Below are 44,807 nucleotides of genomic sequence, written 5' to 3' on the forward strand. Positions count from 1 at the left end.
GCCTCACGGGTGGCGCGGTTCTGCTCCCTGACCCTCGCGTTGACTTCCGGCAGGTGGTACATCTTCAGAAACTCATAACTCCGCTTGCCGTTGACATAGATGTCAAGGTAGTACGATTCGGAACCGTCCGCAAGTTTCTTTGTACGGACTCTTACAGGCTCTTTCAGTTTGCTTGATTTTTTATTTGTCACTGCCATGTCTTAAAATACTTTGTCTATCAGTGAAACGGCCTCTTCTTTTTTCCTGTCAACGATTTTTGCGTAAACCTGCGTGGGGCGCACATCGGCATGTCCCATCATCTTGCTGGCGGTATAAAGGTCAACCCCGGCGGTTATCAGCATTGTTCCGTAGGTATGGCGGCTCAGGTGAAAATGAAGGTGTCTGTCCAGCCCTGCCAGTTCCGCCCATTTACGTAAATGCTTGTTCAGGACGGTATGGGACGGAAGCGAGAATACCGATGCCTCCGGTTCTCCCCGCTCAGGAAGCCACGATAACGCCTTGGCGGGAAGAGGAAGCGATATGGGTTTGGAGTTTTTCTGCATCACCACCGATACGAAGTGCTGCCCGCCATTGACGGATATGTCGCTCCAGCACAAGTCCGTAACATCGCCTACACGCAATCCGCAATAGCAGGTAAACAGAAATGCCCTGCGTATATTCTCCTTGATATAGGGGGTGTCCTCCAGTTTGCGGACTTCGTCAAGGGTCAGGAACTCACGCTTGCTTTCCGGTCTCGCTATCTTTTCCTTGGCGCTCAGCAGTTTCCAAGGATTGTTCTTTATATACCCTTTCTGCCAGGCAGCGGACAGGATGATGCCGAGAATCCAGAAACAGGAACAGGCGGTGGCTTGGGCGAGCGGCTTTCCTTGCGGAGTGAGAGGTTCGGATTGAAGCCACTCGGCATAATCGGTACAGAATCTCTTGTCCATGTCACACAATCTTGTACCGGGGCGGAACTTCTCGAATTTGGTACGTGATGCCCTTAAATGCAGATGTGCGGGCTGTCCCCGTTGCTTGTATTCCTCCATCAACAGGCCAATGAAGTCGGACAACAACATCTTGGACTTGTCTTTGGCTGCTTCCTCCTGTGCCTTGTCATCAACCATGTTTTCGGTCTTGGCAATGATGAGTTCCTCCGCCTGACGGAGCGTTTTTGCATTTTCACGTTTCGCCTTGACGGAATTTTCCGGCACAAGATACAATTTAAGGAACTCGTATTCGTGCTTGCCGTCAACCGTGCGGTCTATAAAAAGGGACTCACGGCCGTCCGCAAGTTTTCTTCTCCGCAGCTTGAACGGACTTTTGTCTACTTTTGATTGCTTTTTTCTACCCATTGTGCTCCAGTGTTTTATATTCTTGCGCAAATATAGTAAATCGGTTTGATATAAGTATCGAAACAGGTAACAAAAATAATTCAAAAATGGGTATAAATGGAATTTCACAGGAATAGATAAGAAAACAAGCTGTATTTTATAACACACAGATATACAATAATATAGATTCTTATTTATAGAAATATTGCCCTTTCATTTCTCTTTGATTACAGATATTTATCCTTTTTCCTCTTTTATGACCATCCTTTTGTTACTTAGGAAGGTGGCAACTTTAACCGCTTTGTTATGTCCCAGCTTAATGTTCTGCAGGGCATATCCTTCTTTCAGCCGTTCCAGATAATCGTCATAACTGGTAATACAGAAGTTCGAAAAAGCTGCGTCCAGAGCTGCCCGATGCACGCTCTCAGAAATTTCCTTGTACGGATCAAACGGTTCTTTTGCAGGTCTTCCGATTTTCTTTTCCTGGGGCTGATAGGAATCCAGCAGTTCAGGTAAGACTTCATCGTTTATACGGAAAGCAAACGGTTCAAATTCCCTGTCACGAATATGAATGGCTTCGACCACACTTACTGTCCTGTCCATTTTGTCCACTTCTACCTGCATCACTGTTTCAGCCTTGTTGTTCAGTTCCGTGCCGATATGACCACGGGCATTCTCGTCATTCTTGTTCTGATGGAGAATGGTATGAATGTGAATCTGGCGGTCATCCGTCCATTGCATGAATCTGGAAATAATGTCGGTCGCTTCACTGGGGGAATTGATGTCATAAAGAAAGTCTCGGATGCCATCTATAATCACTAGTCCGAGGTCGGGGATTGTGCCGATAGCCTGTTCGACTATAGCCAGACGTATCGGAGGGGCGTACTTGCGCAAAGCCAGCATAAGCATATTGTTTGGATTCTTGTCCTCCGGGAGTCCGGCAAGGCGCAGGATTCTTTTCAATACTTTCTGGCAATGATGGCGTCCTTGTTCTGTACAGAACAGTTCGCTTATCCTCTGGAAATGATGAACGGTATTTCAGCACAGTACCGTTTTTCAATGCCGATGCTGCAATGGCAGTAACGTTAAAAGTTTTCTTGCTTTTGGCCTTGCCTATAGAGGCACTAAAGTTCCCCAGTGTACCGATTGCGGCATCATCTACCATCAATACAACCGGTGACTGCTCATAAGCTCCGTTTGCACTTACAGCAGATTCCTCCATATAAGCGGTCAATTCCTCATCAGTAGGAATTCTAATGTCTGTCTTGTCCATAGGCCTTACACGTTTTTAGGATTAGCCTTACGACGGGTGGCAGCAAGCATCTGTGCCTGTTCTTCTTCAAAAGTCAGTGGAACCTGTACCTTTCTTCCGGTCTCAAGCCATTTGTCCAGTTCATCACGATAGACAAAAAGATGTTTGCCTTGTTTGATTACAGGAATGCCCCCATGCTTGACCTTATAATAAAATGAGGATTTGGATATGCCAAGGTAGGTACATACTTCATCCACTGTCATAGGAACGTGATGGTTCTCTTTGACTTTGTTTTGGACTGCTAGACTGTTTTTCAATACAGTTTCCAGACTTTCAATTCTCTTACATAATTCACCTACAACTGTAGGTAAATCGTTAAAGGTTAAATCTTTGAAATGCATAATGTCTTTATTTGTTGTGTTTGAATATGCCACAAACTAAATCAATGACATTATGCAGAGAAACGGGAGAAGAGAATCATTTTTCGGTCTGTATTAATTCATTTTTTCTCACACTGGGCTTTGTTTATAAGAGTATAATCAAATTTGAAATCATCATATTTTGGACTGTCAATAGGAATCTGACTGTGTATGGTATCCTTGAGATTCTTGACAAGGTATCCCAAGGTTGCATTTTTTAATTCATTAGGAAATATGGTTTTTATGAAATTGGCTCTTTCTGATAATGATACACCTAACCGTTCGCCTATATTCCAGACAAAATGTCTTAATGAAGGTGATGTAAGAGGAGTTTCCATTTTTGAACGGATGGGTTTATACAAATCTGATTGCCCACTTGCCAAATGGTCTATGTTTTCATGTAGTATAAGCAGATTCTCTTTGGTAAGAAATTTTGTGGTAGAATAGGTGGCATATTCATGAATAGCCTTTATAATCATTATTTTTCTCTCCAGTTCTTCCTTCTGAATTTCTTCCATACGGCTTTCGAATCCCTGGAGATATGAAAAAGCTTCGGGTTTAACTTCTGAGGTAGGTTGTTGCTCCAAAACTTTTATTTCTTTCGAATCATCATGCTTCTCTGATATTGTAATGGATGTAACGATTTCAGAGCTGGCAGCTTTGTTTTCTGTTGTATCAGTATTTTTTGTCTTTTCCGGTAACTCAATCATTGAAATAACTTCTGTTGTATTGCTAACTTCAATCATTTCTATATCTGAAACTTCTACAGTTGGTTCATTGCATTCTTCAATCATCATATCTGGTTTGGGAATAACCTTGTCAGGTATAGAATTTCTTTGATTATCAGAAAAGAACTGCGGACATTCATCAGTAAGGAATAGATAGAATACACGTTGTAATCCTCCGCACGTTGTGATTATTACAACGGTTCCTAATATTATAGGTGTTGTATATCTGGTCAGATCTATCTGGTGATTAATGTACAGATATGTTGCAATTACTGAAAAAAGAATACAACTTACTGCAAGTATGAAACTTGTCTTTCGTGCCGATAATTTAATATTGTTTGTCATGTTCCATAATTATATGTATTAGTTTTTATGGCAAATATATTTTCTATTTCCAAATAGTTGTAATTAGTGACAGATAATCGTTGAGATTTTAAGAAAAATAAGCCTAAAGCACGAAAATCATACTCTAAATCATACTATAATCATACTTTAGGCATATTATTTATATAGGATACAGATTGCTATTCTTTCCTTTTTAGGGTAATCTTATTGCTCGCTTCACGCTTGTTGCTGTCCACTACTTTCATGTATCTTTGAGTCGTGGTTATGCTCTTGTGAGCCATCATACTTTGTATGGTACGGATGTCGGTCCCTGCAGCTCCTTGTAGGGTTGCGAATGTTCTACGATACGAATGGAATGTTATATTCTTGGTGATTCCGGCAGAACGAATCCATTCCTTCATGGGAACCTGGGTCCAGCACCTTTTCAGACCTTTGAATACCAAACCCTTCTTCTCAGGTGAGTATTCTATTAGCTTCAGGGCTTCATCACTAATGGGGATGATGTCTTCCGTTTTTGTCTTCTGTGTGATGGTGTGTACACATTTTCCTCCTGTTGCAAAATCAACAATTTCCTCCCAGCAGAGAGTAAGTATGTCACTGAGTCTCAAACTGGTCAGGCACGAAAAGAGGGAAGCGGTTTTTAGAATTGGTATCTTGCATGGCGTTTCGGCCAGACAGTACAATTCCTCTACACTCAGATAGTCCTTTACCACATCTACCGGTTCAATCTTTTCCAGAAAATCATTTATGTTTGACTTGATCAGCCGATTGCGATAGAGAATCTTAAGGAATCCTCTGAATGTGGACCAGTAGCCGGAAGCTGAGTTTCGTGTAATATATCCATCCCGTTTTAGCTGTCTGGCATTGAGCAGATATTCACGAAACTTGTTGCACAAATCTATATCAATTTCTTCGAAAGTACATTTGCCATGTACGAAGTTATAGAAGTGCTGATAAACGAATTCCCATTTCTGGTCGTGCTTGGGAAGTTGCTTACGGTAGTATTCCAGAAAATCTGCCTTATATTTCCTCTTGTCGAAGAAATCATAGCGTTCGTTTACGATAGCTTCAAAGCGCCGGCATCGGATGGCTTCTGCTTTCTCTGACATGGTTGCATTGAAGTCACGTTCCCGCTGGTTCTTTGGGTTGGCATAGATATAAATGTTCAAACCTTCGTGACGGATAGTCTTCATCGTTTCCTGGTCACGGTAGCCCGGATAATAGTCCAGATAGAAGGAAAGCATACCATTTTTTAACGGGCGGGTTCTCAAAGTTACAGTTTTACATTCTGACATAGTTACAAATGTTATTAGTTGACTTAAATTTTGCGGTGAAGATGCACAATGACTTTATGCAGACCGCATTCAGCATAAAATCATTTTCCAGTCTGTATATCTATCTGTACAGATTCATTATCTGGCGCCCATAATGTGGTCAAATTCCACTTTCAGGAATCTCACAAAGCGCCCTTTCTTCTCCCGTTTTATTTCGTGGAATTGCAGAATGCCGTAAACTGAATCCCGTGTAAGACTATACTTCTTCATGGCTTCCTGCACGGTATAGTATTCTGAAGAATCATCTTCGGTTGTCTTCTTGGACAGATCGAAGTGAAGTTTTGAGTAGAATATCTGGCCGTGCTCTTTCTTTGAAGGGATGTTGTTGCGATAGACATGTGAACGGATGGCTACACGTGTCATCCCATAGTTTTTCTCGATTTCTTCCGGAGTGTACCATTCGGTCAAGGCATCATCCGTCTTATATTTGGCAAATGCCGCATCTATGTGCTTTTTACTGTAATAATTGAACTGGCGGATTTTGACTTTGGGAACATTGTTTTGCCGGGTATAGGTCCACACCCATTTGGCGTTGACTTTGTACTTTTCCGCAATCTGTTCAGCGGTATAATACTCGGTAACGTCAAATTCATCTTTTGGTCTGAGAACTTCATAAGGTTTTGTTTTCAGCATCAGTTCGATGTCGGTTCTTCTGATGAGCGACATTCTTGAACTTAACCTTGATGCACGAAGTTTGTCCTCCTTTACCAGTTTATAGACATACTGGCGAGAAACGCCCATTAGTCTGGCTGCTTGAGAAAAGGTAAAGTATTCCTGGCTCTCCAGTTTGCTCTTTACCTCCAGCATTTCCTGAAATTCGCGCATTTCCATTCTACGTTCCTTCATGCGGTGTTTGTAACCTCTTTTGGAACATTGCGGACTACAATAATTGGTAGTGGTCTTTTTTGCCATGAAAGGCTTGCCGCACCACTGGCAGATTCTTTTTACTTCCATTTTTGTTATTCTCCATATTTTAGTGAAACATAAGCTTTTTACTGCTCGGATAATTTCCCTTTTTGTCTACTCGCGTAAACCATTGTCAACACACGTCAACAAATGCGTCAGTGTGATATCGGGCAAAAGCCCTTAATTGTTCCGCGGTAGAAATACGGTAGAAAAATATGGTGAACAACAGTATCCAACTGTTTATAGCTGGATTTTTGGTAAATAAAAAAGCCGCTGAAATTCAGCGACTTCATTATAGTTGATTCTAATTCGTTGCAGTTAATTATAAGCTATCACTTCCCGACGCAAAAATGCTGAAATATATTCTGCAACACCTGATCCGTCGTAACCTCTCCTACGATATCTGATAGATGGAATATACACTCCCGTAAATCTTGAGAAATAAAATCTCCGGAAAGACCGGAGTTCAAACCTTCTTGTACCCTATGTATGGCTTCCAACGCATGCGTAAGTGCCTCGAAGTGGCGGGCATTCGTTACGATGATGTCACTTTGGTGGAGGGAGGGGATGGAAGAGACTTCCGTGAGGAGTTGTTGTAGCTCTGCGATATGTAGCTTGCTCTTGGCAGAAATAGCGATTTGATGCCAGCCTTCGGTGGGAAAAGAGAAGGTTGGGAGAGAGGATGCGGGTAATACATCACATTTGTTTATCGCTAAGATAACAGACTTATTTGTTAATCTCGGAGCAATTTCCTGATAGAAAGTCTCGAAATCCTTGAGGTCACGGGTTAAGTCGTACATGAGGATGACGATTTGTGCTTGGTCTAAAGCTTTGAAACTACGTTCGATGCCTAGAACTTCAATCGTATCGTTTGTTTCACGGATACCGGCGGTGTCGATGAAACGGAAGAGCTGGCCGTTGATGTTGATCGTATCCTCGATAACATCACGAGTTGTTCCGTGGATGTCGCTGACGATTGCTTTATCCTCGTTCAACAAGGCGTTTAGTAAAGTCGATTTGCCGGCGTTCGTCTCACCGATGATAGCGACGGGAATACCGTTCTTGATAGCGTTGCCTACGCTGAAAGATTGGGCGAGTTTGGAGATGACCTGTTCGATATGATCCGCAAGCGTGCGAAGCTCACTACGGTCAGCAAACTCCAATTCCTCATGATCGCTGAAATCCAGTTCCAGTTCCATGAGAGAGGTGAAATGGAGCAGTTGGTTCCGAAGTTCGGCAAGTTCCCTGCTGAAGCCACCTCGCATCTGGCTTAGAGCCAAACGGTGTTGACCGGCCGAAGTGGAGGCGATTAAATCCGCAATGGCTTCCGCTTGGCTAAGGTCCATCTTGCCATTCATGAAGGCACGTTGCGTATATTCACCCGGTTGCGCTATATGGCATCCGCTGGAGATAAGGGATTGCAGGATTTGTTGTTGGATATACGTCGAGCCGTGGCAGGTGATTTCCACCGTATCTTCCCCCGTAAAAGAATGGGGAGCACGGAAAACAGCGGCGATCACCTCGTCTACCGTTTCGCTATCGTTGCCGATGATGGAACCATATGTTAATGTATAAGCCTTTTGGGTAGATAAACTCTTCCCCACCTTCTTCGGTCGGAATATCCGATCACAAATCTTGAAAGCATCCGGTCCGGAGACACGGATCACTGCGATTCCTCCTACTCCCGGAGCTGTAGATATAGCGCAAATTGTACTCATTCGATCTATTAAACTGTTATTAATTCATACGCTTGAGAGCCCAGTCCAATTTCCTCCGCATAACGTAGGCCGGCTTGCCAGTTCGTATCTGGATGAATTAAATGGAATTTATCCACTCCTTCAAGATGTTCGTGAGGGTGAGCCTCGGCTAATTTATTACCTCCTATGATCGGAGCTCCGATAACCATATCGGCACAAGCCTTATCCAAAGCCACCGGATCGAAAGAAGCGGCGATACCCAAATCAGGGATGATCGCGGCATCGTTATGATTCCAGCAATCGCATTCCGGAGATACATTCATGATAAAACTAACATGAAAATGAGGCTTATCTAATAAAACGGCTTTCGTATACTCGTCGATCTTGTAATTCAATCGCTCGGAAGTATCACCTTCGCCCATTACGGCACCATCGTACTGGCAGAGAGCCACACATTGCCCGCAACCTACACAGCGGTCGTAATCAATTTCGGCCTTTCGGTTGTTATTTAAATGGATGGCATCGTGAGCGCAGTGCTTTACACAGATGTTACAACCTTTACAAGCCTCCGTATCGATACGAGGTTGTGAGGCGCAATGTAATTCCAATTTACCGCCTACGCTGGCGCATCCCATCCCGAGGTTTTTCAGCGCACCGCCGAAACCGGCTTGCTCGTGACCTTTAAAATGGTTCATAGAAATGATGATATCGGCATCGGCAATAGCTGTACCGATCTTCGGAGCTTTGCAATATTGCCCATTGATCTCAATTTCCCGGTAGTCCGTACCTTTCACGCCATCGGCGATGATAGCATTGCAACCGGCAGACATGGGGTTGAATCCATTTTCCATAGCACTTTGAAGATGGTCGACAGCGTTGGAGCGACGGCCCGAGTATAGGGTATTACAATCGGTAAGAAATGGTTTCGCCCCTAATTCTCGTAGCAAGTTTACTAAGCGGGCGGCGTAATTAGGACGGATATAAGCTAAATTCCCTGGTTCGCCAAAGTGTATCTTGATGGCTACAAATTGGTTCTTGAAGTCGATATTAGTGATACCGGCACGTTTTACCAGACGCTCCATCTTATCTAGCAGATTACTACTGGGGGTTGTGCGTAAATTTGTGAAGTAGACTTTGGATGTATTCATCTTTTTATTGGTTTAGTGTCGACAAAGGTACGAAAAACACGGAATATTTTTTATTTTTGCGTAAAACAGATTTATATATGGACTTGCTTCAACGGAATCATCAGCAATTGTTGAAAGGAATAAATTGTACATTCCTGCGTTATTTACATGCACGAATAGAATGGGAGGATCGATTAATCGGTATATTGGGCTCTAGAGGAGTAGGTAAGACAACTTTGTTATTGCAACATATTAGGCTGAAATTTGGAGACTCGAGGGAGGCCTTTTATATAAATCTGGATGATTTCTGGTTTCAGACACATTCATTGACCGAGACTGTTAAAGATTTCTTGCAAGCCGGGGGGCATTATTTGTTTTTGGATGAGGTTCATTTGTATCCAGGTTGGGCAGAAGAGATCTCAACTTTGCTAGATGTAAACCCTACGCTAAAAGTTGTTTTTGCGACAACGTCTTTGTGTCCGTTGACTGAAGTACGAAACAGCTTGAGGCATAAGGTCGTTTTTTATACCATGCATCCTATATCTTTTCGTGAATTTCTTTCTTATGAAAGTATTTTGAATAAAGATCCCATTCCTTTAGAGGACATTTTAGCGAACCACCATGATCTGGTGAAGGAGATAAATGCGGAAATGAATGTAGTTCCTATTTTCCGGAATTATCTGGAACATGGATGTTATCCCTTTTATTGGCAAGATCCGGATACTTATTATTCCCGTTTGCAAGAATTAGTGAGAAAGGAGATTTGCCGGGACTTTCCTTCTGTGGTTTCTATTTCGATGAGCAATTTGGAGCGGGCTCAAAAATATTTTATGATGGTGGCAGACTCAATCCCGCTACGTCCGAAATCGATAGATGTAACCCGTAAGACGAATATTCTTCGTCAGCAAAGCGATAGCCTGTTGCGTTTCTTTCATGATATGAGGCTTATTTATTACTCGGCCAACCAGCCGGGAAGTTCTCTTGCCAAACAGAAAGTCTTTATGGGGGATACGAATTTAATGATCTCTTTTTTCGGAGATAAAGAGAACAGGCAATTAATGTGTGAGACCTTTTTCTTAAGCCAGATGCGTTGCGTGGCGAATGTGGAATTCATGGAGAACGGAGATTTCTTGATAGATGGGAAATATATTTTTGCGGTAGGTGATCCTTTAAGAGGTTACGATCGTCTTCGGTTTGTACCCGATGCTTACGCCGCTATCTATGGATTGCCAAAAAGCGTGTTTAACCGTATGCCGGCATGGATATTGGGATTTTGTTATTGAGGACTTTTAAACTTGGGTTTGGCGATAATTTAAGTAAGATTACCTAAGTTTGCGTACATAATTAAAATAGATTACTATGTTAGAATGCATGAAGAATAGAAGAAGTATCCGTAGATACACGAATCAGGATATCCCGGAATCCTTGTTGAATGAGTTATTAGAAGTAGCCGCTCGTGCCTCGAATACGGGAAATATGCAATTGTATAGTGTGGTGGTTACCCGCGACCAAGCGAACAAAGAAAAGTTAGCCCCGGCTCATTTTAATCAGCCGATGGTTACGGAAGCTCCGGTCGTGCTTACTTTTTGTGCGGACGCTAACCGTTTTGTAAAATGGGCAGAATGTAGGAAAGCGGAGGCAGGGTTTGATAATTTACAAACTTTTATTGCTTCTACGATAGATGCGATGTTATTCGCTCAAAGTTTCTGTAATGCCGCGGAGGAAAAAGGCTTGGGTATTTGTTATCTGGGGACGACGGCTTATAATGCAGACCAGATTATCGATGTGCTTTCCCTTCCTCGTCTGGTTGTCCCGATTGTTACGGTTACGGTAGGTTATCCTGCTGAGCCTATACCAGATCAGGTTGAACGTTTACCGTTGGCGGCAGTTGTGCATAATGAGACTTATACGGATTTTACTCCAGCTGCTATCGATGCCTTGTATTCCGAAAAAGAGGCATTGGCGGTGAATAAACAGTTTGTAAAGGAGAATAATAAGGAGACTCTGGCGCAAGTTTTTACAGATGTGCGTTATACGAAGAAGAATAATGAGCATTTTTCAGAGGTGTTGTTGAATGTATTGAGACAACAAGGGTTCATGAGGTAAGTCTTGGTACGTCTGTATTTTTATGATTTATGAAGAATCCACCTTCAAGTACGCCTGTAATTGACTTGAGGGTGGATTCCGTATTTTTAGAGATATAGTCCATCCCTACGTCTAAGAGCATATAATGTATCGGGTTAAAGAATGTAGTACCATTTCGTAATCCCGATTTTATTATATACGATCTAATACGGTTTCAATCAGCTTCTCCAAAGAACCTTTATAATCAGTATTCATGTGGTTATCCACACGTCCGGCGATAATGCAACATACAGTCATTGCCCGGTGTCCCATAAGAGCGGCTAGACCTGCTAAAGAGGAACTCTCCATCTCGAAATTCGTGATCTTTCGCCCGTTGTAATCAAAGGCTTTTATTTTCTGGTTCAATTCTGGGTCGGCTAGGGGTAATCGAAGTTCACGCCCTTGTGGTCCGTAAAAGCCGTTGGCTGCGATTGTCGTTCCCCGGATAATATCTTTATGTGTGATCTGATCGATTAGCGAAGGATCTGCCGATACGACATAAGGTCGTATTCCGTTAAATTGCCAATCAAGTTGCTTTATTAGTTCAGATTCCAAATCTGTGTCGCGAATGGAAGTACTGTTCGCATAGAAATAGATTACCCCGTCAAATCCGATAGATTTTTCTGCTGCCACATAAGTTCCGATCGGAACAAATGGTTGTAATCCTCCGGAAGTTCCGATACGGACTAGAGAGAGCTGTTTGAATTCCGGTTTAATCATGCGGGTTGAGAAATCTATATTAGCCAAGGCATCCAACTCATTTAATACGATATCAATATTATCTGTACCGATACCATGGGATACGACCGTGATACGTTTATCTTTGTATCGCCCCGTGATGGTGTGAAATTCCCGGCTGGAAACCTCGCATTCTTGGGAATCAAAATAGGATGCGACGGTTGTAACCCGTTCGGGGTCACCGACAAGTATCACGCGATCCGCAAGTTGCTCCGGTTTTAAATGCAGGTGGAAAACGCTGCCGTCTGAATGGATCGCTAATTCTGAAGCGGGTATTGTTCTCATATTCGATCAGATAATTAAGTTTGCTTTATAATCATGAAGGGGCAAGGTACGAGCCTTGCCCCTGTAGATCGTTTTGTTTCTATGAACTATATTAATCCTTCAATGGTTTCGATGCGGCACTAGTCGGTTTGGCGATCGCCTCGCGCATAGAAGTATCCGCTTCGATATTCTTCATTTTGTAATAATCCATTACACCTAGGTTTCCTGTGCGGAATGCGTCTGCCATGGCTTTAGGAACTTCCGCTTCAGCCTCGATAACCTTGGCACGAGCTTCTTGTGCTTTCGCCTTCATCTCTTGCTCGAGCGCGACAGCCATCGCACGGCGTTCCTCGGCTTTCGCTTGAGCGATATTCTTGTCCGCTTGAGCTTGGTCCATTTGCAAGAAAGCACCGATGTTCTTACCTATATCAATATCGGCGATATCGATGGAAAGGATTTCGAAAGCTGTTCCAGCGTCAAGCCCTTTGCGAAGCACTAGCTTTGAGATGGAGTCTGGGTTCTCCAATACGGTTTTATGGCTTTCAGATGAACCTATGGAAGATACGATACCTTCACCTACACGGGCTAAGATCGTTTCTTCTCCGGCGCCACCCACCAATTGCTTGATATTCGCACGAACGGTAACACGCGCCTTGGCGATTAACTGGATACCGTCTTTCGCTACCGCTGTTACCGGAGGGGTATCGATCACTTTCGGATTTACGGACATTTGCACAGCCTCGAATACGTCACGTCCGGCCAAGTCGATAGCGGTAGCCATCTGGAAAGGAAGGTCGATATTCGCCTTTGATGCGGAAACCAACGCATGCACTACTTTCTCGACATGTCCACCCGCTAAATAGTGCGCTTCCAGCTCATCGCGTGTAAGCGTCTTTATTCCTGCCTTATGCGCTTCGATCATCGCACGAGTGATGATGTAAGGAGGAACCTTTCGGATACGCATCAAGAATAACTGGATCAGGGAGATGTTGACTCCCGATACTTTGGCCGAGATCCATAGCAGGAACGGCACATAATAGAAAAAGATTGCCAGCAGAAGCACTGCGGCTCCTAATAAGATAAGTGGCAAGAAGGTTACTTCCATATAAAAAAAATTAAGCGTGAATATTTGTTTCTTCTTTAGGACGGACGATTACGTTGTAACTGTCTACCCTGATAACTATGATCGGCGTATTCTCATCGATTAACTCATCTTGAGATTTCGCCTCAACGTTTATTCCTTTGATCCTGGCCTTGCCGATAGGAGCTAGGCGTGAGAGCGTGATTCCTTCGTCTCCGGGTTCTATCCCGAGGTCTCGACTGGATGTTAACTTGGAGTCGATATCCGTTTTTAAAGCGATCTTATTGAAAGACCGGGAACGCAATAACCAACCAAAGATAACCCCGAATGTGATGATTGACAAGGATAAAGTCCAGTGTCCCACCCATACACCTACCGTATAAGCGAAAACGACTCCTCCAATAGCGAAAATAGCCCCGCCTATACCCGCCAGCGTTATTCCCGGAAGAAGGAATATCTCTGCCAGTATCAATAGGATGGCTACTGCCATAAGGAAGACGATAATAGCTATATCCAGTAGCATACTTCTTTTTATTTGCGGTTATTTCTTAGATATGTGATCTCGGCGTTACGTGCTTTCTTCTCCCATTCGTGCGGCTGGTCGAGTAGGTTGTCTAGTTTTTCCTCCGCATCGAGAATCGTAGGCTTCAGTTGTTCTTTTTTTGCCTTATTCCCCTTGATGTAGCTGGCACGTAAGTTCTCTAGTTCCTCATTTAATTCCTTGATCTGTTTATGGATGGAAACCACTTTCTCATAGTAGTTTCTCGCTTCCGGACTTTGGATATCGTCCATGGTATAGTAAACGATATCATTATGGATCGGGAATGTAAAATCTTTCTTTATTTTCGTGCGTCCGTAAGGAATCTCGGTATGGGCCAAATGAATCAACTCCTCGTAGTTTGATTCGGGTTTCCATGAATCCTTGATAGAGGCAATGGAGGCCCGGGCACGTTTTAGTTCGATATCCTCACTCTCTATTCGCTCGCGGTCATCGTTCGGGATGAATAAATATACGCAAACTTTCCCTTCCGGTTGGTAACGATCGGATACGAACCATCCCAATTGCTTGGCTTCATCGATTACCATCATATAATCGTTGAACGGGGAGTTATAGGGCATACCCAACTGTTCCGGCGTAAGATAGGTATCGGAATTGGTGTTGTAACGGGTAACGAATAAATCATACCCTCCCAGAGAACCGTTCCCTTTAGACGCATAATAAATAGTTACACCGTCGGATAGTACGAAAGGATACCCGTCATCGGCGTCACTATTGATATTCATCGGTAATTGTTTCTCGTCTCCCCATTGATCCATGAGTTTGGATTGGGTAAAAAGACAATTATGATTGCTATCTGTCTGATGGGCGTAATAAATCTTATCTCCCTTTTGGTTCATGTATACCGAAGAGTTGTCCGGCTCGTTGGTCTGGAAAAAATCTTGATAAGTAGTCAATGTACCACTTTCCTCGCTTAGGGTATAGGCTGATAAGAAATCTTCTTTATCAACGACTATGCTATCGATAATTTGGACGTCCTCTACTTTGTCAAGCATACGGCTAGCCTTGTTCGCTAAATCCATACAGATCTGATAAGGTTCCGTGTCTTGTTTCTTTTTAGCTAAGAGGGTAATGTATTCATCGAACATTTTCTCGGCTTCATCGAAACGGTAGGTTTGATAATATACTTCTCCAAGGTAACGGTAAGCTTCTTGCACCCTACGCCTTACGGCGACCTTAAGATGTTTTTCTGCCCTAACCAAATCTCCGGTCTCGAGGCAGCAAACACCATACCATTGATTATAAGATGCATTGCTTGGCGCTTGTTTTACCAATTTCTCGAACACGGGTTTGGCTTCGGCATATTTCTTGTCGTTATATAATTTTTTCGCCTGGTCAAGACTTTGCGCATATAGTTGCATTCCACTGCATACGAGTGTAACTCCTAGTGTATAAAGCAGCTTTTGGGATAACCGTTTCATTTTGTCTAATCTAGATTATATAGTTATGCAGTTTCAAAGATAAGAATATTTTCGTAGAGGCATACAAATCGAAAAAATAAATGTATAATTTTGCGCCTGTAAGGAAAGCATATGGCAAAATTGACAGAGGATGAACGTTTGTTTCGTAGGATAGAGGATAAAGTAAAGAAAGCGATTTTCGATTATGGATTGATAAATGATGGAGACCGGATCTTGATCGGGCTGTCCGGAGGAAAAGATTCTTTGGCTTTAGTGGATTTACTTGGGCGCAGGTCGAAAATCTATTGTCCTAGGTTTGAGGTCATGGTGGTACATATCGTGATGACTAATATTCTTTACCGTTCGGATATAGATTATTTAAGAAGTCGTGCGGAAGAGCACGGTTTGCCTTTCATTGTCCATGAGACAAGTTTCGATCCATCTACAGATACTCGTAAATCTCCATGTTTCTTATGTTCATGGACTCGCCGAAAGGCTTTGTTTGAGATCGCTAAGGCTTATAAATGTAATAAGATAGCGTTAGGGCATCATCAAGATGATATCCTTGAGACTCTCTTGATGAATCTGACTCATCAAGGAGCTTTCGGAACGATGCCTCCTCGGTTGAAGATGGATAAATTTGATATGGAGATTATCCGTCCGATGTGCCTGGTAGAAGAAAAGGAGTTGATTCGGGTTGCCGCATGGAAAGGATATCGGAAACAATTGAAGAACTGTCCTTATGAGTCGGGCTCCAGTCGTTCTGATATGAAAGAGCTGTTGAGAAGCCTGGAAACCATCAATCCGGAGGCCCGCTACAGTCTTTGGGGAAGTATGACGAATATACAAGAAGATTATTTACCTCGAAAAATAAAATGATATGCAAGGTGTTTATACGATTTTGTTATTGGTCGTGTCGAATATTTTTATGACATGCGCTTGGTACGGGCATTTGAAAATGAGGCAACAATTCAGTTGGTTCGAGCATCTTCCTTTGCTTGGCGTAATCCTGTTTAGTTGGTTTCTTGCTTTTTTTGAGTACTGTTTTCAAGTACCGGCGAATCGTATTGGTTTCCGGGATAATGGTGGTCCGTTTAACTTGATACAATTGAAAGTGATCCAGGAGGTGATTACGTTGGTAGTATTCGTGGCATTCAGTACCATCGCCTTTAAGGGAGAGTCGTTTAAGTGGAATCATGCGCTTGCTTTTGTGTTCTTGGTAGCGGCGGTTTATCTGGTTTTCAAGAAATAAGACCGTGGAATACGGGTTTGACGATCAGTAAATCATACTGCCTATTGAGAGGTATTTATGATGCCCGTTCTAATGTGTTTATAATGCCCATCGTAAGCACCTTATAATGCCTATTGTCAGAATGCTATGTAATCTGTTGTTTCAGATATGTGAGTATGGCCTCGGTTTCGCTTGGATGGAACCAGGCTATTTCGGGGTCTCGTTTAAACCAAGTCATTTGCTTTCGTGCGTAGACCCGGGAATTGCGTTTGATTTTCTCCACGGCGAAGTCTAATGTCCATTCTCCATCGAGATAGTTGAATAGTTCTTTGTAACCGACTGTATTCAAGGAATTCAAATGACGGAAGGGGTAAGTCCGGCGTGCCTCTTCCAGCAGTTCCTCATTCATCATTTGATCTACACGTTGGTTGATGCGGTCATATAATTCCTCACGATCCCTATTAAGGCCGACCTTAATGATCCGGAACGGACGCTCTTTTTTTATGTTCGTACGGAAAGAGGAGTAGGGTTTACCTGTCATCCTGCAAATCTCTACAGCATGGATTACCCGCTTATAGTTATTTCGGTCTACTTCCTCGTAATGAACAGGATCTACCTCTTTTAATTCAGCGAGGATAGGAGCCAGGCCCTCGGTTTCAAATTGTTTGTATAGGGCATTCCTGATTTCCGGTGTAACTGTCGGGATATCGTCAATGCCTTTGCATACGGCATCGATATACATCATGGAGCCTCCGGTCATTATGACGGTCGGAGTTGTTTTATGTAGCTCGGATAAGAGGGAGATCACATCCGCCTCGAAATTGCTGGCGCTGTAATAATCGGTAAGCGAGAGAGTACCTACCATGTAGTGCTTGACACGTGCCCTTTGTTCCAATGTGGGGGCAGCCGTGCCTATTGGAAGGTCTTTATAGAGCTGACGGGAGTCGGAAGAGATAATCGGAGAGCCGAAATATTCCGCCACTTGAAGGCTTAACTCGGTCTTACCGACTCCTGTCGGCCCCAGTAATATAATGAGAGTATTCATTAAAACCGCTCGTCATCGTATGGATTATCCATCGGACCTTCGCCTAAGCCGTCGAAGCCGCTTTTATCTAATTCATCAATATCATATTCGGAATCGCCGTAAAAATCTTCTCCTACGTACGTGCTACCGTTTTTAGCCTCGAACTCGTCGAAAGAAACTACCTGGGCGGGAGGCATACCTACCGATTTACTGCAAATAGGGGCATCCAAGTCTTTTCCCGGAACAATCTCGCGAAGTTCCATGAAGAAAGCGCGCTCGGTCATATAATCGAAAACGAAAAGAAGTTTTTGATGCTCGTCTTCAAGCAATTCTTCCAGTTGGGTATCGGCCATGACATAGCTGTCTTCCTCGGAAGATGTATCCATCTCTACTAACGTGATTTCCGTCTTTTTGCTCCAGTCGTCATCACATATAAAGAAGGAGGTCATTTGATCCTTTGTATAACCTACCGAATCAAGGATGGCATTTTGCAAATCCAAGAAAGTAGCCTCGGAATCAATCTTGATCTCGCGCTTGAAGTCATCTGCTTCATCTGATAGGATTAGAAATCTAAATAGCATAGTCGTTTAGTTTTTTGTTGGTTCAAAAGTAGTAAAAATATTAATATCCCTATATAATAACGCTATAAATTATAAAAGCTGGGTTTAACGTTGATAAACCCAGCTTTTATTGCTGTAAATGAGATCTATATTCTTTATTCGTCGATCGAACCTCTTACGATACCCCGGCTGGACGATTTGATAAAATTGAGGATCAAGTCTCTCTCCTCGCTAGGCTCATATTCTGTCTCGATCGCTTTCAGGGCTTCCGTATTGTTCAGCCCCCGGGTATACAACGTACGATAGATGTCTTGAATCAAGAATACTTGTTGATTCGTGAATCCCCGGCGGCGCAGGCCTACGATATTGATACCGCAGTAAACGATCGGATCGCGGCCGATCAGGGTATAAGGTGGGATATCTTTTCCGATACGAGACCCTCCCTGTATCATCACATGCTTGGATATTCGCGAGAACTGGTGCACCAAAGATCCCCCGCTGACGATAGCGAAATCATCAATCTCCACCTCTCCGGCGATTTGCGAGGCATTGCCTATAATAATGTGATCTTTTAAGACACAATCATGGGCAACATGTGAATAAGCCATGATTAGACAATTGTTACCCACTACGGTTTTACCTTTGGAAGCGGTACCTCGGTTGATCGTCACGCATTCGCGAAGTGTCGTGTTATCTCCGATTTCTGCCGTCGTGATCTCGCCCGCGAATTTCATGTCTTGGGGGATACCGGCTACGACTGCTCCTGGGAAAACATTGCAATTTTTACCGATCCGTGCGCCATCCAAGATAACGGCGTGAGAGTATATACGGCAATTATCACCGATTATGACATCTTTCTCAATCACGGCAAACGGATCAATAGTTACATTCTGACCAATCTTGGCCTCTGGATGAACGACTGCTAGAGGAGATATATTCATTATCGTACTTTATCTTATTATTTGTTTTTTACAATCTGAGCCATGAACTCGGCTTCACTAACCAATTTATCACCAACGAATACATACCCTTTCATGGTAGAGATTCCGCGACGAATCGGAGCCAATAATTCCAGACGCAGAATTAGCGTATCGCCCGGAACGACTTTTTGACGGAATTTCACGCCATCGATTTTCATGAAGTAGGTAGAATAGCGCTCTGGTTCATCTACGGAGTTCAAGACAAGCAAACCTCCTGTTTGTGCCATGGCCTCAACCTGTAGAACTCCTGGCATGACCGGTTCCTGTGGGAAGTGCCCTTGGAAGAATGGCTCGTTGGTCGAGATATTTTTTACTCCTACGATATAATTCCCGCCGATCTCAATAATCTTGTCAACCAATAAGAATGGATAGCGATGTGGCAATAATTCGCGGATACGGTTGATATCCATCACCGGCTCACGGTTCGGATCGTATACCGGAGCTTGTACCTCATTCAACTTGATATCCTTGCGGATCATGCGAGCTAGCTGGTTATTGATTTTATGTCCCGGACGGGTAGCGATTACACGTCCGCGGATTGGTTTGCCGATCAAGGCGATATCTCCGATCACGTCGATCAATTTATGGCGTGCCGGTTCGTTGTCGAATACAAGAGGCTTATTGTTGATATAACCTAATTCTTGTACGTTCTTGTGAGGGATATTCAGCATATCAGCCAGTTTATCCAAAGATTCTTGCGGTATCTTCTGGTCGTAGATAACGATTGCGTTGTCTAAATCTCCCCCTTTGATTAGGTTGTTATTGAGTAGCATTTCCACTTCGCGCACGAATACAAATGTGCGTGAGGCCGCTAATTCCGTCGGGAATTCGCTTAAATCGTTTAACGTGGCGAATTGATTGGAAAGTACGGGTGAATCGAATGAGATCAATACGTTCACGCTGAACTTATCGTCCGGGAGGATAATCAACGAAGAGCCCGTTTCCTTATCTTTTACCTCGATCTTATGTTTTACTATATAATAATCTTTTGGAGCGTTTTGCTCGACGATCCCTGTCTTTTGGATTTCCTCGGAGAAAAAACGAGAGCTTCCGTCTAGGATTGGAAATTCGGGTGCGTTTACCTCGATCAAGCAGTTATCGATCTCATGAGCGTATAAAGCAGCCATCGCATGCTCGATCGTACTTACTTGAACACCATTCTTGCTGAGCACCGTACCTCGTTGTGTACAAGTTACATTTTCAGCCAAGGCATCGATGACCGGTTGGCCTTCCAAGTCGACACGTTTGATCTTGTATCCATGGTTCTCGGGTGCGGGATTAAACGTAATTTCTATCTCTAATCCAGTATGCAACCCTTTTCCATTCAAGGAGAAACTTGCCGCAAGCGTTTTCTGTTTTTGCATAGGTCTTTATTGTTTATTAATTTCTTTCTTGAGTTGTTCGATTTCCCGTTGCATTTGTCCCAGCGAACGGTATATATCCGGAAGACGGTTGAAGATTGCGCTGGAACGCATGAAATTCTTCGCGTTGATCGCCGGCGCTCCAAGCAAAGTCATCGCTTCCTTTACATCGCTGATAACTCCGGCTTGAGCTCCGAATACGACGTGGTCCGCCACATGGATATGTCCGGCTAAACCTGCTTGCCCGCCAAACATACAATGTTTTCCTACTTTTACGGAACCGGCGATACCGACTTGCGCCGCCATCACTGTATTCTCGCCTACCTCCACGTTATGGGCGATTTGTACGAGATTGTCCAGTTTAACGCCTCGGCGAATGATCGTAGAATCCATCACCGCACGGTCTATCGTCGTGTTGGCGCCGATCTCTACATCATCCTCGATGATAACGTTGCCTAATTGCGGGATTTTCTTATAAGTCTCACCTTCGGGAGCAAATCCGAAACCATCGGCTCCAATTACGCTACCGGCATGAAGGATACAATTATTTCCGATTATACAATTCTCGTAAACGGTAACATGCGGATAGAATACACAATTGTCTCCTACCGTTACATGATCCCCGATATAGGCGTGTGGGTATACCATACAGTTCTTACCCATTTTTACGCCTTCCCCGATGTAGGCGAAATTACCGACATAGCAATCATCACTCACGGTTGCGGACGCAGCGATAAAAGCGGTAGAATCAACCCCCTTCTTTTTGTTCTTTGATTGCTCTACCAAATTTAATAACATCGCGAGTGCCGCATAAGCGTTCTCTACTTTTACGAGTGTGGCTTTTATCGGCTGTTCTGGTTTGAAATCATTGTTTACCAAAACAATGCTTGCCTCGGTATTATAAATATGATGCGCATATTTAAGATTCGCCAAAAAGGTCAATGTACCTGGCTTTCCTTCTTCTATTTTAGAGAAGTTGCAGACTTTTACGTTTGGATCTCCTTCGATCGTTCCGTTCAGGAAGCCGGCAATTTGTTGGGCTGAAAACTCCATTACTTATTCAATTATATATGTATCTTCATTGACTGTCCGCTGTTTATAGACAGTCAGTTTGCAAAAATGGTGAAAATTCTTTATATAGCCTATGCTTTACAGGGAATAATTCCTTTATCGTGTAGATAGCCGGCCATTTCTTCCTGTACGGCATGTGCCGCCTCACGAGCTACGTTGGCGAAAGCTTCAGTCTTGTCCGCATAAATAATCGCACGGGAAGAATTTACCAAAAGACCGCATTGGTCATTCATTCCGTATTGAGCTACTTCCGCTAGGCTTCCACCTTGAGCGCCCACGCCCGGTACCAACAAGAAATGGTTAGGAGCTTGTTTACGGATATCAAGGAACATCTTGCCCTGGGTAGCACCCACTACATACATCATTTGCTCATCGGTTGCCCATTCTTGCGATTTCCTCAATACTTTCTCAAAAAGACGTTCTCCATTTGCGTCTTCCGTCAATTGGAAATCATGTGAGCCTTTATTGGATGTCAAAGCTAATAAGATTACCCAAGCTTCCGGGTAGATTAAGAATGGTTTTACACTATCCTCGCCCATGTACGGAGCTACCGTGACTGCATCTACTTTGATGTGGTCGAAAAAAGAGCGGGCGTACATCTCGGAAGTATTTCCGATATCACCGCGTTTAGCGTCGGCGATGATAAATTGATCGGGATAATTCTTACGTAAGTAAGTGACTGTTTTCTCAAAAGCCATCATTCCTTTCGTACCAAGGCTTTCGTAAAAAGCCAGATTCGGTTTGTATGCGACACAATAATCCGCGGTAGCGTCGATGATTGCTTTATTGAATGCGAAAATAGGGTCTTCCTCCGACAAAAGATGTTGTGGGATCTTCTTTATATCTGTATCTAATCCGACACAAAGGAAGGATTGCTTCTTCTTAATATTCTCGAATAGTTGCTGTTTGTTCATTTTCTTATTCAGTATGAAATGATTTGATGTATTTACAATTCAGACTCTTTCAGTCGCTCAGCGTTCTCCGCTACGATCAGGTGGTCCAAGCAATCTTGAATATCACCGTCCATAAAAGCGGAGAGATTATAGATCGTGTAATTGATACGATGATCCGTAATGCGTCCTTGCGGATAATTATAAGTACGGATCTTCGCGGAACGGTCACCGGTAGATACCATGGTCTTACGCTTGCTGGCGATATCGTCTAGGTATTTCTGGTGTTCCTTGTCATAAATAAACGAACGAAGGCGGGTAAGTGCCCTTTCTTTGTTCTTCGGTTGGTCTCGTGTCTCCGTACATTCGATCAAGATTTCCTCACTCACACCTGTAATGGGATTCTTCCAGACATAACGCAGACGGACACCTGATTCCACCTTGTTTACGTTCTGGCCCCCGGCTCCTCCGGAACGGAAGGTATCCCATTTAATCTCTCCCTCATTAATCTCAACATCAAATTCATCTGCCTCAGGCAATACGGCGACCGTGGCGGCTGAGGTATGTACACGTCCTTGCGTCTCCGTCGCCGGTACACGTTGTACGCGGTGTACACCAGACTCATACTTCAATGTACCGTATACCTTCTCGCCCGATACCGTGAAGATAATTTCCTTAAAACCTCCGGACGAGCCTTCGCTAAAGCTAGACACGCTGATTTTCCACCCTTTCAACTCGCAATATTTCACATACATACGATATAGATCTCCGGCGAAAAGGGCGGCCTCGTCACCTCCCGTTCCTCCTCGTATCTCGACGATTGCGTTTTTATCATCTTGCGGATCTGCGGGAACGAGTAATAATTTTATCTCTTCTTCCAATGCGGGAATACGTTCGTTACAACTATCTAACTCTTCACGAGCCATTTCTCGCATTTCCGGATCTTGCTCGGATTCGAGCAGGGATTTCGCTTCCTCGATTCCGTTCAACATCTTCACGTATTCCGAACGAGCACTCACGATTTTCTCCAAATCACGGTACTCTTTGTTTAGTTTTACGAACCGCTTCATGTCGGCGATCACTGCCGGGTCGGTAATGAGTGTACCGACTTCCTCAAAACGGCTCACTAATCCGTCTAATTTACTAAGTAAACTATTTTCGGTCATTTATCTTTATTAATAGGTGAAGCGACCTTTCTCGCTTTCGATAATCAATTCATTTTTATCCGCTTCCTCTACGAAGCCTACAATTTGTGCGTCGATACCAAAGCTTTTTGAGACGCTGATAACTTCTTCCGCATACTCGGGAGCAATGTATATCTCCATCCGGTGTCCCATATTGAATACCTTGTACATTTCACTCCATTCCGTGCCACTTTGTTCTTGGATCGTACGGAATAGCGGTGGGATGGGGAAGAGGTTGTTCTTGGTTACACGCTTGTTCTCGACGAAATGCATAACTTTTGTCTGCGCTCCTCCCGAACAATGTACCATGCCATGAATTTGAGGACGAAGTTTATCAAGCAACTTCTTGATCACCGGTGCGTAAGTACGTGTCGGCGAAAGTACCATCTTTCCGGCATCTATTCCTAATTCCTCAATCTTATCCGTCAGTTTCAATCCTCCGGAGTAAACCAATTCTTCGGGAACGGCGGCATCATAGCTTTCTGGGTATTTTTCCGCTAAATATTTAGAGAAAACATCATGGCGGGCAGAGGTTAACCCGTTACTTCCCATACCTCCGTTATATTCTTTCTCGTAAGTGGCTTGCCCGAAGGAGGCTAGACCTATGATCACGTCTCCACCTTGGATATTTTTATTATCGATTACATCTGAGCGTTTCATGCGGCAAGTAACCGTACTATCCACGATGATGGTACGAACTAAGTCTCCAACGTCTGCGGTCTCACCGCCTGTCGCATAGCAACCAACGCCCATCTCACGTAATTCTGCCAGCAACTCATCCGTTCCATTGATGATTGCCGAGATCACCTCGCCCGGAATCAACAATTTGTTTCGTCCGATCGTGGATGAAACCAATATATTGTCTACGGCCCCTACACAAAGAAGGTCGTCGATATTCATGATAAGAGCGTCTTGGGCGATACCTTTCCATACCGAAAGATCTCCGGTCTCTTTCCAGTACATATATGCCAAGGAGGATTTGGTACCGGCACCATCCGCATGCATAATATTACAATATTCAGGATCACCGCCTAAGATATCTGGGATGATCTTACAGAACGCTTTCGGGAAAATCCCTTTATCGATGTTCTTTATCGCGTTGTGAACATCTTCTTTTGAAGCGGAAACGCCTCGCAGGTTATAACGTTGATCACTCATTGTACTATTTATTTGAACTGCAAAGGTAATACTTTTTTATGTTACTTATCTAAGTTTTAAGACATCTCCTTCTTCTGGAATGTAATCTTTGTCTTTTTTATTTATTTTATACAAGCTCTTGATCCGGATTCCATACATTTGAGCGATGCTGTGCATGGACTCTCCGACTTGTACCACATGGTCGTAATTCGGCTTGTCTGCTTTTTTCTTTTTCTTCTCCAAGTATACGATATCGCCCTTTTGCAACGGGAAGTCCTCGGGCACTTCATTGTATTTTCTCAACTGTTTGGCTTTGAATCCCATACTACGGGCGATCTGGTCGAAACTATCGTTATCCTTGGCGTATACATAGATCAAACCGTGGGTACGGTATACTTGATAATCGAATACCGGAAGATTTTGTTTCTTGTTAGAGTTTTTCTTTGCTCCTTTACCGGAATCGAAGCGGTATAGTTTATAATCTTCGATAACTTTGATTAATTTGTTTGCGTAAGCACGGTCGGTTGCGTAACCACATTTTTGCAACCCCTTGGCCCAGCCTTTATAGTCCTTGATATTTAGCTTGAACAAACGTTTGTATCGGGAACGCTCGGCCAAGAAACGGGAGTGGTCTTCATAAGAGTCCTCTACTCGTTTGTATTTCCGGAAACATTCTCCTCGCAGGTCATCGTCGTGATACACCCTTCCTCCTCGCCAATCTGAATGGCATTTGATACCGAAGTGATTGTTGGAACGTTTGGCCAAATCACTTTGGCCGGCTCCGGATTCCAATAATCCCTGCGCTAGGGTGATACTTGCCGGAATACGGTATTTTTTTTGGTGTTGAATCGCCAAATTACTGTATTTATTGATATATTTTTGATAGGAAGTCAGCTTTCGCTGGCTTTCCGCCCCTGCGCTTAAACAGACAAGGGACAATAATAAAATACCTAAAAAATGAAGGGGTAAACGCATAGTTATTCTTTTCGATCCGATTTTATCGGACAAATATATAAAAGAAAATACATATTTACTGGTAATTACGTAGTTAAAAATAGGAGATGCGGGCTAAGTAATCGTAATGTTCTCCTTCCTCTATTTTCTCCACTTTAAAACCGGCTTGCTTTGCATATAGGTTGAGCGTATTGAAATCGATATATAACCAATCAAATGAATCCCCTTTGATGTTTTTATATTGCATACGGAAGTCGATCTCTCCGAAATAATCATCTTCGGGAGCAATGTCTAGGTTCCCGTCCTCATCCTCAAATAAATAACTTAAGTCACTAGAATCAAGTAAAAGCTGCCCGTCTTTAGATAGTAGCTCTTTTACGCGATGAAAAAAAGCCGGAAGGTTTTCTAGTTTCCCGATGATTCCAGAGCCGTTCATTAAAAGAAGAATGGTATCAAATGGCCCGGTTAAGTTTCGATCAAAGAAATTCTGTAAACGAGTGTCTTTCACTCCCCGTTTTTTCATGGCTTCTACAGAAAGAGGAGATATATCAATGGCGGTCACCTCTTTTCCCATTTCCTGCAAAGCTAAGGAATGGCATCCACTCCCGGCACCGACATCTAATATTTTTCCCGAACTGAGTTGAAGGGCTTTTTGCTCCAAGAGAGGCATTTCTTGGAAAGTCCTGAATAATAGACGAACGGGAATCTCATCTTCATCGAACATTGAAGAGAATACACGGAGTTTACTTGCGTTTCCGTGTGTGAGATAATCGATGATGGCGGCGCCCATCGGGTCTTTATCGGATGTAAGAAGCGTTGGATACATATGTCTTTGTTCTATTAGGTATGTTTTACGATATGGATGCGAAATTAATATATTCTTTTTATATTTATAGGCTATAAGAATTATAGTTCTGTTTCTTTCAAAACATTAAAGTAATCAGGGATATGAAAGAATTAAAATTAGAGACATCGGTCGAGGTTTATGCGATAGAAGAATTGGATGAGACATATAAGCGATTGTATGAAACCGCTTTTGAGGCTTCGAAGAAAGCTTATGCTCCTTACTCCAATTTTCATGTAGGGGCGGCGGTTTTATTGGAGAATGGAGAGATACTTTCCGGTAATAATCAGGAAAATGCGGCTTATCCGTCTGGGCTTTGTGCGGAACGAACCACATTATTCTATGCGGGAGCGCATTATCCGGATACGGCAGTCCGGGTTTTAGCGATTGCGGGTATGAAAGATGGAGAACGTGTGGATCTCATCACGCCTTGTGGCGCTTGTCGGCAAGTGATGCTGGAGACTGAGCAACGTTATGATAAACCGATGAAGGTACTTCTTTGCGGAAAGGAAGAGGCCTTTCTCGTTCCAAGCGCAACGGCTTTACTTCCGTTTTGTTTCGGGAAGTCTGATTTAATTAAACCTGAAGAGAAAGAATAAAACAAACCGGATGTGGAAGACCCAAAGTATACAAATTTAATACATATGTACGACTTTGTATACTTTGCGTAATCCACATCCGGGAAATAATGGTAATATGCTTGATTAGATTCCTAAAGAAGCTTTGATCTGATTAATCTTTTCTTCAGCCGCTTTCTCAGCCTCCGGCAGTTCATCAACACTATTTACCTTGGAGTGAACCTCGCAGTAGAATTTAATCTTCGGTTCCGTTCCGGAAGGACGGATAGATACTTTTGTATTATCTTCCGTGAAATATTGAAGTACGTTGGAGGTAGTAGGCATATCCAATGTCACAGTCTCGTTCTCTGCGTAATCCTTGCCTTTCAATGTAGAATAATCATAGAAGTAAGTTACCTTGGAACCTGCGATCTCTGTCAACGGGTTTTCACGGAACTTCTTCATCATAGCCTCGATTTCTTCTGCTCCACTCTTACCTTTCTTTACGACAGAGATACCTTTTTCTTTGGAGAAACCATATTCCACGTAAATCTTCTGTAGTAATTGATACAAACTTAAACCTTGATCTTTTGCCCAAGCAGCGATCTCGGCCAAGAAAACACAAGCGGATACGGCGTCTTTATCGCGTACGAAATCCTCACAAAGGAATCCGTAGCTTTCCTCGCCACCACCGATATAGTTTTTCTTTCCCTCATTTTCGCGCATTATGTTAGCGATCCACTTAAAGCCTGTGTATACGTCATACATCTCTACGCCGTTACGCTCGGCGATTGTCTTGATGGTCTCTGTAGTAACGATTGTTTTTACGATATATTCTTTACCGTTGATCTTTCCTAGTTCTTTCCAGCGAGTGATCAGATAGTAAACGAACATCAAAGCGGTTTGATTACCGTTCAAAAGTACCCACTCACCTTCGTTGTTCTTTACTGCGGCTCCTACGCGGTCTGCGTCTGGATCGGAAGCCATTACCAATTCTGCGTCTGTCTCTTTCGCTTTCTCGACAGCCATGGCCAATGCGGCCGGTTCCTCCGGATTGGGAGAAATAACAGTCGGGAAATCACCACTCACTACATCTTGCTCCGGTACATGGATAATGTTCGTGAATCCATAAGCTTTCAATGCGGCCGGAACCAATTTTACACCTGTGCCGTGGATCGGGGTGTATACGATCTTCATGTCTTTGTGGCGAGAGATAGCCTCTGGAGACAAAGAGATCGTTGTTAATTCCTTGATATATTCATCATCAATCGCTTGTCCTATGATTTCGATTAATTCTTTATTTCCTTTGAATTTAATCTCGCTGGCGTTACGGATCTTGTTAACCTCAGCGATCGTATTTTTATCGTGCGGAGCGATCATTTGTGCGCCGTCATCCCAATATGCCTTGTATCCGTTGTATTCTTTCGGGTTGTGAGAGGCTGTCAAGATGATACCGCTCTGGCATCCCAGTTTACGGATAGCGAATGACATTTCAGGTGTCGGACGAAGGTCCTCGAATAAATAAACCTTGATACCGTTGGCAGAGAAGATGTCGGCTGATATTTCTGCGAACTTACGGCTGTTGTTGCGGCAATCGTGACCAATTACGACCTTTATCTGCTCTAAATCAGCGAATTCTTTTTTTAGATAATTGGACAATCCTTGGGTAGCTGCGCCAACCGTATATATATTCATACGATTTGAGCCTACACCCATGATCCCGCGTAATCCTCCTGTACCGAATTCCAGGTCTTTGTAAAAACACTCAATTAACTCGGTGGGATCTTCATTGTCAAGTAACGCTTGAACTTGAGCGCGAGTTTCCGCATCATAACTTTTCGTAAGCCATCCTTGTGCCTTACTTCTTACCATTTCTAATAAGTCGTTGTTTTCCATGTTTATAATATTATTGTGTTTATTGTTGAGCAATCTACTCAATACGATAAATATACGAGAAACAAATATACGAATTTCTTAAAGTAAAGCAATCAAAGGACTTATATTTTGCATTAAAAAATGCGATAAATCGTCTTACCAGCTAAACGAATGTGTGAAAACCGACTCATTCCCGCAAGCATCCGTTGCGATTAATTTAAGTTTATGTTTACCTCTTTGCAGCCTTTCTTTATCAAAGCGGTAGGTGATAACCGATTTGTTGTTCATCTCAAATAAAACAAATTGCCCGTCTATTTCTCCCCGGTAAGTTTGTACTCCGCTAAGGTTATCGGATAAACGGAATACGAATTTCTGTTTACTGATCCATGTTTTTTGATTGATTGGCGTGATAACCGGAGGTTTTGTATCTTGTTGTATCTTATAATTCCCTAATTCTTTAATATTCGTGTCGATCCAGCCATTTCGATATGTACCTCCCATCCAAAAGGCACGACCGTTCTGTAAACGAACTACACCGTATTGTCGCTTATTCTCAAGTGTATCGTTTTGCAAGAAAAGCGATAATTGGGCTGTTTCATGCAGAGGAGTTGGTTTATCATGCAACATATGAACGGCTGATAAAGCTGTACTATCTTCTTTCGTTGAATAACGGAAGTAAAGGTCATTATATAAATTCCCTTTGGATATGGCAAGACGGATACCTTTAGCGCCAAATCTATTGTCGCTTCCCCAGTGGAATAATTCAGTGTGGGTCGTATCGACTTGGGGAATCTCCTGTTCTTTACCCTCTATCTTGATAGGTAAACGGGTTGTATTGCCAAAGGCATCGGTGAGCACATACATTAAATGATAGGTACGAGCTTCGTCTATACGGAGGATTCCCCGGTTTACGCTTTTTAGAAAACGCAGCCGGTTCCCCGGCTCAATAAAACTGCGGATATAGAAAGAACGATGGTTTTTCCATTCTTCGTAATCCGTGAATGTATTTAGGTAGCGGGTCTCGTCAAAAGCGAATTTATCTAGGTCGCTATGGAAAATCACTTGGCTGTCTGCCATTAGCGTGATCTCTTTTACGCCGTAGATATTTGTCGTGTTATCCATATAATCGTAAGCTTTCACGGCGAGGCCAATTTCTCCCCAAGCCTCTATTTTTCCCGTGATCGCTTGTTTTCCGTTTTTAGCGGTGACGGGTTTTATCTTGAGTTTCTTGTTTTTACCGTTTACTGTACCTTTCCCTTCGATGGGAACGATCTGTATCCCTAGTATTTTGGGAGGACGGGTGTCGGTTATCCGGTCTGAGTAATAAGTCAAGGGGTCCAAGACTTCTTCTGTTTCGGTGTCTCGTACCTCAAAATGTAGGTGAGGGCCGCCGGAACTTCCTGTATTACCGCTTAATGCTATGACTTCATTTTTCTTTACAGGTAGCAAATCCGGCGTGAGGAAAAGATTTACATTGAAACTTTCCTGTGCATATTGCTGTTGTTTTACATAATCCGCTATTTTTTTCGAGAATTTCTGTATGTGTCCGTATACGGTAGTTGTTCCATCCGGATGTGTGATATAAAGCCCGTTACCGTAACCCCACGGACTTACGGATATGCGTGATACATATCCCTCCTGTACCGTATGTATAGGTTTGCCTTCTACCCCTTGTGTCTTGAAATCTATCCCGGAATGAAAATGATTGCTTCGCAACTCTCCGAAATTTCCACTGAGCAAGATTGGGAAATCAAAGGGATTCCTGAGCTGTTGGGCGCTTATATTGATTATATGGGAACCGATAAGCGCGAATAGGCCGACTAGATATATAGATTTAATATTCATAGGATTTACGTATTTTGACAGACAAAGATAATTGTTTTCGAATTAATCTCTTCGAAAAGTTTTACTTGTTTCTTTGGGAGAAATTTCCGAAACGATGTGGTGTCTTAGTATTTGATCGATGAACCTATCTGGAAATCTATTATCAATGGTAGATGATCGCTAAAACCTCCCTCATATTTAAAACCATAATAAGTTCGGAAAGGACGTACACCCCGCCATGTTTTGTCTTTGGTCAATAAGAAATCCGGGGCGAATATCCGGATACTTTCCGGGATGATGTGCATGGAAGACTCTTGGGTGACGAGCCTTCGGTTTACGATTATTTGATCGAGTTGGCTCCATTCCCCTTGGTATTTATGACTACCCGGGAATTGCGTTGTACGAGGGTTTGCGAACAAGTTGTAGTAGTCTGTGTGAGACACGGGGTCTTTAGCCTGCGTGTCTTTATGAAAGCTTTGAGCGGCAAATATCTCGGAAACGCTCCGGTCTTGAGGGGTATCGTTAAAGTCCCCCATAATCAGTATTTGCGCTGTTTCTCGTGTCTGGTACAAAGAGTCGCAAGATTCTCGTAAGGTACGTGCCGCATCAAAACGATCTTTTTCACTTTCTTTTTCTCCTCCATAGCGAGAAGGAAAATGGCAAACGAAAATATCCAAGGTATCGCCTGTTATGATTTTTCCGTATACGTGTAGTATATCCCGGGTTAATTTGTGTTTGTTTCCGGAAAAACGAATCGGGATGGATTCATGTTGTATATAGCGGAATTGACCTCGCTGATAAAGGAGAGCGACATTGATACCTCGGGGATCGGGGCTTTGAGTGATAATATATCGGTAATCTTGTTTATGAAGTGGGGTACGGTGTATAAGGTGGTACAAGACAGAGTCGTTTTCAATTTCACAGAGCCCTATTAAGGCCGGCGTGTTCCACTCTCCGGCAGCGCTTATCACTTTTGCTATTTGTTGCAGTTTATGACAGTAGCGGCCTTGTGTCCAATGCCTGTTACCGGAAGGAAGAAATTCATCATCATTCTTGGCCGGATTATCCCGTGTATCAAAAAAGTTCTCAACATTATAAGACATGACTCTGAACGTGGATTGAGCGACCGACGGAAGAGGGGCTAGGGATAAAAAGAAGAATATAAAAAATTTCATAGTCAAGGCTTGGATTAATTGTTACTTATGTAATGTATGCTTATTCGTCTGAATTTTCGGTCTCTTCCTGAACGAATTCATAAGCGCCGATTGTCGGCCCGTTCGAACTGGTCAGTCGGTTGACTCCGTAGCGGTCGATCGGATAATTTTTCGTTATCTCGGGATCTGCTTTCCCTACTCCGGTAGTCGATACGGAATCCGGACGGAAATCATAAATATACTTATTAGATTTACCTCCTATTTTACGATAAGAAGGAGTTTTTTTGATAAATAATACCTCCTTGAAATGCTCGCTTGAGGTTTCTTCGGCTTTTAGCACGCAATGATTGAATTGGTAATCGAAATCCGTATCGCCATCTGCCTTCGTGGATAATTCCTTATTTGAAGAAATCTCTATCTCACCCAAAGTCTTGAAATCACCGGCATCGTGACTGCCATCAATAATACAATTGTCAAAATAAGCCTGCGTGATGGGATACGGACCATTTCCGTCTATCGTTACGTTGTTGAGTAAATACAAGCATTTGCTGTCTAGAGGAACGGTTTCGCTAGCCATTTCCCGTTTGGTTAAACTCATATAATTTGCCATTGTACAATGGGCAAAGTAATATTTACCACCGACTAAGACAAGTACACTCCCTCCTGCGTTGCTGAATTCTGTATTCGTGGCGATTATGTCGCAATTGACAGCGAAGAATAAATCGCTCCCCATATTCGTGATCTGTGAGTTATTTATCTTGATCTTGGGACGATCGGTAGTAGAAGGCTCACAGTATATGCCTGAGGTCCCATTACGTACGATCACGTTGTCCCACACATTCCCATGACTATTTGCCTTAAAGATGATACCTCCCCATTGTCCGGGTGTCCGGTCATACGGTAGTATATCATTTAGTATGTAATCCAGGCGGTCGCCCCGGAAGGTGATAGGTTCATCCAATGTCCCTAAAGCGTTCATAGAACCGTGAACGACCAAGTTGGCTTTATCGTGCATATAGAAAATGGCCCCTTTCTCTATATTCAGAGAAACACCATTGGCGATAACCAAGCTATCGTAGATCAAGTAAGGGCGGTTGGCGGTAAGGGTAGAATCTTTCGTAATCGTAACACCACCTTTGTAAAGATTAACATCCTGCCCATAGGCTTCCAATAATACGGATTGACGGATACCATTCACGGTGAAAAGGACGGAATCTTGTATCAGGAGCGGTTGGTTGCCTCCGTTCGGATCAACCGTTACTTCTACGAATACATACATGCTGTCGTTGGCTAGTATCCCGACATTATTAAACGAGCTGCCTTTACGTCCGTCTACGTTCATGCGGAAACCGGTGGCTTCTCCACTGGCCAGCATGATAGACTCAATATTCAGAGGTTCACTGTTTTTATTGTAGATCATAAATTGGCGGGTGGTAGAACCGATCGTACTGAAGATCGTGTCAAAAGCGAGTGTGTCTGTCGAGAAACTTAGCCGGTAGGTCGGGTTGGTGGAATAATTATCGTCCAATCCGTCGCATGCCGGTAGCATGTTCAACAGAAATATCGCAAGTATGAATAGCGTTATCGTTAATCTTTTCATTTTCATAAGTATTAACTGTAAATGTCTTGTGTTCTTGTTTTAATAGATAAACAAAATTATTATAAAAAAGTTGCAAGACATTAACATAAAAAAAGAGGACGGATACGCTTGTCGTATCTTTCCTCTTTTTATAACGCAAAAAACGTCGGTTTATTTTGCAGGGATGCTCTTTAATAATTCAAGAAGATGATTCCACCATAAGCCGACCGTAGCGATCTCGATACGCTCATTGGGCGAATGCACATCGCGCAAGGTCGGTCCGAAGGAGATCATATCCAGTCTCGGATATTTCTCCAAGAACAAGCCACATTCTAATCCGGCATGGATTGCCATGATTTTAGCCTCTTTGTTGAATAGACGCTTATAAGTTTCCTGTGCGATCTTCAAGATCTTAGAGTCGGGGTTCGGAGCCCATCCCGGATAACCGTCGCCATGTTTTACCTCGGCACCTGCCAATAAGAACGTGGAGGCTACCGTATTTGCGATAGCGGCTTTGCATGATTCGATGGAGCTACGTTGGCTAGTCCCGATTAAAATCGTGTTCCCTTCTTTCATTTTTACGGAGGCAAGATTGGTGGAAGTCTCTACCAAGCCTTCGATATCGTGGCTCATGCCGATTACGCCATGCGGACAAGCATGCAACGCATAGATTAATTTCTCGGCGGTAGCGTTGTCGATATGGTATTCCGGGCGGTCTGCGGATTCCATAGTTAACTGAACGTTTGGATCTACGTGTTTCAACTCATTCTCTATATCGGCGGCGAAATGGTTCAATAGGATACGTACATCCTCCTTGTTTTCCGGGTGCAAGCCGATAACCGCATGTGCCTCGCGGGCGATTGCGTTACGTAAGTTACCGCCATCGATAGAACAAAGAACAAAATCATATTCTTTTTTCAATAGGAACAAGAAACGGACCAGTATCTTGTTGGCATTACCTAGGCCCTTGTGGATCTCGCCGCCGGAGTGACCTCCGTTCAATCCTTTCACGTCGATACGGAAATATTGCATCTTATCGGATGTAGGAACCGGCTCGTAATGGAACGTCGCTTGTGTGTCTTTACCTCCGGCGCATCCCATAAAGATCTCACCCTCATCCTCACTATCGAGATTTAACAAGATATCTCCGGTCATAAAACCTTCTTTCAGAGCTTTTGCTCCGGTTAAACCTGTTTCCTCGTCTACCGTAAACAGGCATTCGATCGGACCATGTTGGATATCATCGGAAGCGAGTAGCGCTAACTCGGCCGCTACACCGATACCATTGTCGGCGCCCAACGTGGTGCCGTTGGCTCGTAACCATTCGCCGTCAACGACCGTCTCGATCGGATCATTATCGAAATCATGTTTCGTGCCGTTATTTTTTTCGCAAACCATATCCATGTGAGACTGCAATACGACCACCGGGCGATCTTCCATTCCCGGAGTGGCAGGCTTTGACATTAATAGGTTGCCGGCTTCATCTTTTTTGATAGCTATTTTGTACTCTTTCGCGAATGACTCTAAGAATTCAATCATTTTACCTTCCTTTTTTGAGGGGCGAGGCACTTGGGTTACCTGATGGAAGAACTTCCATACGATAGTAGGCTTTAAATCAGTAATCTTCATGATGTTACAATGTATTATAGATGTTACTCTAAAGTTAATAAAACCGCAATTAAAAGAGCTTAGTTCGAAAAAAAGTAGAATAAAATGCCAAAAAGACACTTAGTAATCACTTAAACTCTTATATTTGCGTCCACAAATATAGAGAAAATGGTTACAACGTTATTATTTACGGTCATAATTCTTGTTATCAGTGTCGTGTTACTATCAATAAAAGTGCTGTTGATAAAGGGAGGGAGATTCCCGAATACACATATTGAGGGAAATAAGGCATTGGGCAAGAAAGGTATATTTTGCGCGAAGACCATGGATCGTATGGCGATTAGGCAAAAAGGGCTCTATGACATCATGAATGAAATAAAAGAATAAAAAATAAGATTTAAATTGCACTTTATGAAGAACATTAACTACGTTATTAACGGTGTGCTAGCGGTGGCTGTCGTAATCTTGTATATTATGCAATTTTCCGGCAAGAAAGAATCAAGCGTAACAAGAACATTCGCGTCAGCGGGAGACACGACGGCCTTACTACCGATCGCTTATGTAAATGTAGATTCCTTGTTGCTCAATTACAATTATTCCAAGGATTTGAACGAGATAATCTTGAAGAAACAGGAAAATTCCCGTGCTAACATCACCCAAAAAGCTCGTAGTTTACAAGGAGAGATGCAAGATTTCCAGCGCAAGGTGGAAAATAACGCTTTCCTTACTCGTGAGAGAGCGGAGCAAGAACAACAACGTTTGTTGAATAAGCAACAAGAATTGCAGAATTTGGATAACCAATTGGCTCAAGAATTAATGCAAGAGCAACAAAAATTGAACGAGCAATTGCGTGATACGGTTGTTTCTCAATTGAAGGCTTTCAATCGCGGTAGAGGTTATCAGGTTGTATTCAGCAACACGGTGGGAGATAATATTCTTTTGGCCGGCGACTCTTATGATATCACAGGCGAATTGTTAGAATACTTGAATAAGAATTATTCTTCTCCGGCTAAATAAGTCATTAAATCTATAAAATAGGATAACAAAGGCTGTTGGATTTTTCCGGCAGCCTTTTTTTGTTCCGGCTAAAACAATCAATTAATCTTTCGGGGTAACAAAAGCCGTATATACCTGCAAGATGGCGGCTACGCTCAGGCACAGAATCCATTCGGTGCGGTTATTAAACATGAAGCCGGAAGATACGATCATCAAGAGCCCGGCGAACACGTTGAAACGGTGAAGGCGCCGACGGCGAAAATCTAAGTCTTTAACCGGAAGGGTCAGGTAACAAACCGCTATACCCGCTGCTCCGACAGCGAATAAATAAGGGGCGACAGCCCAGTGGGTAAGGTATAATATAGCACCGACTAATACGAGTAATCCCGCTATGCCGAAAATAATTGATCTGATCTGTTGATTCATTTATTTATCCTTGATAATAAAAACATCTTCGTTCGACCTTTTCATGAAATACTCTTCACGGGCGAAACGTTCCAGTCCCTCCTTGTCCGTATGAAGGTCGTTTAATTTCTTACTATTGATCTCAATCTCTTTTTGGTAATGTTTGATCTCTTTCTCCAGACTACGTATTTTCTCATCATACGTATAGCGTTTATACAGGCTGCTATCGCCTACCGTAAAGGTAACGATGAGGAACACGATGGTAACTAACCAGTAAGCGTTAATCCACGATAGATACTTTATATAAAACTCTTTTATGCGTGACATCGGAACATCGTTTTCGCGAAGATAATGAATTATTTTATTTATCTTTGCCCTTACAATAATAATTGACAGTTGACAGTTGACAGTTGACAATTAAAGAAAACTCTGTCCGGCTGTCAACTGTCAACTGTCAACTGTCAACTAAGAATGGATAATTATATTGTATCGGCAAGAAAATACCGCCCGTCCACTTTCCGGAGTGTAGTAGGGCAAAAGTCTCTTACCACTACGCTGAAAAATGCGATACAAAGTAATAAATTAGCGCATGCCTACCTGTTTTGCGGTCCTCGTGGAGTAGGAAAAACCTCGTGTGCCCGCATATTTGCGAAGACGATTAATTGCTTGAATCTGACAGAAGATGGCGAGGCTTGCAACGCATGCGAGTCGTGCCGGGCTTTCAACGAGCAGCGCTCTTACAATATCCATGAGCTGGATGCCGCTTCGAACAACTCGGTAGACGATATCCGTACCTTGATTGACCAAGTGCGTATCCCACCTCCAATCGGTAAATATAAGGTTTTTATTATTGATGAGGTTCATATGTTGACGACTGCCGCGTTCAATGCGTTCCTGAAGACGTTGGAAGAGCCTCCGCATCATGCCCTCTTTATCTTGGCTACGACCGAGAAGCATAAGGTACTTCCTACGATCCTTTCCCGTTGTCAGATTTATGATTTCTCCCGTATATCTATTGCCGACATGGTGGAGCATTTGCAATATGTCTCTTCGCAAGAAGGGGTTACGGCAGAGCTGGAAGCCTTGAATGTGATCGCCCAGAAAGCAGATGGAGGTATGCGCGATGCTTTGTCTATCTTTGACCAAGTGGTAAGTTTCACGAATGGTAATATCACGTATCAAGCGGTTATCGATAACCTGAACGTGCTGGATTATGAGTATTATTTTCGTCTGACGGATGCGATCTTATCTGGTAATGTACGAGCATCTTTATTGATCTTGAACGAGATATTGGGCAAAGGATTCGACGGGCAGAATATTATAACCGGTTTGGCCGGGCATTTCCGGGATTTACTGGTATGCCGGGATGAGTCTACCTTGGTGCTATTTGAGGTCGGGGCTTCTATACGGGAACGATATAAGGAGATGGCGAAACGTTGTCCGGATCAGCTTCTGTTCAAGGCGATAGAATTGGCGAATACGTGCGATTTGAATTATCGGGCGAGCCGTAATAAGCGTCTTTTATTGGAATTGACCTTGATTCAGCTTTGCCAGTTAACGCAAGCTGCCGTTGAGGATAAAAAAAAAGCGTTGATTGAGCCAATTTCCGGAACGAACCCTACTTCTCCAGGGGCGAGTAACGGACAGTCTCAACAAACCCAAACACCTCCGGTTACGGCAGCGGCAGGCGCTCCTCAAGTCGTAAGCACACGTATGCCGAGTACCGCCTCTGTACCGCCTCCTGCTTCTATCCCTAATCAAGCTCGAAGAACGTCTCGTCCGATGGGGATATCCATGAAGGAGATCGGAGTGGAGAAGCCCAAACCGCAGGTTGCCCAGCCAACGGCCGCGGCAGTAAAGGAGGTGGTCGCTCCTTTTGACAATGAAACCTTGATCCGCGAATGGGACAATTACGCCGCTACGATAGATAAGAAAGTGTATCTAAAGAATACAATGATCAATTGTAAGCCGACCTTACAAGAAAATTATTATTTCGAGGTGGCTGTACATAATCCGGGGCAGCAAGAGGAATTAATTAATAATGCGATCCATATCCTGCCGTTTCTCCGTCAGCATCTTAACAACAGCCGTATCCAGATGCGTGTCCGGATCGTGGAGGGGAATGAGAAGCATTTGGCTTACACATCCACGGAGAAATTAGAGCTGCTGATGAAGATAAATCCTACCTTGGGACGTTTGAAGGATGAGTTTAATTTGACGTTAGACTAAGTTATGATAAGAAACAGCCTCAAGAGGTCGATCCTCTCGAGGCTGTTTTTATAATGATCACTTTTCGTTTTAGCAAGCTTTGAAGCTCATATCCAAACTCTTGACGGAGTGGGTTAAGGCTCCTACGGAAATGAAGTCTACGCCGCATTCAGCGTAATCGCGTAGCGTGTCGAACGTGATACCGCCGGAAGACTCTACCTCGTAGCGTCCGTTGATACGGCGAACCGCCTCTTTCGTATTCTCGATACTGAAGTTATCCAACATGATACGATCGATACCGCCCACTTTCATGGCTTGTTCCAACTCATCGAAGTTACGAACTTCGATCTCTATCTTTAAGTTCTTGCCTTTTTCTTTCAGATAGTTTTGAGCACGTGTAATCGCTTGCTCGATGCCACCGGCGAAATCCACATGGTTATCTTTCAATAGGATCATATCGAACAAACCGATACGATGGTTCATACCGCCACCGATACGTACGGCCTCTTTCTCGATCATACGCATACCGGGGGTTGTCTTACGGGTATCCAAAACGTGTGTCTTGGTACCTTCCAGCGCCTTGGCATATTTACGGGTCGTAGTAGCGATGCCGCTCATGCGTTGCATGATATTCAGCATCAATCGCTCGGTCTGTAATAAGGATTGGATTTTACCTTCCACCACGAATGCGATATCACCTTTTTTCACTTCGGCACCATCTTGTATAAAGACTGTCATTTTCAGTTCCGGATCGAAGTCGCGGAAGATACGTTTAGCCATTTCCACGCCGGCCAATACACCGTCTTCCTTAATGATTAGCTGGCTTTTTCCCATCGCGGTCTCAGGGATGCAACATAAGGTTGTATGATCGCCATCGCCAATATCCTCGGCAAACGCTAATTTGATTAAGTCGTCAATAAGTTTGTCCATCTTTTATTCTATTCTGATTGATTGTATAATCGCTGTATTCCCTTCGGCACGGTACGTGATGTTTACACGGTACTCACCGGAAGAGGTCGGAAGCTTTCCTACAAGGAAACCGCTTTCCTTTTTATCCGCGTGATGTACGACCGAGAATCCGGAAGGCTTGTTCGAACTGAAGAATGAGGACAACATAGAGACGGCCTCACTTCCGTTACATTTCTTGGAGGAACCGGGCAAGGCTACATCCACCTCCTTATCCATAGCTCCGGATAAAGAAGAGGCGTTTCCTGCCTTGAAAGCCTTTGATATACTGGTAATATCCGCCGCTTGCGCATATACGAACGCAAATATCAAGGCGAATGTAAGCAAGAGTCGTTTCATAAGCTTTCTTTATTTTATCGAGTAATTAATGGCAAAGGTATGTATTTTTCTTGTAACTTAGCTTTTCTAAACATGTAAATGTAAGTAGATGAAGATTGGATTGATTGTGATTGGTAAGACGGATGCCGGTTATTTTGTGGAAGCGATCAATGAGTATAAAAACCGCTTGGTGCATTATATACCCTTTGAGATGGAAGTCATACCGGATATAAAAAACGCGAAGAATCTCTCTGAGGCACAACAAAAGGAAAAGGAGGGCGAATTGATTTTAAAGGCCTTGCAACCCGGTGATTATTTGGTGCTGCTGGATGAGAAAGGAAAGGAGTTTACCTCCATGCAATTTTCTACCTATCTGGAAAAGAAAATGCATGCGGTTCCGAAACGCTTGGTGTTTGTGGTAGGGGGGCCTTATGGTTTTAGCGAGGCCGTATATAAAGCGGCGTCGGAAAAGATCTCGTTGAGCAAGATGACTTTTTCCCATCAAATGATCCGCTTGATTTTCATCGAGCAAATCTACCGGGCGATGACGATCTTAAATAACGAGCCTTACCATCACGAATAGCCGTATCGTTTTACGAGAGTAGTCTCACGAAGACCACTCTCGTTTTTATCCTCTGTTAGTGAACAAGTTTCAAGCCGACAATCCCTATTAATATCAACGATAAAAATAGTAATCTGAATATATTGGCAGAATCATGAAACAATAAAATCCCTAGAATGACGGCTCCTACACCTCCGATTCCGGTCCAGATCATGTAAGCTGTACCCATCGGGATACTTTTTTGGGCGAGATATAAGAAATAACCGCTCAAGCCCATAGACAAAACAGATAAGACGATGAATCCGATAGCATATCTGGGATACATATTAGAGAGTTTAAAGCCTAACGGCCAGCCGATCTCAAATAACCCGGCAATAATTAACAGAATCCAAGCCATATAGAATTAGTCTTAAAAGTTTTCCCGTGTCTTTTGAATCAATAAATAATCCAACAAAGTCATGGCAGCCATAGATTCGACGATAGGCACCGCGCGAGGCAATACACATGGGTCATGGCGTCCGCGCGCTTTTAATATCGTATCCTCTCCTTCCATGTTGACGGTCTCCTGTTCCATCAGGATCGTAGCGACCGATTTAAACGCTACCCGGAAATAAATGTCTTGCCCGTTGGAGATCCCTCCTTGTATGCCGCCGGAATGGTTGGTACGGGTGTTGATATGTCCGTTATCATTGAAAAAGCGGTCGTTCCGTTCCGACCCGCGATAAAGGGCGGCATCGAATCCGTCTCCATACTCGAATCCCTTTACGGCGTTGATCGTGAGCATCGCATGCCCCAATGCCGCATGTAATTTCCCGAACACAGGCTCTCCCAATCCTACAGGCACTCCTTTCGCCACGCAGGTAATAACGCCCCCGATCGTATCTCCCTGTGATTTGACCTCGGCGATCAATGCTTCCATCTCAGAGGCGGTCTTCGGGTCTGGGCAACGCACGGCGCTCTCTTCCGTCAGGCTTAGATCATAATCCCGGTAACTACCGGCTAATTTGATCGGGCCTACCTGCGAGGTGTAAGCTTGGATCTGTATACCATATCGCTTGAGGACGAGTTTGGCGATAGCCCCGGCCACGCAGCGGGCTATTGTCTCGCGTGCGGATGAACGTCCGCCTCCGCGAGGATCACGGATTCCATATTTCGTTTGATATGTATAATCTGCGTGAGAAGGACGGTAAACCGTTTTCATGTTATCATAGTCCGAGGAGTGTTGGTTCTTGTTCCAGACAATGAAGCCTATCGGCGTTCCTGTTGTCTTTCCCTCGTAGATACCGGAAAGAAACTGTACTTCATCATCCTCTTTACGGGGGGTCGTGATGCGGGATTGTCCCGGTTTACGACGGTTCAGCTCTTGCTGGATAAATGCCGTATCTAACTCGATCCCGGCCGGGCATCCATCGATCACGCCACCGATACCGGGGCCGTGCGATTCGCCGAACGATGTTAGTCTATAAATATTACCAAAAGTATTCACCGCTTTGTCTAATTGAAAATTGAAAATTGAAAATTGAGAATCGAAAGCCGATGATTAGGCACTTCTCCTAATTTCCAATTTTCAATTCTCAATTTCCCATTATTTAGTGGCATCCGCCACAGCCACAACCACCTTCGTGGCTATCGCCGCAACCACTGCCGCAATCGTCGCAACCGCAACCACATCCACCTGTGGGAGCCGCGAACGCCGCGATCTCTTCTGCGGTTGGTTCATGCACATCGATTACCTCGCCACTGAAATGCAAAGTCTCGCCGGCCAACGGATGGTTGAAATCCATTACCACGATATCGTCCTTCACTTCCAGAACGGAACCATTCATGCGGTTACCGTTAGAATCCATCATCGGGACGGTGTTGCCTTCCTTGATCATCTCGGCATCGAATTTACCGTCTACCTCGAAGATATTTTTCGGAAGATCCAATACGTGCTCTTCGTTATATTCGCCATAAGCCTCGTTCGGCTCGATGGAGAAATTGAACGTGCCACCTACTTCCAGCCCGTTTAAGGCCTTCTCGAACGCCGGAAGCATCATGCCTGTTCCGTAGATGAATTTTAGAGGAGCCTCGGCCGTCGCTTTTTCCATTAACTCACGTTCTTCGCCTTCGCCAACGTTCAGGTCGTATGTAACCGCAACGTATTTGTTTGCTGTAATTTTCATTTGTCTTGTATTTTTAATATGTATAGAAATGCTCGCAAAGATACGATTTTATTTCTTATCCACCGCCTTTTTGAGTGCCTTCATCGCTTTATCCAGTACGGAGCGAGGGCAACCGATGTTTAAACGCATGTGGCCTTCTCCCCCCGGACCGAATATGCTTCCCTCGTTCAGCGCTAAGCCGGCTTTGTCTTTGAACAGGTGTACGAGTTCTTCCTGGCTTAATTTCAGATCCCTGCAATCCAGCCATACGAGGAAGGATGCTTGGGGTTGGTAGACTTTTATTTGGGGGAGATATTGTTTCATGAACTCTTCCACGAAGCGTACATTCTCCATGATATACATTCGCATTTGTTGCAACCATTCGGCGCCATATGTGTAAGCGGCGGTTGTCGCCGTATAAGCGAAAATCGTTCCATCGCCAAACTCTCCGGCCTCGAGGAAAGAATAAAACTCTTCCCGGATACGGTCGTTGGGCACAATGGCGTAGGAAGTCACGATACCGGCGATGTTGAATGTCTTGCTCGGTGCCATGAAGGTCACGCTACAAGAGGCGGCGGTATCCGATACGGACGCGAACGGATAGTGTGTATATTGAGGATAAGCCATTTCCGCATGGATCTCATCGGAGATAACCAAGATATTATGCTTGGCGCAAATCTCGGCCAGTCGGACTAAAGCTTCCTTTTTCCAGACGATTCCACCCGGATTGTGAGGGTTGCAGAGGATCAACACCTTGCATTTATCATCTATGATAGATTCAAGATGCTCGAAATCCATCTCATAGATACCGTCTACCATCTTTAGCGGATTATAAACGACTTCACGTTTCATTTTCTCCGGCACGATGCGGAACGGGTGATAGACCGGGGGTTGTATGATCACCTTATCTCCTTTTTGCGTAAAGCATTGGATGGCGAAAGCGATTCCCTTTACGATTCCCGGGATGTAACTGAGCCATTCCCGTTGTAGTTTCCAGTTATATTTATAATGTACCCAATTAATAATGCTTTCGTAATATTCGTCGGAGCCGAATGTATAACCGAAGACCTCATGCTCGCAACGTTTTTTCAAAGCGTCTACGATAAAGTCTGGTGTACGGAAGTCCATATCCGCGACCCAAAGTGGTATCAGATTCTCGTCACCGAACATCTCTTTCAGGCGGTCGAATTTCACGCAATTCGTACCCTGCCGTTCGATGACCTCATCAAAGTTGTAATGTTTCATGTCTTTAATTAACAATCAGTTTCTTAATAGTTTTTGGGGTCAAACTTACATAAAAAACTGCGATTTTAAAGTAAAATATATATAAAGATAATGTTTTTGCAACCAGGGTATGTGCAAGATGTTAATATTTGAGTTTTTGAGAAGGGATAGCGATAAGTTTTGCCGTATAAAGTAACCATATATTTTACCCGGGATGTCTCTATATCAAGACGCAAATCATCCGGATTTTGAAAGGTTACAAAATGTCATAATGTTATTACTGCTTTTCGTAGAGGAGGTATTTCGGGGCGTAGGGAATGGTTACGTGAAAAAACGCGAGCATTTGATAGTTGGGTGAATCAATATTGTATCAAACAGGAAGATTTGCTTTCTTATTTCTTTGTTTTGGGGGGGTGTATGCGTCTATAGGTCGTATTACAAGGAGAGTTTGTGTGTAATAGTTATTCTAGAAATGTGCTTCTCGTAGTTTGTTCTAGCATGAATTATACCGGATTTGGCTTTGAATTTAAGCGGAATTCGTTTGAATATTAACAAAATTTAGTCTGATAGTAGATGAAATTTCTTCCTTATGTTCTTCTGGATACTCCCTTATGTTTTTCTCAGAACAGTATAGTGTATTTTTATACGCTTGTTTATGGCATAAAGTGGTTAATAAATGTTTTATTTCGTATTTGTTTGTGTCTTTTTTTGCGCTAGAATGAGACTTTTTAAAAGATGCCTTGTTATCAGAAAGCTTATTATTTGATTAAAATGCTATTATATATAGGCTTTGGGTGACATTTGTTCGAGAGCGTTGATAGGGTAGAGAACTTTTAAAACTCAATAGTTCCCGCGGAACTAAGT

The 44,807-nt window shown here is 43.4% G+C and carries 44 protein-coding genes and 1 pseudogene; 9 read left to right on the forward strand and 36 right to left on the reverse strand.

The window, feature by feature from the left end; all coding sequences use genetic code 11:
- From Q0110_RS15815 to Q0110_RS15855, 9 genes and pseudogenes are all read right to left on the reverse strand, one after another.
- A partial coding sequence (locus Q0110_RS15815; protein WP_297908587.1) for an Arm DNA-binding domain-containing protein occupies nucleotides 1–197 on the reverse strand: 197 nt, incomplete at its 3' end.
- Nucleotides 198–200: 3 nt separating this feature from the next.
- A complete protein-coding gene (locus Q0110_RS15820) occupies nucleotides 201–1,418 on the reverse strand; it encodes a site-specific integrase (protein ID WP_297908591.1) in 1,218 nt (405 codons plus the stop codon).
- Between the two features lie 132 nt (nucleotides 1,419–1,550).
- Nucleotides 1,551–2,586: pseudogene (locus Q0110_RS15825) on the reverse strand (AAA family ATPase).
- A 5-nt stretch (nucleotides 2,587–2,591) separates the two neighbouring features.
- Nucleotides 2,592–2,966 (reverse strand): helix-turn-helix domain-containing protein, encoded by a 375-nt coding sequence (locus Q0110_RS15830; protein ID WP_297908594.1) that lies wholly within the window; start codon nucleotides 2,964–2,966, stop codon nucleotides 2,592–2,594.
- A 98-nt stretch (nucleotides 2,967–3,064) separates the two neighbouring features.
- Nucleotides 3,065–4,057, reverse strand: coding sequence for a hypothetical protein (locus tag Q0110_RS15835; protein ID WP_297908597.1), 993 nt, complete (start codon nucleotides 4,055–4,057; stop codon nucleotides 3,065–3,067).
- A 179-nt stretch (nucleotides 4,058–4,236) separates the two neighbouring features.
- The gene (locus Q0110_RS15840; protein WP_297908600.1) at nucleotides 4,237–5,352 is read right to left on the reverse strand and encodes a site-specific integrase; all 1,116 of its coding nucleotides are present in this window, start codon (nucleotides 5,350–5,352) and stop codon (nucleotides 4,237–4,239) included.
- Between the two features lie 117 nt (nucleotides 5,353–5,469).
- Nucleotides 5,470–6,345, reverse strand: coding sequence for a helix-turn-helix domain-containing protein (locus Q0110_RS15845; protein ID WP_297908603.1), 876 nt, complete (start codon nucleotides 6,343–6,345; stop codon nucleotides 5,470–5,472).
- 284 nt (nucleotides 6,346–6,629) lie between these two features.
- Entirely contained in the window at nucleotides 6,630–8,015 is a 1,386-nt protein-coding gene (mnmE, locus tag Q0110_RS15850; protein WP_297908606.1) for a tRNA uridine-5-carboxymethylaminomethyl(34) synthesis GTPase MnmE, read from the reverse strand.
- Nucleotides 8,016–8,023: 8 nt separating this feature from the next.
- Nucleotides 8,024–9,142: a DUF362 domain-containing protein gene (locus Q0110_RS15855; RefSeq protein WP_297908609.1), complete on the reverse strand. Its 1,119-nt coding sequence runs from the start codon at nucleotides 9,140–9,142 to the stop codon at nucleotides 8,024–8,026.
- Between the two features lie 77 nt (nucleotides 9,143–9,219).
- Here Q0110_RS15855 and Q0110_RS15860 point away from each other — a divergent pair, with 77 nt between their 5' ends.
- Both Q0110_RS15860 and Q0110_RS15865 read left to right on the forward strand, forming a co-directional pair.
- Entirely contained in the window at nucleotides 9,220–10,404 is a 1,185-nt protein-coding gene (locus Q0110_RS15860) for an AAA family ATPase (protein ID WP_297908612.1), read from the forward strand.
- A gap of 76 nt (nucleotides 10,405–10,480) precedes the next feature.
- A complete protein-coding gene (locus Q0110_RS15865; RefSeq protein ID WP_297908615.1) occupies nucleotides 10,481–11,227 on the forward strand; it encodes a nitroreductase family protein in 747 nt (248 codons plus the stop codon).
- A gap of 171 nt (nucleotides 11,228–11,398) precedes the next feature.
- On the opposite strand, the gene Q0110_RS15870 is transcribed toward Q0110_RS15865, so the two are convergent.
- The 4 genes from Q0110_RS15870 to Q0110_RS15885 form a co-directional block, all read right to left on the reverse strand.
- Complete coding sequence (locus tag Q0110_RS15870) at nucleotides 11,399–12,268, reverse strand: nucleoside phosphorylase (protein ID WP_297908618.1); 870 nt, start codon at nucleotides 12,266–12,268, stop codon at nucleotides 11,399–11,401.
- A 91-nt stretch (nucleotides 12,269–12,359) separates the two neighbouring features.
- Entirely contained in the window at nucleotides 12,360–13,352 is a 993-nt protein-coding gene (gene floA, locus Q0110_RS15875) for a flotillin-like protein FloA (RefSeq protein ID WP_297908620.1), read from the reverse strand.
- A 10-nt stretch (nucleotides 13,353–13,362) separates the two neighbouring features.
- Entirely contained in the window at nucleotides 13,363–13,851 is a 489-nt protein-coding gene (locus tag Q0110_RS15880) for an NfeD family protein (protein ID WP_297908623.1), read from the reverse strand.
- A gap of 8 nt (nucleotides 13,852–13,859) precedes the next feature.
- Nucleotides 13,860–15,308 (reverse strand): tetratricopeptide repeat protein, encoded by a 1,449-nt coding sequence (locus Q0110_RS15885; protein WP_297908626.1) that lies wholly within the window; start codon nucleotides 15,306–15,308, stop codon nucleotides 13,860–13,862.
- Between the two features lie 111 nt (nucleotides 15,309–15,419).
- Here Q0110_RS15885 and Q0110_RS15890 point away from each other — a divergent pair, with 111 nt between their 5' ends.
- Complete coding sequence (locus Q0110_RS15890) at nucleotides 15,420–16,166, forward strand: tRNA 2-thiocytidine biosynthesis TtcA family protein (RefSeq protein ID WP_297908629.1); 747 nt, start codon at nucleotides 15,420–15,422, stop codon at nucleotides 16,164–16,166.
- Between the two features lies 1 nt (nucleotide 16,167).
- On the forward strand, nucleotides 16,168–16,539 hold the full coding sequence (locus Q0110_RS15895; protein WP_297908631.1) for a DMT family protein: 372 nt from the start codon (nucleotides 16,168–16,170) through the stop codon (nucleotides 16,537–16,539).
- A gap of 124 nt (nucleotides 16,540–16,663) precedes the next feature.
- Here Q0110_RS15895 and miaA read toward each other — a convergent pair whose 3' ends face one another.
- From miaA to Q0110_RS15945, 10 genes are all read right to left on the reverse strand, one after another.
- Nucleotides 16,664–17,563: a tRNA (adenosine(37)-N6)-dimethylallyltransferase MiaA gene (miaA, locus tag Q0110_RS15900; protein WP_297908634.1), complete on the reverse strand. Its 900-nt coding sequence runs from the start codon at nucleotides 17,561–17,563 to the stop codon at nucleotides 16,664–16,666.
- The gene (locus Q0110_RS15905; protein ID WP_297908637.1) at nucleotides 17,563–18,123 is read right to left on the reverse strand and encodes a hypothetical protein; all 561 of its coding nucleotides are present in this window, start codon (nucleotides 18,121–18,123) and stop codon (nucleotides 17,563–17,565) included. The genes miaA and Q0110_RS15905 overlap by 1 nt, the downstream gene beginning before the upstream one ends.
- A 134-nt stretch (nucleotides 18,124–18,257) precedes the next feature.
- Nucleotides 18,258–19,043 carry an acyl-ACP--UDP-N-acetylglucosamine O-acyltransferase gene (gene lpxA, locus Q0110_RS15910; protein ID WP_297908640.1) on the reverse strand — a complete coding sequence of 262 codons (786 nt, stop codon included), beginning with the start codon at nucleotides 19,041–19,043 and terminating at the stop codon, nucleotides 18,258–18,260.
- A gap of 17 nt (nucleotides 19,044–19,060) precedes the next feature.
- Nucleotides 19,061–20,446, reverse strand: coding sequence for a bifunctional UDP-3-O-[3-hydroxymyristoyl] N-acetylglucosamine deacetylase/3-hydroxyacyl-ACP dehydratase (locus Q0110_RS15915; RefSeq protein WP_297908643.1), 1,386 nt, complete (start codon nucleotides 20,444–20,446; stop codon nucleotides 19,061–19,063).
- A 6-nt stretch (nucleotides 20,447–20,452) separates the two neighbouring features.
- Complete coding sequence (gene lpxD / locus Q0110_RS15920) at nucleotides 20,453–21,496, reverse strand: UDP-3-O-(3-hydroxymyristoyl)glucosamine N-acyltransferase (protein WP_297908646.1); 1,044 nt, start codon at nucleotides 21,494–21,496, stop codon at nucleotides 20,453–20,455.
- An 89-nt stretch (nucleotides 21,497–21,585) separates the two neighbouring features.
- Entirely contained in the window at nucleotides 21,586–22,428 is an 843-nt protein-coding gene (pyrF, locus tag Q0110_RS15925; RefSeq protein WP_297908649.1) for an orotidine-5'-phosphate decarboxylase, read from the reverse strand.
- Between the two features lie 32 nt (nucleotides 22,429–22,460).
- The gene (gene prfA, locus Q0110_RS15930; RefSeq protein ID WP_297908652.1) at nucleotides 22,461–23,570 is read right to left on the reverse strand and encodes a peptide chain release factor 1; all 1,110 of its coding nucleotides are present in this window, start codon (nucleotides 23,568–23,570) and stop codon (nucleotides 22,461–22,463) included.
- Between the two features lie 9 nt (nucleotides 23,571–23,579).
- Nucleotides 23,580–24,746, reverse strand: coding sequence for an AIR synthase related protein (locus Q0110_RS15935; RefSeq protein ID WP_297908656.1), 1,167 nt, complete (start codon nucleotides 24,744–24,746; stop codon nucleotides 23,580–23,582).
- Between the two features lie 45 nt (nucleotides 24,747–24,791).
- Nucleotides 24,792–25,700 carry a glucosaminidase domain-containing protein gene (locus Q0110_RS15940; RefSeq protein ID WP_297908658.1) on the reverse strand — a complete coding sequence of 303 codons (909 nt, stop codon included), beginning with the start codon at nucleotides 25,698–25,700 and terminating at the stop codon, nucleotides 24,792–24,794.
- A 73-nt stretch (nucleotides 25,701–25,773) separates the two neighbouring features.
- Nucleotides 25,774–26,505, reverse strand: coding sequence for a class I SAM-dependent methyltransferase (locus Q0110_RS15945; RefSeq protein WP_297908661.1), 732 nt, complete (start codon nucleotides 26,503–26,505; stop codon nucleotides 25,774–25,776).
- A 122-nt stretch (nucleotides 26,506–26,627) separates the two neighbouring features.
- On the opposite strand from Q0110_RS15945, the gene cdd reads away from it, so the two are divergent.
- Nucleotides 26,628–27,122: a cytidine deaminase gene (gene cdd, locus Q0110_RS15950; protein WP_297908664.1), complete on the forward strand. Its 495-nt coding sequence runs from the start codon at nucleotides 26,628–26,630 to the stop codon at nucleotides 27,120–27,122.
- Between the two features lie 105 nt (nucleotides 27,123–27,227).
- On the opposite strand, the gene Q0110_RS15955 is transcribed toward cdd, so the two are convergent.
- From Q0110_RS15955 to Q0110_RS15975, 5 genes are all read right to left on the reverse strand, one after another.
- Nucleotides 27,228–28,976 (reverse strand): phospho-sugar mutase, encoded by a 1,749-nt coding sequence (locus tag Q0110_RS15955; RefSeq protein ID WP_297908666.1) that lies wholly within the window; start codon nucleotides 28,974–28,976, stop codon nucleotides 27,228–27,230.
- A gap of 135 nt (nucleotides 28,977–29,111) precedes the next feature.
- Nucleotides 29,112–30,800, reverse strand: a complete 1,689-nt coding sequence (locus Q0110_RS15960; protein ID WP_297908669.1) for a M23 family metallopeptidase — start codon at nucleotides 30,798–30,800, stop codon at nucleotides 29,112–29,114.
- A gap of 104 nt (nucleotides 30,801–30,904) precedes the next feature.
- Nucleotides 30,905–31,954, reverse strand: a complete 1,050-nt coding sequence (locus tag Q0110_RS15965; RefSeq protein ID WP_297908672.1) for an endonuclease/exonuclease/phosphatase family protein — start codon at nucleotides 31,952–31,954, stop codon at nucleotides 30,905–30,907.
- A 40-nt stretch (nucleotides 31,955–31,994) separates the two neighbouring features.
- Complete coding sequence (locus Q0110_RS15970; protein WP_297908675.1) at nucleotides 31,995–33,533, reverse strand: right-handed parallel beta-helix repeat-containing protein; 1,539 nt, start codon at nucleotides 33,531–33,533, stop codon at nucleotides 31,995–31,997.
- Between the two features lie 150 nt (nucleotides 33,534–33,683).
- The gene (locus Q0110_RS15975) at nucleotides 33,684–35,141 is read right to left on the reverse strand and encodes an aminoacyl-histidine dipeptidase (protein ID WP_297908678.1); all 1,458 of its coding nucleotides are present in this window, start codon (nucleotides 35,139–35,141) and stop codon (nucleotides 33,684–33,686) included.
- A 147-nt stretch (nucleotides 35,142–35,288) separates the two neighbouring features.
- Here Q0110_RS15975 and Q0110_RS15980 point away from each other — a divergent pair, with 147 nt between their 5' ends.
- Both Q0110_RS15980 and Q0110_RS15985 read left to right on the forward strand, forming a co-directional pair.
- On the forward strand, nucleotides 35,289–35,507 hold the full coding sequence (locus Q0110_RS15980) for a hypothetical protein (RefSeq protein WP_297908680.1): 219 nt from the start codon (nucleotides 35,289–35,291) through the stop codon (nucleotides 35,505–35,507).
- 24 nt (nucleotides 35,508–35,531) lie between these two features.
- Nucleotides 35,532–36,137, forward strand: a complete 606-nt coding sequence (locus Q0110_RS15985) for an OmpH family outer membrane protein (protein ID WP_297908683.1) — start codon at nucleotides 35,532–35,534, stop codon at nucleotides 36,135–36,137.
- An 81-nt stretch (nucleotides 36,138–36,218) separates the two neighbouring features.
- Here the strand turns inward: Q0110_RS15985 and Q0110_RS15990 are convergent, their stop codons facing one another.
- Entirely contained in the window at nucleotides 36,219–36,542 is a 324-nt protein-coding gene (locus Q0110_RS15990) for a hypothetical protein (RefSeq protein WP_297908686.1), read from the reverse strand.
- Nucleotides 36,543–36,848, reverse strand: coding sequence for a septum formation initiator family protein (locus tag Q0110_RS15995; protein ID WP_122379871.1), 306 nt, complete (start codon nucleotides 36,846–36,848; stop codon nucleotides 36,543–36,545).
- Nucleotides 36,849–36,992: 144 nt separating this feature from the next.
- On the opposite strand from Q0110_RS15995, the gene Q0110_RS16000 reads away from it, so the two are divergent.
- Entirely contained in the window at nucleotides 36,993–38,750 is a 1,758-nt protein-coding gene (locus Q0110_RS16000; RefSeq protein WP_297908691.1) for a DNA polymerase III subunit gamma/tau, read from the forward strand.
- A gap of 69 nt (nucleotides 38,751–38,819) precedes the next feature.
- Here Q0110_RS16000 and nadC read toward each other — a convergent pair whose 3' ends face one another.
- Both nadC and Q0110_RS16010 read right to left on the reverse strand, forming a co-directional pair.
- A complete protein-coding gene (gene nadC / locus Q0110_RS16005; RefSeq protein ID WP_297908694.1) occupies nucleotides 38,820–39,659 on the reverse strand; it encodes a carboxylating nicotinate-nucleotide diphosphorylase in 840 nt (279 codons plus the stop codon).
- 3 nt (nucleotides 39,660–39,662) lie between these two features.
- Nucleotides 39,663–40,034 (reverse strand): DUF4783 domain-containing protein, encoded by a 372-nt coding sequence (locus tag Q0110_RS16010; protein WP_297908697.1) that lies wholly within the window; start codon nucleotides 40,032–40,034, stop codon nucleotides 39,663–39,665.
- A gap of 88 nt (nucleotides 40,035–40,122) precedes the next feature.
- On the opposite strand from Q0110_RS16010, the gene rlmH reads away from it, so the two are divergent.
- On the forward strand, nucleotides 40,123–40,596 hold the full coding sequence (gene rlmH, locus Q0110_RS16015) for a 23S rRNA (pseudouridine(1915)-N(3))-methyltransferase RlmH (RefSeq protein ID WP_297908700.1): 474 nt from the start codon (nucleotides 40,123–40,125) through the stop codon (nucleotides 40,594–40,596).
- A gap of 55 nt (nucleotides 40,597–40,651) precedes the next feature.
- On the opposite strand, the gene Q0110_RS16020 is transcribed toward rlmH, so the two are convergent.
- From Q0110_RS16020 to Q0110_RS16035, 4 genes are all read right to left on the reverse strand, one after another.
- Nucleotides 40,652–40,972 carry an SMR family transporter gene (locus tag Q0110_RS16020; protein ID WP_297908703.1) on the reverse strand — a complete coding sequence of 107 codons (321 nt, stop codon included), beginning with the start codon at nucleotides 40,970–40,972 and terminating at the stop codon, nucleotides 40,652–40,654.
- Nucleotides 40,973–40,984: 12 nt separating this feature from the next.
- Nucleotides 40,985–42,061, reverse strand: a complete 1,077-nt coding sequence (gene aroC / locus Q0110_RS16025; protein WP_297908706.1) for a chorismate synthase — start codon at nucleotides 42,059–42,061, stop codon at nucleotides 40,985–40,987.
- 103 nt (nucleotides 42,062–42,164) lie between these two features.
- Complete coding sequence (locus tag Q0110_RS16030) at nucleotides 42,165–42,740, reverse strand: FKBP-type peptidyl-prolyl cis-trans isomerase (protein WP_297908709.1); 576 nt, start codon at nucleotides 42,738–42,740, stop codon at nucleotides 42,165–42,167.
- 48 nt (nucleotides 42,741–42,788) lie between these two features.
- Nucleotides 42,789–43,964, reverse strand: a complete 1,176-nt coding sequence (locus tag Q0110_RS16035) for a MalY/PatB family protein (RefSeq protein ID WP_297908712.1) — start codon at nucleotides 43,962–43,964, stop codon at nucleotides 42,789–42,791.
- Nucleotides 43,965–44,807: the final 843 nt, after the last annotated feature.

Origin of the sequence: uncultured Parabacteroides sp., assembly GCF_947855115.1 — a bacterium.
Classification (GTDB): domain Bacteria; phylum Bacteroidota; class Bacteroidia; order Bacteroidales; family Tannerellaceae; genus Parabacteroides.

What these genes read in the sequence shown, in the direction of transcription:
- Q0110_RS15830 (WP_297908594.1), bottom strand. Translation starts at nt 2,966, where the DNA reads ATGCATTTCAAAGATTTAACCTTTAACGATTTACCTACAGTTGTAGGT.
- Q0110_RS15835 (WP_297908597.1), bottom strand. Translation starts at nt 4,057, where the DNA reads ATGACAAACAATATTAAATTATCGGCACGAAAGACAAGTTTCATACTT.
- Q0110_RS15840 (WP_297908600.1), bottom strand. Translation starts at nt 5,352, where the DNA reads ATGTCAGAATGTAAAACTGTAACTTTGAGAACCCGCCCGTTAAAAAAT.
- Q0110_RS15845 (WP_297908603.1), bottom strand. Translation starts at nt 6,345, where the DNA reads ATGGAAGTAAAAAGAATCTGCCAGTGGTGCGGCAAGCCTTTCATGGCA.
- mnmE (WP_297908606.1), bottom strand. Translation starts at nt 8,015, where the DNA reads ATGAGTACAATTTGCGCTATATCTACAGCTCCGGGAGTAGGAGGAATC.
- Q0110_RS15855 (WP_297908609.1), bottom strand. Translation starts at nt 9,142, where the DNA reads ATGAATACATCCAAAGTCTACTTCACAAATTTACGCACAACCCCCAGT.
- Q0110_RS15860 (WP_297908612.1), top strand. Translation starts at nt 9,220, where the DNA reads ATGGACTTGCTTCAACGGAATCATCAGCAATTGTTGAAAGGAATAAAT.
- Q0110_RS15865 (WP_297908615.1), top strand. Translation starts at nt 10,481, where the DNA reads ATGTTAGAATGCATGAAGAATAGAAGAAGTATCCGTAGATACACGAAT.
- Q0110_RS15870 (WP_297908618.1), bottom strand. Translation starts at nt 12,268, where the DNA reads ATGAGAACAATACCCGCTTCAGAATTAGCGATCCATTCAGACGGCAGC.
- floA (WP_297908620.1), bottom strand. Translation starts at nt 13,352, where the DNA reads ATGGAAGTAACCTTCTTGCCACTTATCTTATTAGGAGCCGCAGTGCTT.
- Q0110_RS15880 (WP_297908623.1), bottom strand. Translation starts at nt 13,851, where the DNA reads ATGCTACTGGATATAGCTATTATCGTCTTCCTTATGGCAGTAGCCATC.
- Q0110_RS15885 (WP_297908626.1), bottom strand. Translation starts at nt 15,308, where the DNA reads ATGAAACGGTTATCCCAAAAGCTGCTTTATACACTAGGAGTTACACTC.
- Q0110_RS15890 (WP_297908629.1), top strand. Translation starts at nt 15,420, where the DNA reads ATGGCAAAATTGACAGAGGATGAACGTTTGTTTCGTAGGATAGAGGAT.
- Q0110_RS15895 (WP_297908631.1), top strand. Translation starts at nt 16,168, where the DNA reads ATGCAAGGTGTTTATACGATTTTGTTATTGGTCGTGTCGAATATTTTT.
- miaA (WP_297908634.1), bottom strand. Translation starts at nt 17,563, where the DNA reads ATGAATACTCTCATTATATTACTGGGGCCGACAGGAGTCGGTAAGACC.
- Q0110_RS15905 (WP_297908637.1), bottom strand. Translation starts at nt 18,123, where the DNA reads ATGCTATTTAGATTTCTAATCCTATCAGATGAAGCAGATGACTTCAAG.
- lpxA (WP_297908640.1), bottom strand. Translation starts at nt 19,043, where the DNA reads ATGAATATATCTCCTCTAGCAGTCGTTCATCCAGAGGCCAAGATTGGT.
- Q0110_RS15915 (WP_297908643.1), bottom strand. Translation starts at nt 20,446, where the DNA reads ATGCAAAAACAGAAAACGCTTGCGGCAAGTTTCTCCTTGAATGGAAAA.
- lpxD (WP_297908646.1), bottom strand. Translation starts at nt 21,496, where the DNA reads ATGGAGTTTTCAGCCCAACAAATTGCCGGCTTCCTGAACGGAACGATC.
- pyrF (WP_297908649.1), bottom strand. Translation starts at nt 22,428, where the DNA reads ATGAACAAACAGCAACTATTCGAGAATATTAAGAAGAAGCAATCCTTC.
- prfA (WP_297908652.1), bottom strand. Translation starts at nt 23,570, where the DNA reads ATGACCGAAAATAGTTTACTTAGTAAATTAGACGGATTAGTGAGCCGT.
- Q0110_RS15935 (WP_297908656.1), bottom strand. Translation starts at nt 24,746, where the DNA reads ATGAGTGATCAACGTTATAACCTGCGAGGCGTTTCCGCTTCAAAAGAA.
- Q0110_RS15940 (WP_297908658.1), bottom strand. Translation starts at nt 25,700, where the DNA reads ATGCGTTTACCCCTTCATTTTTTAGGTATTTTATTATTGTCCCTTGTC.
- Q0110_RS15945 (WP_297908661.1), bottom strand. Translation starts at nt 26,505, where the DNA reads ATGTATCCAACGCTTCTTACATCCGATAAAGACCCGATGGGCGCCGCC.
- cdd (WP_297908664.1), top strand. Translation starts at nt 26,628, where the DNA reads ATGAAAGAATTAAAATTAGAGACATCGGTCGAGGTTTATGCGATAGAA.
- Q0110_RS15955 (WP_297908666.1), bottom strand. Translation starts at nt 28,976, where the DNA reads ATGGAAAACAACGACTTATTAGAAATGGTAAGAAGTAAGGCACAAGGA.
- Q0110_RS15960 (WP_297908669.1), bottom strand. Translation starts at nt 30,800, where the DNA reads ATGAATATTAAATCTATATATCTAGTCGGCCTATTCGCGCTTATCGGT.
- Q0110_RS15965 (WP_297908672.1), bottom strand. Translation starts at nt 31,954, where the DNA reads ATGAAATTTTTTATATTCTTCTTTTTATCCCTAGCCCCTCTTCCGTCG.
- Q0110_RS15970 (WP_297908675.1), bottom strand. Translation starts at nt 33,533, where the DNA reads ATGAAAAGATTAACGATAACGCTATTCATACTTGCGATATTTCTGTTG.
- Q0110_RS15975 (WP_297908678.1), bottom strand. Translation starts at nt 35,141, where the DNA reads ATGAAGATTACTGATTTAAAGCCTACTATCGTATGGAAGTTCTTCCAT.
- Q0110_RS15980 (WP_297908680.1), top strand. Translation starts at nt 35,289, where the DNA reads ATGGTTACAACGTTATTATTTACGGTCATAATTCTTGTTATCAGTGTC.
- Q0110_RS15985 (WP_297908683.1), top strand. Translation starts at nt 35,532, where the DNA reads ATGAAGAACATTAACTACGTTATTAACGGTGTGCTAGCGGTGGCTGTC.
- Q0110_RS15990 (WP_297908686.1), bottom strand. Translation starts at nt 36,542, where the DNA reads ATGAATCAACAGATCAGATCAATTATTTTCGGCATAGCGGGATTACTC.
- Q0110_RS15995 (WP_122379871.1), bottom strand. Translation starts at nt 36,848, where the DNA reads ATGTCACGCATAAAAGAGTTTTATATAAAGTATCTATCGTGGATTAAC.
- Q0110_RS16000 (WP_297908691.1), top strand. Translation starts at nt 36,993, where the DNA reads ATGGATAATTATATTGTATCGGCAAGAAAATACCGCCCGTCCACTTTC.
- nadC (WP_297908694.1), bottom strand. Translation starts at nt 39,659, where the DNA reads ATGGACAAACTTATTGACGACTTAATCAAATTAGCGTTTGCCGAGGAT.
- Q0110_RS16010 (WP_297908697.1), bottom strand. Translation starts at nt 40,034, where the DNA reads ATGAAACGACTCTTGCTTACATTCGCCTTGATATTTGCGTTCGTATAT.
- rlmH (WP_297908700.1), top strand. Translation starts at nt 40,123, where the DNA reads ATGAAGATTGGATTGATTGTGATTGGTAAGACGGATGCCGGTTATTTT.
- Q0110_RS16020 (WP_297908703.1), bottom strand. Translation starts at nt 40,972, where the DNA reads ATGGCTTGGATTCTGTTAATTATTGCCGGGTTATTTGAGATCGGCTGG.
- Q0110_RS16030 (WP_297908709.1), bottom strand. Translation starts at nt 42,740, where the DNA reads ATGAAAATTACAGCAAACAAATACGTTGCGGTTACATACGACCTGAAC.
- Q0110_RS16035 (WP_297908712.1), bottom strand. Translation starts at nt 43,964, where the DNA reads ATGAAACATTACAACTTTGATGAGGTCATCGAACGGCAGGGTACGAAT.